At 29.0% G+C, this 57,671-nt stretch carries 54 protein-coding genes (2 of these 54 only partly in view); 25 read left to right on the plus strand and 29 right to left on the minus strand.

Annotated features, from left to right (window positions below):
• The 3 genes from AANAER_RS02310 to AANAER_RS02320 form a co-directional block, all read right to left on the minus strand.
• Window positions 1-944: the 5' portion of a DUF4885 family protein gene (locus AANAER_RS02310; RefSeq protein ID WP_129082740.1), read on the minus strand. 97 nt of this gene lie to the left of the window's left edge; 944 of the gene's 1,041 nt are visible here — the first part of the coding sequence; it begins with the start codon at window positions 942-944; the stop codon falls past the left edge of the window.
• 170 nt (window positions 945-1,114) lie between these two features.
• A complete protein-coding gene (gene metE, locus AANAER_RS02315) occupies window positions 1,115-3,388 on the minus strand; it encodes a 5-methyltetrahydropteroyltriglutamate--homocysteine S-methyltransferase (RefSeq protein ID WP_129082741.1) in 2,274 nt (757 codons plus the stop codon).
• 50 nt (window positions 3,389-3,438) lie between these two features.
• A complete protein-coding gene (locus AANAER_RS02320) occupies window positions 3,439-3,789 on the minus strand; it encodes a hypothetical protein (RefSeq protein WP_044416334.1) in 351 nt (116 codons plus the stop codon).
• A 122-nt stretch (window positions 3,790-3,911) separates the two neighbouring features.
• Here AANAER_RS02320 and trmD point away from each other — a divergent pair, with 122 nt between their 5' ends.
• The 5 genes from trmD (at window position 3,912) to AANAER_RS02345 (ending at window position 7,580) form a co-directional block, all read left to right on the plus strand.
• Window positions 3,912-4,589, plus strand: coding sequence for a tRNA (guanosine(37)-N1)-methyltransferase TrmD (gene trmD / locus AANAER_RS02325; protein ID WP_129082742.1), 678 nt, complete (start codon window positions 3,912-3,914; stop codon window positions 4,587-4,589).
• On the plus strand, window positions 4,586-4,942 hold the full coding sequence (gene rplS, locus AANAER_RS02330; protein ID WP_044416332.1) for a 50S ribosomal protein L19: 357 nt from the start codon (window positions 4,586-4,588) through the stop codon (window positions 4,940-4,942). Before trmD ends, rplS begins: the two co-directional genes overlap by 4 nt.
• A 33-nt stretch (window positions 4,943-4,975) precedes the next feature.
• Window positions 4,976-5,512, plus strand: a complete 537-nt coding sequence (locus tag AANAER_RS02335) for a nucleoside phosphorylase (RefSeq protein WP_129082743.1) — start codon at window positions 4,976-4,978, stop codon at window positions 5,510-5,512.
• On the plus strand, window positions 5,494-6,762 hold the full coding sequence (locus tag AANAER_RS02340; RefSeq protein ID WP_228711176.1) for an SPL family radical SAM protein: 1,269 nt from the start codon (window positions 5,494-5,496) through the stop codon (window positions 6,760-6,762). The genes AANAER_RS02335 and AANAER_RS02340 overlap by 19 nt, the downstream gene beginning before the upstream one ends.
• An 80-nt stretch (window positions 6,763-6,842) precedes the next feature.
• Entirely contained in the window at window positions 6,843-7,580 is a 738-nt protein-coding gene (locus tag AANAER_RS02345) for a hypothetical protein (RefSeq protein WP_129082745.1), read from the plus strand.
• A 165-nt stretch (window positions 7,581-7,745) separates the two neighbouring features.
• On the opposite strand, the gene ehuA is transcribed toward AANAER_RS02345, so the two are convergent.
• From ehuA to ehuB, 4 genes are read right to left on the minus strand one after another with little or no spacing between them, the layout of a single operon-like run.
• A complete protein-coding gene (gene ehuA / locus AANAER_RS02350) occupies window positions 7,746-8,525 on the minus strand; it encodes an ectoine/hydroxyectoine ABC transporter ATP-binding protein EhuA (RefSeq protein ID WP_129082746.1) in 780 nt (259 codons plus the stop codon).
• Window positions 8,526-8,533: 8 nt separating this feature from the next.
• Window positions 8,534-9,211: an ectoine/hydroxyectoine ABC transporter permease subunit EhuD gene (gene ehuD / locus AANAER_RS02355; RefSeq protein WP_129082747.1), complete on the minus strand. Its 678-nt coding sequence runs from the start codon at window positions 9,209-9,211 to the stop codon at window positions 8,534-8,536.
• On the minus strand, window positions 9,204-9,866 hold the full coding sequence (gene ehuC / locus AANAER_RS02360) for an ectoine/hydroxyectoine ABC transporter permease subunit EhuC (RefSeq protein ID WP_129082748.1): 663 nt from the start codon (window positions 9,864-9,866) through the stop codon (window positions 9,204-9,206). Before ehuC ends, ehuD begins: the two co-directional genes overlap by 8 nt.
• On the minus strand, window positions 9,866-10,699 hold the full coding sequence (ehuB, locus tag AANAER_RS02365) for an ectoine/hydroxyectoine ABC transporter substrate-binding protein EhuB (RefSeq protein ID WP_129082749.1): 834 nt from the start codon (window positions 10,697-10,699) through the stop codon (window positions 9,866-9,868). Before ehuB ends, ehuC begins: the two co-directional genes overlap by 1 nt.
• Window positions 10,700-10,956: 257 nt before the next feature.
• On the opposite strand from ehuB, the gene AANAER_RS02370 reads away from it, so the two are divergent.
• The 10 genes from AANAER_RS02370 to AANAER_RS02415 all read left to right on the plus strand — a co-directional run bounded on the left by AANAER_RS02370 (window position 10,957) and on the right by AANAER_RS02415 (window position 21,856).
• Window positions 10,957-13,704 carry a PAS domain-containing sensor histidine kinase gene (locus AANAER_RS02370; protein ID WP_129082750.1) on the plus strand — a complete coding sequence of 916 codons (2,748 nt, stop codon included), beginning with the start codon at window positions 10,957-10,959 and terminating at the stop codon, window positions 13,702-13,704.
• A 282-nt stretch (window positions 13,705-13,986) separates the two neighbouring features.
• Entirely contained in the window at window positions 13,987-14,559 is a 573-nt protein-coding gene (locus AANAER_RS02375) for a peroxiredoxin (RefSeq protein WP_407646604.1), read from the plus strand.
• 166 nt (window positions 14,560-14,725) lie between these two features.
• Window positions 14,726-15,349: a DedA family protein gene (locus tag AANAER_RS02380; protein ID WP_129082865.1), complete on the plus strand. Its 624-nt coding sequence runs from the start codon at window positions 14,726-14,728 to the stop codon at window positions 15,347-15,349.
• Window positions 15,346-15,987 (plus strand): SDR family oxidoreductase, encoded by a 642-nt coding sequence (locus AANAER_RS02385; protein ID WP_129082866.1) that lies wholly within the window; start codon window positions 15,346-15,348, stop codon window positions 15,985-15,987. Before AANAER_RS02380 ends, AANAER_RS02385 begins: the two co-directional genes overlap by 4 nt.
• Window positions 15,988-16,088: 101 nt before the next feature.
• A complete protein-coding gene (locus AANAER_RS02390) occupies window positions 16,089-16,829 on the plus strand; it encodes a substrate-binding periplasmic protein (protein ID WP_129082867.1) in 741 nt (246 codons plus the stop codon).
• A gap of 1 nt (window position 16,830) precedes the next feature.
• Window positions 16,831-19,131, plus strand: coding sequence for an ATP-binding protein (locus AANAER_RS02395; protein WP_129082868.1), 2,301 nt, complete (start codon window positions 16,831-16,833; stop codon window positions 19,129-19,131).
• Window positions 19,132-19,140: 9 nt separating this feature from the next.
• Window positions 19,141-19,617: a chemotaxis protein CheX gene (locus AANAER_RS02400; protein WP_044416315.1), complete on the plus strand. Its 477-nt coding sequence runs from the start codon at window positions 19,141-19,143 to the stop codon at window positions 19,615-19,617.
• A 9-nt stretch (window positions 19,618-19,626) separates the two neighbouring features.
• Entirely contained in the window at window positions 19,627-20,043 is a 417-nt protein-coding gene (locus tag AANAER_RS02405) for a response regulator (protein ID WP_044416313.1), read from the plus strand.
• 8 nt (window positions 20,044-20,051) lie between these two features.
• Window positions 20,052-20,990, plus strand: coding sequence for a GGDEF domain-containing protein (locus AANAER_RS02410; RefSeq protein ID WP_052502605.1), 939 nt, complete (start codon window positions 20,052-20,054; stop codon window positions 20,988-20,990).
• 35 nt (window positions 20,991-21,025) lie between these two features.
• Entirely contained in the window at window positions 21,026-21,856 is an 831-nt protein-coding gene (locus AANAER_RS02415; protein ID WP_129082869.1) for a hypothetical protein, read from the plus strand.
• Here AANAER_RS02415 and AANAER_RS02420 read toward each other — a convergent pair.
• From AANAER_RS02420 to AANAER_RS02435, 4 genes are read right to left on the minus strand one after another with little or no spacing between them, the layout of a single operon-like run.
• Complete coding sequence (locus AANAER_RS02420; RefSeq protein ID WP_129082870.1) at window positions 21,853-22,323, minus strand: threonine/serine exporter family protein; 471 nt, start codon at window positions 22,321-22,323, stop codon at window positions 21,853-21,855. The genes AANAER_RS02415 and AANAER_RS02420 overlap by 4 nt on opposite strands.
• A gap of 1 nt (window position 22,324) precedes the next feature.
• Window positions 22,325-23,116, minus strand: a complete 792-nt coding sequence (locus AANAER_RS02425) for a threonine/serine exporter family protein (protein ID WP_044416309.1) — start codon at window positions 23,114-23,116, stop codon at window positions 22,325-22,327.
• Window positions 23,113-23,868, minus strand: coding sequence for an SdiA-regulated domain-containing protein (locus AANAER_RS02430; protein WP_129082871.1), 756 nt, complete (start codon window positions 23,866-23,868; stop codon window positions 23,113-23,115). Before AANAER_RS02430 ends, AANAER_RS02425 begins: the two co-directional genes overlap by 4 nt.
• A complete protein-coding gene (locus AANAER_RS02435; RefSeq protein WP_129082872.1) occupies window positions 23,865-26,639 on the minus strand; it encodes a transporter substrate-binding domain-containing protein in 2,775 nt (924 codons plus the stop codon). The genes AANAER_RS02430 and AANAER_RS02435 overlap by 4 nt, the downstream gene beginning before the upstream one ends.
• Before the next feature lie 122 nt (window positions 26,640-26,761).
• Here AANAER_RS02435 and AANAER_RS02440 point away from each other — a divergent pair, with 122 nt between their 5' ends.
• Genes AANAER_RS02440 through AANAER_RS02460 form a run of 5 tightly spaced genes read left to right on the plus strand, consistent with a single transcriptional unit; the run spans window position 26,762 to window position 29,871 of the window.
• Window positions 26,762-27,094, plus strand: coding sequence for a hypothetical protein (locus AANAER_RS02440; RefSeq protein WP_044416305.1), 333 nt, complete (start codon window positions 26,762-26,764; stop codon window positions 27,092-27,094).
• Window positions 27,081-27,707 (plus strand): type III pantothenate kinase, encoded by a 627-nt coding sequence (locus AANAER_RS02445; RefSeq protein ID WP_228711181.1) that lies wholly within the window; start codon window positions 27,081-27,083, stop codon window positions 27,705-27,707. Before AANAER_RS02440 ends, AANAER_RS02445 begins: the two co-directional genes overlap by 14 nt.
• Entirely contained in the window at window positions 27,685-28,293 is a 609-nt protein-coding gene (hisG, locus tag AANAER_RS02450) for an ATP phosphoribosyltransferase (protein ID WP_129082874.1), read from the plus strand. The genes AANAER_RS02445 and hisG overlap by 23 nt, the downstream gene beginning before the upstream one ends.
• Window positions 28,293-28,991: a class I SAM-dependent DNA methyltransferase gene (locus AANAER_RS02455; protein WP_129082875.1), complete on the plus strand. Its 699-nt coding sequence runs from the start codon at window positions 28,293-28,295 to the stop codon at window positions 28,989-28,991. The genes hisG and AANAER_RS02455 overlap by 1 nt, the downstream gene beginning before the upstream one ends.
• A 7-nt stretch (window positions 28,992-28,998) precedes the next feature.
• Entirely contained in the window at window positions 28,999-29,871 is an 873-nt protein-coding gene (locus AANAER_RS02460; RefSeq protein ID WP_129082876.1) for an SdiA-regulated domain-containing protein, read from the plus strand.
• On the opposite strand, the gene AANAER_RS02465 is transcribed toward AANAER_RS02460, so the two are convergent.
• The 15 genes from AANAER_RS02465 to AANAER_RS02535 form a co-directional block, all read right to left on the minus strand.
• Complete coding sequence (locus AANAER_RS02465; RefSeq protein WP_129082877.1) at window positions 29,866-31,200, minus strand: diguanylate cyclase; 1,335 nt, start codon at window positions 31,198-31,200, stop codon at window positions 29,866-29,868. The two genes, AANAER_RS02460 and AANAER_RS02465, sit on opposite strands and share 6 nt — an antisense overlap.
• A 10-nt stretch (window positions 31,201-31,210) precedes the next feature.
• A complete protein-coding gene (trpS, locus tag AANAER_RS02470) occupies window positions 31,211-32,173 on the minus strand; it encodes a tryptophan--tRNA ligase (protein ID WP_044416298.1) in 963 nt (320 codons plus the stop codon).
• A 60-nt stretch (window positions 32,174-32,233) separates the two neighbouring features.
• Complete coding sequence (locus tag AANAER_RS02475; RefSeq protein ID WP_164969370.1) at window positions 32,234-33,508, minus strand: TAXI family TRAP transporter solute-binding subunit; 1,275 nt, start codon at window positions 33,506-33,508, stop codon at window positions 32,234-32,236.
• A gap of 61 nt (window positions 33,509-33,569) precedes the next feature.
• Entirely contained in the window at window positions 33,570-34,742 is a 1,173-nt protein-coding gene (locus tag AANAER_RS02480) for a tetratricopeptide repeat protein (RefSeq protein ID WP_129082879.1), read from the minus strand.
• Window positions 34,739-35,353: a TonB family protein gene (locus AANAER_RS02485; protein WP_129082880.1), complete on the minus strand. Its 615-nt coding sequence runs from the start codon at window positions 35,351-35,353 to the stop codon at window positions 34,739-34,741. Before AANAER_RS02485 ends, AANAER_RS02480 begins: the two co-directional genes overlap by 4 nt.
• A 1-nt stretch (window position 35,354) precedes the next feature.
• Complete coding sequence (locus tag AANAER_RS02490) at window positions 35,355-35,762, minus strand: ExbD/TolR family protein (RefSeq protein ID WP_129082881.1); 408 nt, start codon at window positions 35,760-35,762, stop codon at window positions 35,355-35,357.
• Complete coding sequence (locus tag AANAER_RS02495; protein WP_044416291.1) at window positions 35,762-36,280, minus strand: MotA/TolQ/ExbB proton channel family protein; 519 nt, start codon at window positions 36,278-36,280, stop codon at window positions 35,762-35,764. The genes AANAER_RS02490 and AANAER_RS02495 overlap by 1 nt, the downstream gene beginning before the upstream one ends.
• 3 nt (window positions 36,281-36,283) lie before the next feature.
• Window positions 36,284-37,567, minus strand: a complete 1,284-nt coding sequence (locus tag AANAER_RS02500; protein ID WP_129082882.1) for a MotA/TolQ/ExbB proton channel family protein — start codon at window positions 37,565-37,567, stop codon at window positions 36,284-36,286.
• Window positions 37,560-38,309 carry a DUF3450 domain-containing protein gene (locus AANAER_RS02505; protein WP_044416289.1) on the minus strand — a complete coding sequence of 250 codons (750 nt, stop codon included), beginning with the start codon at window positions 38,307-38,309 and terminating at the stop codon, window positions 37,560-37,562. The genes AANAER_RS02500 and AANAER_RS02505 overlap by 8 nt, the downstream gene beginning before the upstream one ends.
• 149 nt (window positions 38,310-38,458) lie before the next feature.
• The gene (locus AANAER_RS02510; protein ID WP_129082883.1) at window positions 38,459-38,956 is read right to left on the minus strand and encodes a hypothetical protein; all 498 of its coding nucleotides are present in this window, start codon (window positions 38,954-38,956) and stop codon (window positions 38,459-38,461) included.
• Window positions 38,940-40,526, minus strand: a complete 1,587-nt coding sequence (locus tag AANAER_RS02515) for a PepSY-associated TM helix domain-containing protein (protein WP_129082884.1) — start codon at window positions 40,524-40,526, stop codon at window positions 38,940-38,942. The genes AANAER_RS02510 and AANAER_RS02515 overlap by 17 nt, the downstream gene beginning before the upstream one ends.
• Window positions 40,527-40,535: 9 nt before the next feature.
• Window positions 40,536-40,838, minus strand: coding sequence for a hypothetical protein (locus AANAER_RS02520; protein WP_129082885.1), 303 nt, complete (start codon window positions 40,836-40,838; stop codon window positions 40,536-40,538).
• A gap of 11 nt (window positions 40,839-40,849) precedes the next feature.
• Window positions 40,850-42,985, minus strand: a complete 2,136-nt coding sequence (locus AANAER_RS02525) for a TonB-dependent siderophore receptor (protein ID WP_129082886.1) — start codon at window positions 42,983-42,985, stop codon at window positions 40,850-40,852.
• A 105-nt stretch (window positions 42,986-43,090) separates the two neighbouring features.
• A complete protein-coding gene (locus AANAER_RS02530; RefSeq protein ID WP_129082887.1) occupies window positions 43,091-44,071 on the minus strand; it encodes a helix-turn-helix domain-containing protein in 981 nt (326 codons plus the stop codon).
• Window positions 44,072-44,121: 50 nt separating this feature from the next.
• Window positions 44,122-44,745, minus strand: a complete 624-nt coding sequence (locus AANAER_RS02535; protein WP_129082888.1) for a hypothetical protein — start codon at window positions 44,743-44,745, stop codon at window positions 44,122-44,124.
• A 171-nt stretch (window positions 44,746-44,916) separates the two neighbouring features.
• Between AANAER_RS02535 and AANAER_RS02540 the strand changes: the two genes are divergently transcribed.
• The 3 genes from AANAER_RS02540 to AANAER_RS02550 all read left to right on the plus strand — a co-directional run bounded on the left by AANAER_RS02540 (window position 44,917) and on the right by AANAER_RS02550 (window position 49,518).
• Window positions 44,917-47,040, plus strand: a complete 2,124-nt coding sequence (locus AANAER_RS02540; RefSeq protein ID WP_129082889.1) for a TonB-dependent siderophore receptor — start codon at window positions 44,917-44,919, stop codon at window positions 47,038-47,040.
• Between the two features lie 82 nt (window positions 47,041-47,122).
• A complete protein-coding gene (locus tag AANAER_RS02545; protein WP_129082890.1) occupies window positions 47,123-47,809 on the plus strand; it encodes a response regulator transcription factor in 687 nt (228 codons plus the stop codon).
• Window positions 47,806-49,518 (plus strand): sensor histidine kinase, encoded by a 1,713-nt coding sequence (locus AANAER_RS02550; RefSeq protein ID WP_129082891.1) that lies wholly within the window; start codon window positions 47,806-47,808, stop codon window positions 49,516-49,518. Before AANAER_RS02545 ends, AANAER_RS02550 begins: the two co-directional genes overlap by 4 nt.
• Here the strand turns inward: AANAER_RS02550 and AANAER_RS02555 are convergent.
• Window positions 49,515-50,348, minus strand: a complete 834-nt coding sequence (locus tag AANAER_RS02555) for a YitT family protein (protein WP_129082892.1) — start codon at window positions 50,346-50,348, stop codon at window positions 49,515-49,517. The genes AANAER_RS02550 and AANAER_RS02555 overlap by 4 nt on opposite strands.
• A 121-nt stretch (window positions 50,349-50,469) precedes the next feature.
• On the opposite strand from AANAER_RS02555, the gene AANAER_RS02560 reads away from it, so the two are divergent.
• The gene (locus AANAER_RS02560; protein WP_129082893.1) at window positions 50,470-51,309 is read left to right on the plus strand and encodes an AraC family transcriptional regulator; all 840 of its coding nucleotides are present in this window, start codon (window positions 50,470-50,472) and stop codon (window positions 51,307-51,309) included.
• A gap of 111 nt (window positions 51,310-51,420) precedes the next feature.
• The gene (locus AANAER_RS02565; protein WP_129082894.1) at window positions 51,421-54,501 is read left to right on the plus strand and encodes an efflux RND transporter permease subunit; all 3,081 of its coding nucleotides are present in this window, start codon (window positions 51,421-51,423) and stop codon (window positions 54,499-54,501) included.
• Between the two features lie 106 nt (window positions 54,502-54,607).
• Here AANAER_RS02565 and AANAER_RS02570 read toward each other — a convergent pair whose 3' ends face one another.
• Both AANAER_RS02570 and AANAER_RS02575 read right to left on the minus strand, forming a co-directional pair.
• Window positions 54,608-56,950 (minus strand): TonB-dependent siderophore receptor, encoded by a 2,343-nt coding sequence (locus tag AANAER_RS02570; protein ID WP_129082895.1) that lies wholly within the window; start codon window positions 56,948-56,950, stop codon window positions 54,608-54,610.
• Between the two features lie 129 nt (window positions 56,951-57,079).
• A protein-coding gene (locus AANAER_RS02575) for a FecR family protein (RefSeq protein WP_129082896.1) crosses the window boundary here: on the minus strand, window positions 57,080-57,671 show its 3' portion. It continues 389 nt past the right edge of the window; 592 of the gene's 981 nt are visible here — the last part of the coding sequence; the start codon falls outside the window, past its right edge; it ends in the stop codon at window positions 57,080-57,082.

The following is a 57,671-nucleotide window of genomic DNA, read 5'->3' on the forward strand; positions in this document are numbered from 1 at the left end:
AAAGAGTTGTTTTCATAATCAATTGATAAAATTAAATCAGGCACAGAATTGAAACCGTTTTGGGCTAACTCATATAAATCTTTTCCATATGAAGATATCATATACTTTTTTGAGAATTCAGGTATTGAGTCACTGTCTCTCACATTTTTTGAATATATTTCAAAAATATCAGTTCCATCATTTGTGACAAACTTTCCGTCAACAATATCTAAATCTCTAAGATTATATCCTGTTATATCTTGCATCTCACGAATTAGATTAAATCTACTAAATTTTTCATGACTATATTGCATTGAATCATCTGAACGACTTGATATAATGTGATAAAATAATCCTTTTGCATTCTCTTTATCTAATAATTCTTCTAAAACTTTTTTCATCTCAAGATCTTCTGTTCCGCTTACACTTACCTTATAATCATTTGGATCTATTGTGAATCTAAGTTTTGTATTTTGAGGTATTGTAATATTGTTGGAATCTAATAATTGTTGAAACTGTTCATTTACTGCTTGTCTATTATAGGCTTTTTCTTTTGCTACTTCTACATCACCGTAAAGAGGTCCCATGCCTCTAAAAATTGGATCGCCATAATTTATATTTGATGCACCTAGGTTTAAATATTGTATTTCCGTTCCGGAAGCAATTCTTCTTTCTTGTCTTGTTAATCCTTCTATATAATAAGGAGAAGAAGGTAGATAATATTTGTCAGAAATATGAGCATAAGGATTTGCAAATTTTTTATTCTCTTCATTTACCTTTGAATAATAGGCTGTATGTAAAGCTCTTCTTTTATCTGATTCACTCTCATACTCATTTCTTGCTTGAATAACCGGTTCTTCATCTGAAATTTTATTTTCCTCAGTTTTATTGGATTCTTTTGAAAGAGAATTTATTTTATTATTTGAGTTTTGTATAAATGTATGTGTATTTGAATTTATAATCATGGAAACTCCTTATACTTAACAATTCTTAGATATAGTTTAATTATAATATTTTAAAACTTTATCTATATTAAATTTATTTAACTAAAGATTATAAAAAAATATTTGTAAGTATTATGTTAAAAGAAGTTTACTAAAAATTAAAAAAGAGAGTTTAAAACTCTCTTTTATATTTAGCTGTTTCTTATAATGTTTACAGCTTCTACCATATTTTTTAAACTTGGTTTTACCTCTTCCCATTTTCTTGTTTTTAGTCCGCAATCCGGATTTATCCATAATTGCTCTTTTGGTAGTACTTCAAGCAGAAGTTTTATCTGCTCTACCATCTCTTGCACACTTGGAACTCTTGGGCTGTGAATATCATAAACTCCGGGTCCTACTTCTTGTTTATATCCTACTTCTTTAAATATTTTAAGAAGTTCATTTCCGCTTCTGGCTGTCTCTATTGAGATAACATCTGCATCCATAGCTTCAATAGTTTTAATAATATCGTTAAACTCGCTATAACACATATGTGTATGGATTTGAGTCTCTTTTTTTGCACTGCTAACACATATTTTGAAATCTCTTACAGCCCAATCCTCATAGGTTTTTATCTTTTTTTCTCTTAGAGGATAACCTTCTTTAAATGCTGCTTCATCAACTTGAATAATTTTTATTCCGGCATTTTGTAAATCATTAATCTCATCGCTTAGAGCAACTGCTATTTGTTTTGATACTTCGCTTCTTGGTTTATCATCTCTTACAAATGACCAGTTTAAGATTGTAACAGGACCTGTTAACATACCTTTCATGATTTTTTTTGTTTTACTTTGAGCATAAGTAATCCAATCTACCGTCATAGGTTTTGGTCTGCTTATATCTCCAAAAATAAAAGGAGGTTTTACGCATCTGCTTCCATATGATTGTACCCATCCGTTTTGAGAAAATCCGTAACCTTTTAGTTGTTCTCCAAAATATTCAACCATATCGTTTCTCTCAGGTTCTCCGTGAACTAAGACTTCAAGACCGCATTCTTCTTGAAAAGCAATACAATCATCAATATAGGTTTTCATATCTTTTTCATAAGTTTCATATGAAATCTCACCTTTTTTGAAATCTCTTCTTGATTTTCTAATCTCAGGAGTTTGAGGAAAAGAACCGATAGTTGTTGTTGCTAAATCTTTATAACCTAAAAGCTCTCTTTGGATTTTTATTCTCTCTTCAAATTTTCCGTCTCTGTTTAGTTTGGTAAAGTTATCAACTCTTTCTTGAACCTCTTTGTCATGAATTAAATCTGAAGTTTTTCTATTTTTGTTGTTTTTTCTGTTTTCTTCAAGTGCTTTTGCCTCTTCATTGCTTAAGTTTTCAATTCCGTCAAAAAATACTTTTGCAAGTAGATTAATCTCATCAAGTTTTTCTACAGAGAAACTAAGCCAGCTTTTGATATTTTCATCCATTTTAACTTCATATTTAAGTGTAAAAGGTGTATGAAGCAGTGAGCAAGATGATGAAATTAGAATATTCTCTTTTGAAACAACATTTGAAATCTCTTCTAAAAGTTTTAATGTTGTATCAATATCGTTTTTCCAAATATTTCTTCCGTCAACAACTCCCGCAACAAGTTTTTTACCGCTATTTTGAATCTCTTCTAAAACTTGAAGATTATCCTTTCCGTAAACAAAATCAAGTCCTAATCCCCAAACAGGAGTTTGTGTTAAGATTTTTGTTGCTTCATTTGAGTGTTCAAAATATGTTGTTACAATAAGTTTGATATTATTTGTAACCATTGAAAGTTCATCATACGTCGGTTTTATAAGACTTAATACTTTTGCTTCATTATCTTTTGCAAAAATCGGTTCATCGATTTGAACTGTTATTACTTCATCAAGTTTAGAAATCTCTTTAAAAAGTTCTTTATATACAGGAAGAATTTTACCTAAAAGTTCAAAAGTGTCACCTCTGTCAACTCTTTTTGAAAGAGCTAAAAATGTTATGGGACCTATTAGATTGATTTTAGTTTTTATTCCAAGATTTTTTGCTTCATTATATTCATTGATTATTTTTGAAGCGTTTAATTTATACTCATCTTCCAAACTTAATTCAGGAACTATATAGTGATAGTTTGTATTAAACCATTTTGTCATCTCCATAGCAACACTGTTTTTATTTCCTCTTGCCATTGAGAAATATAACTCTTCTGCTTTTAGATTTTGAAATCTTTTGGGAATGGCATTTAACATAATCGAAGTATCTAATACATTGTCATATAGTGAAAAATCATTTGAACTTATATATTCAATTCCTGCATCTTTTTGATATTCCCAATGTTTTTGTTTTAAGTTACTTGATACTTTTTCAACTTCATCAAATGAGCATTTTTTTGCCCAAAAACTCTCCAATACTTTTTTAAGTTCTCTTTTTTCTCCAATTCTTGGAAATCCAACAACATAACTTTTTGTTGACATAGTTATTATCCTTTTATATTAATATAGTGTTTTGATTTATTTTTATAAATTTAAAAAAGGGTAATAAAAGGAGGGTGAACGCCTGTTCTTCTAAAAGCAAAATATGTCGTATAATAAGGACAACGAGGTATAAATTTGAAATTAGATATTGCTAGTTTTGTTTTTAATTTAAAAAAACAATCACAATGGCAAGGTTTAGAACACACCTCAAATGTACAACTACTTAGAAGAAACTCTTCTAACGGAGGTGCTTCATCATCTTCTTCATTTAGATAGTTTTGATTAAATTGTTTGATTTTTTTAGAGCGTGCTTCATTATCACATAATTTTTTTGCAGCAGAATATATAGTAATTGCTGCTAATGAAAAATAGTTTTTCTTAAAACCTTTTATATGTTTCAACTTTGCCCTTTAAAAAAAGAAAATATAAGTTAATAAAGCTTAATTTTAGATAAAAACTATTATGGTAAACTTTCAAAAAAGATAAAGGAGTAACACACTTAAACAAAAAGTGTGAAAAAAAGTTGAAATTTACATTTGTAACACTATTTCCTAAACTAATTGAACCCTATTTTTATGATTCAATTTTAAAAAGAGCCGTTGAAGCGGATTTTATAAGTTATGAGTTTTATAATCCGAGAGATTTTACTAAAAACAAACATCTTAAAGTAGATTCTCCTATGGTCGGAGGAGGAGCAGGTATGCTTATGAACTGCCAGCCTCTTTTTGATTGTTTGGATAAAATAAAAGAAGAGAATCCGGAAGCATATATAATTTTTCCATTGGCTGCTGCTAAACCTTTTAAGCAAAATGATGCGAAAAGATTGGCAAAGAAAAAAAATATTGTTTTTGTAAGCGGAAGATATGAAGGAATAGATGAAAGAGTGATAGAAAAATATGCAAATGAATTGTTTTCAATAGGAGAATTTATATTAACAGGCGGAGAATTACCCTCTTTGGTGATGGCAGATGCAATTTCAAGAAATATTAAAGGTGTGCTTGGAAATGCCGATTCTTTGGAGGTTGAGAGCTATGAAAACAATCTTTTGGAAGCTCCTTCTTTTGCCAAACCTGAAATTTTCCAAAATTTAAGTGTCGTTAAAGAATTCTTAAAGGGAAATCATAGTAAAATTTCCGACTTAAAATTCCAGATGTCAATTTGTAAAACAAAATATTATAGACCTAATAAGGAAAAGAGATGAAAAATAGATATATTGCAAGTTTTGAAGCAGCACAAATGGAGTCTAAAGAGATCCCTCAATTTAGAGCAGGAGATACTGTAAGACTTGGTGTTGAAATTAAAGAAGGTGAGAAAAAAAGAGTTCAAGCTTACGAAGGTATCGTAATTGCTAGAAGCGGAAACGGTGTAGATGCAACATTTACTGTAAGAAAAATCGGAGCTAACTCAATCGGTGTTGAGAGAATTTTCCCATTATATTCTGAATCAATCAAAACTTTTGAAGTTGTAAGAAGAGGTAAAGTAAGAAGAGCTAAATTACATTACCTAAGAGGTCTTACCGGAAAAGCTGCAAGAATTAAAGAACTTAAAAAGTAATCTAACTAAGGCTTTGTCCTTAGTTTTACTTTCATGGCTAAAACTTTAATTTATACTGCATTACTTTCAGAAGCACAGCCTGTAATTAATTTTTTAAAATTAAAACAGGATAACTCTACTCAAAATTTACCCCAATCAAACAAACTTTTTAAAGATGAAAACGATAAATATTTGCTAATAGTATCTGGTGTCGGCAAAGATAATTGTATAAAATCTTTAGAGTTTGTTTATAAAAATTATAAGATTTCTAAAGCTGTTAATATAGGGATTGCAGGGTGCAGTGATTCTTCTATAAAAGTAGGTACTCTCTTTTGTACGAATAGATTACTTCCTAAAATTAATTTCGCTCCTGTTACAACTCTTGATAAACCTCTTGATAGTGATGAGAGTTTGGAAACTCTTTTAGTAGATATGGAAGCAAAATATTTTTGCGAATTTTCAAAAAAATATTGTAAAGATATCTATTGTTTTAAAGTAGTGTCCGATTATTTAGATATAAAAATACCTAAAAAAGCTTTTGTTATAGAGATAATTGAAAAGTGCAAAGAGGAATGGAAAAAATATTTATGAGTTATAAAGAGAAATTTGAACAATCTTTAACCAAAACAAATTTTAAAAATCTTTCAAAAGAGAATCAAGAGTTTATTACAAAAAAAGCTTTTCTTTATGAATTCTCTTTCCAAGAATTAAAACAGCTTATAGATTTTGCAATAGATTTTAAAATGTGGCATGAAGAGGATATAAGTAAACACTTTAAAGAAGAGTATCCAAACAGGAAAAATGCTTTTAATGATATAAGAACAAAATGGAATGAACTGAAAAACAGACCAAACTCTTATACTAAATTTACAAAAGATTTATATAAAGATGATGTAAGAAAATTCTCTTTTACCAAATTTGAAGGAGAAAAAACAGCTCTTGGTTCTTGCCCTGTTGCAAGTCCTAATACGAGATGTTGTAATCTTTTAACACTGGATGCCGTTCAGTCTTGCGGTTTTGATTGTTCATACTGTTCTATTCAATCTTTTTATAATCAAGATAAAATAGGTTTTGATGCGAATTTTAAAAAAAATTTGGAAAACTTAAAATTAGACCCCAATGAGATTTATCATATAGGAACAGGTCAAAGTTCAGACTCTCTTATGTGGGGAAACAAAGAGGGAGTTTTGGATGCTCTTTTTGAATTTGCAAGAAAAAATCCAAATGTGATACTTGAATTTAAAACAAAATCAAACAATATAAAATATATTTTGGAAAATGAAGTTCCTAAAAATATAATCTGCACTTGGTCTTTAAATACTCAAACAATAATTGAAAATGAGGAGCATTTGGCTGCATCACTGAATCAAAGAATTGAAGCTGCAAAAAAAGTTAGCAACAAAGGTGTATTAGTAGGTTTTCATTTTCATCCAATAGTTCAATATGAAAATTATTTAAGCGAATATGAGGAAGTTTACAAAACTTTGATTAATAGTTTTGATCCTAAAAAAGTAGCTTTAGTCTCTTTTGGAACACTTACTTTTATAAAACCTGTTATAAATAAAATAAGAAGCAGAAACTTCAAATCAAAAATTTTGCAAATGCCTATGGTAGATGCAAACGGCAAACAATCATACCCTTTAGATATAAAAAGGGAGATGTTTAAATCAGCATATGATACTTTCAAACCTTGGCATAAAGATGTATATTTTTATCTTTGTATGGAAGATCAATCTTTATGGAAAGATGTATTTGGTTATGAATACATAAGCAATAATCAAATGGAAGAGTTTATGAAAATGTCTTATATGAATAAAATCAAGCTAAATTCAAGTATATAGACTTCATATTAAGAGATGTAAAAATCAATATTTTTTATTATTAAGTAATGTATAATATAATTAATATAGGAGAATATTAAATGCCTCAAATAAGAAATACAAAAATACAAGATATAAAACATCAAATAAATCAATCACAATTATTTTCGATTAACGATTTTAAATTTGATTTTCCAGATGAAGATGAAATTTTAGTAAAAATCATTTTTAGAGCTTCAAATAAATATTTGTTTTCTATTTTTGATGATTATACTATAAAAAAAGAACCAACGCCATTGTTTGGACTATCCTTTACTCAACCAAGTTATAGTAAAGAGAAAGTGTTACAAGTTAAGATGAGTCCTGGTAATGATAAAAATATAGAGGTATTGAAAATTGATAATCTTGATGAAGGAATAGGGAAAATTAGTTCTTGGCTTTATAATTTAGATGAAGATTTAAAATGTGAAAATTTATTTGATGAAATGGAAAATTCTTCAAATATTGATGACTTTGAAGAAGTTCTTAATAAAAAGTTTACAAATGAGAATGAAAAATTTACAAATGAAGAAAAAGAGAATTTAATAAAAAAAATTAGTGAACTTCAAGAAAGAATTGAAAAACTTGAAGATGAAAATAAATCTATACCATCTTTTGATAAAAAGAAAGAAGAATCAATTAAATCATTTGAAGAAAGTAAAAAAGAAATAAATTTATATCCAAAAAAAGCTTGGTGGTTAAAAACATACAATAGATTTCAAACTATGGATAAATGGTTTACTTTAGCAAATAAATTAACAAGTAATATAAAAGATTTGTTAGAAAATATACAAAACTAATAGATTAAAATTAAATTTTATATCTTGGGTTTTTTAGTCCCCAAAATCTTAATTGTCTTATAAAAAAGTATCTAATAAATTTTCTAAAGAAGCTGAGATAAAAGTAAAAGATTATTATCTTTGGTTTTTAAATAATTACATGTAAATACAAAAAATCTCGGATAATTAATTATTATCCGAAAGATATCTATGTAAGAACTCTTTTGTTCTCTCTTCTTTGGGATTTTCAAAAATTTCTTCAGGAGTTCCTTCTTCTACGAATTTTCCTTTGTCAAAAAAACATATTCTATCACTTATTTCTCTTGCAAATGCCATTTCATGAGTTACTAAAAGCATTGTTTGTTTATGTTTTTGTGCCAGATTTCTAATAATATCTAAAACTTCTCCTACAAGTTCAGGATCAAGTGCAGAGGTTATTTCATCTAATAAAAGAACTTTCGGTCTCATTGCAAGAGCTCTTGCAATTGCAACTCTTTGTTTTTGTCCTCCGGATAAATTTGCAGGATATTCATCCATTTTATCTTCCAATCCTACTAAGCACAGCAGATCTTTAGCTCTTTTTTTAGCCTCTTGTTTTGATAATCCTAATGAATAAACAGGAGCTTCCGTAACATTTCTAAGTACGCTCATATGGGGAAAAAGATTAAAGTGCTGAAAAACCATTCCAAAATTTTTTCTAACTTCTCTTAGATATTTAGGAGAGGCTTTTCTTTTTTTGCCATCTTTTTCTTCATGCCACATAGGTGTATTGTTTATATAAACTTCTCCTTCATCTATAGTTTCCAAAGTCATTAATATTCTAAGAAGAGTACTTTTCCCGCTTCCGCTTGCGCCTATTATGGTAACTATTTCATTCTCTTTTACGCTAAAGTTAAAATTTTCAAAAATAGTGACATCATTAAACTTTTTTGTTATATTTCTAAACTCTATTAAATTATTATCCATCTTTTTCCCTATTTTAAAGCTATTCCGTTTTTAGGAAGAGCTTTTTCTACTTTTTTAATACAAAATGCGGCAACTAAACTAATAAGTAAAAACAGTAAACCTACTATCGTAAAAGGTTCTAAATATCTAAAGTTTTCACTTCCTAAGATTTTTGCCATCTGCATCATTTCTAAAACCGTAATTGCCGATAACTGTGGTGTTTCTTTAAACATTGCAACAATATAGTTTCCCAACGCAGGAATTACGGGAGGAATAGCTTGGGGTATTATTACATCTTTATATGTTCTATAAGGGGATAAATTTAAAGCAATACTTGCTTCCCATTGTCCATTGTCTATACCTTCAATTCCCGTTCTGTAAACTTCAGACATATAAGCTGCATAGTGAAGTGCAATTGCAATAACTCCTGTCATAAAAGGTGACATATCAACTCCGTAATCGGGAAAAACATAATATAAAAAATATATTTGTACCAATAAAGGAGTTGATCTTACAAACTCTATAATAAAGCCTGTGGACTTTGATATAATCTTATATTTACTTCTTCTAAGCAAAGCAAAAACAAGACCTAAAATCAAAGCAATTAGTGAACCTATCAATGTTGCATTTATAGTAATATGTAAAGCATCGAGCAAATCAGGTAAAATCTCTTTTGTATAATCCCAGTCCCAATATAACTCATCCATTTGCGACCTTTCTATCCAATTTTGCTCTTAATTTTCTCTCAAAACTTTTTATACAGTAAGAGAAAAATTGTGCTATTAAAAAATAGATTATTAGTAAAAGAGTAAAGATTTCTGCCGTTTGCATTGTTTGATCGATTAAAAGTTTACCTTCGTAAGTCAATTCGGCAATAGTGATTAAAGAGACTAAAGAAGTCGCTTTTAAAAGTTCTATTAAATAGTTTCCAAAAGGAGGCAGCATAGATACGAAAGCCTGAGGGATAATTACTCTTTTATACATATCAAATTTTGTAAAATTAAGAGCAAGGGCTGCTTCATATTGTCCTTTATCAACGGAATTTATAGCTCCTCTTACAACTTCTGCACCGTAACTTCCCAAATTTAATCCAAGACCGATTACCGCTGCTGTGTAGGCATCTAGTGTAATACCGAAAAAAGGCATTACAAAATAGATCCAGTAAAGTTGTATAAGAATTGATGTCCCTCTAAAAAACTCTATATATGCTATTGCAATAGATCTTATTAAAAAAACATTTGAGATACGTCCTAAACCTGCAATAAATGAAAGTATTAAAGATAATATCGCAGATAAAACAGTTATTTGAAGTGTTACCCAAGCTCCGTTTAGGAGATTGGGAAGAAAGTCTAAAATAGTCATTATTTACCGCAAAGCTCTTGAGAAGTTTTGCCGTTTGTTAAAGTAGCTTTTCCAAAACCGTAAACCGAAACAGCTTCTATATGCTCTTTAGTACCTAAATATTTTGCCAGCTCTTTATCAAAGGCTTTTTTCATAGAAGGTTCATTTCTTCTAAATCCAAATGCTCCGTAACCTTTTACCTCTTTACCGTCAATTATCGGGTCTTTAAAAGGAAGTGCCTGCTGAACCGAAGCTTCTTTTTTTGCAAGCTCAAGCATTGTTAAGTGTGTCCCTGCTAAAGCGTCGATTCTTCCTGTTTTAAGTGCTGCCAAACCGCTTGGATAATCCGGAAAATTTATTGTTTGAGATCTTTTTATTCCCGTTTCTTTTGCATAAGTACTCTCTATTGCTCCTGCCATTACTCCAAGTTTGATTGAATCATTTTTTGCCACATCTTCAAAACTGTGAAGATTTTTTGGATTACCTTTTTTTACTAAGAAGCTTTCTCCTATTGCATAAGTAGGATTTGAAAAAAGAACTTGTCTGCATCTTTTGGGTGTTATATACATTCCTGCTGAAATCATATCAAATCTTCCTGCTTTAAGTCCCGGGATAAGTGAACCAAATTCGGTAACTACTGCTTTAACATTTGTAATTCCAAGTTTTTTTAAAATTGCTAAAGCAACAGTCGGAGCTTCTCCTTTTAACTCTCCATTTGCATCTTTATACCCGTAAGGTATCTCATTTGCAAAACCGATTGTAATAGTTTTACTCTTTTGATATTTGCTTAAAGCATCTTCACCAAAAACATTTGTAATCAGTAAAAAGAACAAAAGTATTGATATCTTTTTCATATTTACTCCTTTTAAATTTTGTTTTATAATACAAAAATAGTCTTAAGTATGTAATAAAATTACATAAACTATGTAAAATAATATCATATAAAGTGTATTCAATGGTTCTATTTGATGTATAAAATATAAAGTTTTTAAATTTTTAAAAGTTAGGGGAAAAGAAAAATAATAATTATTAAAGTCGGTAAAATAATTTTCAAATATTAAATTTTGTGATATAATGGAAACTTTTATAATAAAATAATTTGGACTTAACTATGCCGGAAGAACACTATTTAAAAAAAGAGTTAGACGAGAACTTAAAAGACAATTTATCTATTTTTGAATTTATACAATCAGGTTCTCTTGACGGAATTTGGTATTGGGATTTAGAAAAACCTGAAAACCAATGGATGAGTGAAAAATTTTGGAGAGTACTTGGGTACGATCCTAAAACAAAAAAACATCTCTCTTCTGAATGGCAAAAATTAGTGAGAAAAGAAGATTTAGACTTAGCACTTGAAAATTTCCATAAACATATTGAAGATGAAACTCACCCTTATGATCAAATAATGAGATACAGACATGCTGACGGTTCTACAGCTTGGATTAGATGTAGAGGAATGGCAATTCGAGATAAAAACGGCAAAGCAATAAGAATGATAGGTGCTCATAATGATATGACGGTATTTATGGATACTCTTAAAAAATTAGGAGAATATGACGGGCTTGAACGTTTAAATAAAAATCTGACAAAAAAATATAATAAAGAGCATAAACAAAGACTTGAAGTTCAAAAAGAGAATAAAGATAGTGAAAGGTATATAAAACTAATAGATAAGTTTATAATCACTTCAACAGTTGATACTAAAGGAAATATAGTAAACGTATCAAGTGCTTTTTGTAAAATCTCGGGATATTCAAAAAAGGAGCTGTTAGGCAATCCCCATTGGAAAACATTATATCCCGATGAAAACATTAATAGCCTAAAAGATTTGGAAGAACTTACAAAAAACGGTAAAACGTGGGAAGGTGAAATAAAAAATCTTAAAAAAGACGGAACAACATACTGGGTAAAATCAACCATTGCTCCTATTCTTGACGATAATAAAAATCTTATAGGTTATTCAACTTTAAGCAGCGATATTACCGATAAAAATATTATCAAACAAAATAATCTGGAATTAAAAACAATAAAAGAGACTCTTGATAATGCAGTGAAAATAGCCAAACTTGGTACATGGGAGTGGAATTTATCAAAAGATTTGTTAAAGTTTTCAAAAATAGCTTATGAAATTTTCGGTTTAGATCAAAGCAGTTCAATCGCTTTTGACACTCTTAGAAATTTTGTAGTAAAAGAGGATAGAAAAAGATATAAAAGAATAATAAATAGAGCATTAAAGAAAAAAATTCCTTTCTCTTTTGAATATAGAATCTACAGAGGTTTTGAAATAAGAAAACTCTGGGTAATAGGAAATCCTATTATTGAAAACAAAAAAGTGATAAGAGTATCGGGAGTTATTCAAGATATTACTGAATTAAAACAAGTAGAAGAGGAGTTAAAAGAGGCTCAAAAAATTGCCAGAATAGGGCATTATAACTACAATTTAAAAGAGAATATTTTTACAAACTCATACATTATAGATGAAATTTTCGGTTTTGATGAAAAAAGAGAAAAGAACTTTAAATATTGGCTTTATTCAGTTTACGAAGGTGATAGAAAAAGAGTAAAAAAATATCTAAATAAAGTTTACAGGGCAAAAGAAAAATTTGATACGGAGTATAGAGTAGTAGATGAAAAAACAAAAGGCATAAAATGGGTTCATATGTTAGGCGAACTCTCTTTTGACAGAGACGGAAATATTACGACTTTTTTTGGAACAATACAGGATATAACAAAAAGAAAAGAGCTAGAGAGTAATCTTCTACAAGCTCATAACGTATTTGAAAATACCCATGACGGTATTTTAGTAACGGATGAAAAAGGTAATATTTTAAATGTCAATAACTCTTTTGAGAAAATAACAGGATATAAACTTCAAGAGGTAATCGGTTTAAATCCATCAATTTTAAAATCCGGAGTCCATGATGATAATTTTTACAAGGATTTATGGAGAGAGGTTAGAATAAACGGCTATTGGAGCGGTGAAATTCATAATAAGAAGAAAAACGGGAAAATCTATCAAGAGTTGTTAACGGTAAATGCAATTTATGACGAAAACGGCAATGTAGGAAATTATATAGGATTATTTAGCGATATTACCAAACAAAAAAAACAGGATAAACTGATTCTTCAACAATCACGTACGGCAGCAATCGGTGAGATGTTGGAGAATATTGCCCATCAATGGCGACAGCCTTTATCGATAATCTCTACTTCAGCGACCGGATTAAAATTTTTATTGGAAATGGATCCTGAAGAAAAAGTTCCTAAAAACAGAGTTTTAAATGTATTGGAAGATATAAACAATTATACGCAATATCTTTCAAATACAATAGAAGATTTTAGAAGTTTCTTTAAAGGGGATATGACAAAGATTGAGAGATTTAATATAAAAAATACTCTTGAAAAAATTGCTAATTTGACAAAAGACTCTTTTATGCACAATTTTATTACATTGGTTGATGAAACTTCTGATGAAGATATTTTTATAGAGAATAATGAAAATATTTTAACTCAAGCATTGATTAATATCTATAACAATGCAAAAGATGCTTTGGTTGAGTATGTAAAAGAGAAAGATAAATACTTTTTTATATCTGTAGAGATAAAAGAAGATACTCTTTATCTGCATTTTAAAGACAATGCGGGAGGAATAAGCAAAAATATAATGAATCAAATTTTTGACCCGTATTTTACGACAAAACATGAATCTATAGGTACAGGGCTTGGTTTGTATATGACTTATCAAATTATTACAAAGCAGATAAAAGGAACAATAGAAGTACATAATGTGAATTTTGAATATAAAAATAAAACATATAAAGGAGCGGAATTTATAATAGGTCTTCCTTATGAAAGCTAGTTCTTGCTTTATTATATAACTATATCTTATATTAAATTTATAATATAAACTTATTAAAAACTTACAATTTAATTATAATAACTTTTATTAAACGATAATTATTTTCCTTTAGCTATACTTTCATTAACTTTTAAACAAGGAGTTAAAAAGATGGCATGCGACACAGGAGCAAAAGCAATAGAAGAGACAAAAGTTTCAAATGAAGAGAATAAAAAAAATATAGAAAAAAAGGAAGAAAAAATGAGTTCAAGTTTAGTATTAAGAAAAGTACCTGAGTTTAAAATGGATGCGTATGATGCAAAAACAGGTCATTATACAGAAGTTAGCAGTGAAGATTATAAAGGTAAATGGCATGTAGTTTGTTTTTATCCGGCAGATTTTACCTTTGTTTGTCCAACAGAGATTGCGGCAATGAATGCAAAATATGATGAGTTTCAAGAGTTAGGAGTAGAGATTTTAGCAGTATCAACAGATACAAAATTTTCTCACAAAAGATTTGTAGAGACTGAGCCATTATTAAAAGATTTAAAACTAACAATAGGTGCAGACGGTACAGGAGAAGTAAGTAGAGCATTTGGAGTAATGATAGAAGAAGAAGGGCAAGCACTAAGAGGAAGATTTTTAATAAATCCAGACGGTGTAGTTGTAGCACAAGAGGTACAAGCTCCAATGGTAGGAAGAAACGTAAAAGAGTTTTTAAGACAAGTAAAAGCTTGGCAGCATGCAAGTAAAACAGGAGAGGTTTGTCCTGCTGGATGGACTCCTGGTAAAAAAACACTTCCAGTTAATACTGACGTTGAGCAAATGACGGGTAGAGTCGGTGACTACATTACTATTGATGAAATTATGGCTTAATAAAAGTTTAGGGTAATATCCCTAAACTTCACAGCTGTAGTTAAATTGATATTTTTTATCTTGGTTACTAACATTATTTAACTACAGCTCTGAGGTTTAGCCTCTATCGAAAATTAACAATTCTTTTGATAAACTCACAATTATTTTACATATCAAGGGAAATTTAATGCTACATGAAATTGTTGATTTTATAGTAAATACCGTAAGCTCTTTAGGTTATACGGGAATATTTATAATGATGTTTTTAGAGAGTTCTTTTTTCCCTTTCCCATCAGAAGTTGTAATGGTTCCTGCGGGATATTTGGCATTTAAAGGTGAAATGAATATTTTTCTTGCAATCTTTTCAGGAATCGCCGGAAGTTTGTCCGGAGCTATTTTTAACTATCTTCTAGCCTTAAAATTCGGAAGAGCTTTTCTAAGTAGATACGGTAAATATGTTTTAGTAAAAGAAGAGACTCTAAACAAAATGGAAGATTTTTTTGCAAAACACGGACATATTTCTACTTTTAGCGGAAGATTGATCCCTGCTGTTAGACAATATATCTCTTTGCCTGCGGGACTGGCTAAAATGAATTTATGGAAATTCTCTTTATATACAAGTTTAGGTGCCGGAATTTGGGTTTTAATACTTACTTTATTAGGATATTTTATCGGTTCAAATCAGACGCTTATTGATGAATATTTAAGAGTTATAATAATTACGATTTTAGTTTTACTTGCAATTCTTATACTTTTTTACATTAGAATTAAAATGAAAAAAGGGATTATCAAAAAAGGAAAACAGAAGTGAAAAATGCAATAGTTACGGGATATTCCTCAGGAATAGGGGAAGCTATTTGTAAAATTTTGGAAGAGAATGATTTTACTGTTCTAAAACTAAAAACAAGACTTGAAGATAGTTTGAATTTAGAAAAAGAGGTAAAGCAGTTATTAAAAAACCATGATTTGGAACTTTTGGTAAATTGTGCAGGGTTAGGCGTTTTTAAACCCCATGAAGAGATTAGCGTAGAAAAGATAAAAGAGTTAATAGACGTAAATCTAACGGCTCCTATTCTTTTATGTAATCTTTGTTTAAGAGCTTTAAAAAAAACAAAAGGACATATAATAAATATCTCTTCTATTGAGGCAACTAGACACTCAAAATTTTCTGCTCTTTATACGGCAACAAAAGCGGGACTGCGAAATTTCTCTTTATCTTTATTTGAAGAGCTTAGACGTTCAGACGTAAAAGTTACGAATATAAATCCTGATCTAACTAAAACGAATTTTTTTGATGAACTTAATTTTGAACCTTCAAGTGCAAAAAATGCTCATTTATTACCTGAGGAGATTGCAAAAGCAGTGATAAATATAATAAAATTTGACGGTGTGATAACAGATATTACTCTTCGTCCACAACGATTAGAGATAAAAAAAGTAAAAAAATAGTCAAAAAAAAGATTCTCTGTATATATTTTAATGCTTTTTGTAACCAGAAAGTAAGCTTTTTTCTGTAAAATATGTATATTTGATTAAAAAAGAGAATTCTAATGAAAAAGATTATTTTTTTACTTTCTATTTTTATATATTTTCAAGCAGCACCTCTTCCTAACTTTAAAATTATGACTGAAAATTATCCTCCTTTAAATATGGAGAATAAAAAAGGAGAATTAACGGGTATAGGAGTTGAAGTCTTTGATGAAATGCTTAAACGCGTAGGCTCAAAACAATCAAAGAAGGATTTTGAACTAATGCCTTGGTCAAGAGCTTATAATATAGTAAAACAGAAAAAGAATACCGTTCTTTTTACAACTTCAAGAACAAAACAAAGAGAAAACCTTTTTAAATGGGTGGGACCTTTCGGATACAGTATTAACGGACTTATTGCAAGAAAAGATTCTCATATAAAAATCAACTCCTTAAAAGATTTAAACAAGTATCAAGTAGGTACGGTTTTAAACGATGTAGGTGAACTTATACTTCTTGATAACGGTATTTCCAAAAACAATATTCAATCAGTATCGGGTAAAAATGCGATTTTAAAATCTATTAGAAAACTTGATGCCAAAAGAATTGATCTGTTTTCTTACGGAATCGATATGGCAAAATGGGATATGAAAGCAAACGGCATATCTTTTGATGATTATGAAGTGGTTTATGAATTAAAAAGGTTCAGTCAATACTTTACTTTTAATAAACAAACGCCTGATTACATTATAAAAATGTTCCAAGAAGCTTTAGAAAGCATGAAAAAAGACGGAACATTAGAAAAAATTGTTTCAAAATATTAAAATGAAATTAACATATAGAATAATAATTCCTCTTGTTCTGATTGTAACAATTCTTTTTACTATTCTTTTACTCTTTTTTATAAACAGTGAAAAGAAAATTATGAAAGAGGCGCAAGAGCGTAATTTTACGAAAATAATAGAACAGTTTGAAAAAGATAAACAAATTAGACTTCAAGAAGAGAAAAAAAGTTTGGAGTTTATTACTAAAACCATATCAAGAGTAAGCTCAAAATATCTTTATGATTTTGATATAGAGTCTATTGGACGGACGTTAAAAAACTTTTTGGAAGTAGCAAATATAAAAGCAATAGAAGTTTATGAAAAAGGTTCCAGTGATATTTTTTATGCTCTTTATAAAGAGGGAAAGAGTATTAAAAGAGACTTTAAAAATGCAAATACTTTGAAAAAAAGTCTAAAAAGTATTATGCAGGATATATATTGGGAAGAGAATAATCTTAATTTAGGTTTTGTTGTTGTTTATTATGATGATAAAGAGATTATATCTCAGTTTAAAAAATCAGAAGATACTCTTTTTAAAAAATTAGAACAGAGTAATAAAAAACAAGAAGAGGATACGAACTCGGCAATTTTAAACCAAATTTTTATTTTGGTACTTATTGCATTGATTTTGTTTGTAATGGTTTTTTATCTTACTTACAAAAGAGTTTTAAATCCTCTTAAGATTTTGAACAACGGTTTAAACGACTTTTTTCTTTTTTTACAAAATAAAAAAGATTATGCAAATGCAATAGAAATTGATACGGATGACGAATTCGGGAAAATGGCAAAAAGTTTAAATGAAAACATAAGTGTAAGTGCCAAACTTCATGAAGAGATTTTTCAGTTAAATACAAATCTTGAAGAGAGAATTTTAGAAAGAACTAAAAAAATTTCAACTTTATTGGATAATGCAGACCAAGGCTTTTTATCTTTTTCTAAAAATTTAGTTATAGATCAAGAGTATTCACAAGAGTGCGAAAAAATATTTAAGAAAAATATTGCAGGATTAAAAATCGGGAAGTTGTTATATTCTGAAAATGAAGAGAAAAGAGAGTTTTTTGAAGAGACTTTAAGCTCTCTATTCGGAGAATCAAATGAACTAAAAATAAAAAATATATTATCTTTGCTTCAAAATGAGTTTAGAATAAACAGAAAAGCAATTCACGTAAAATACAAACTTGTTGAAGCCGATAGATTTATGCTTATTTTTACGGATATAACTGCCCAAAAAATATTAGAAAAAAGAGTTTTAAAAGAGAGAGATACTCTTAAAATGATAGTTTCTGTTATAACAGACAGCGATGAGTTTTTTGAACTAATAGATGAGTTTGAAAATTTTTGTAAAAAAGGTGAAGCTATTATCGATAAGAGTAAAACTGCACTTAACAATACTACAATTTTATATAGAACTATACATACTTTTAAAGGGCTCTTTTCTCAAAAAGAGATGAAATTTGTAGTTAAAAAACTGCATGAATTTGAATCTTTATTGTCAAAACTTTTAAAATCTCAAGACAACAGCAATGCTTATTTAGTAGAACTTATTAAAAGTGCGGATTTTAAAACATATTTGGATGAAGAGCTCAATACCATAAAATCAATTTTGGGAGACGAACTATTTAATAAAAGAGGTAAAATAGTCGTAGAAGAGGAGACTTTATCAAAAATTGAGGATGAAATCTATAAAATCTCACAAAAAAGCGGACTTTTTAAAGAGTATGAACATGTAATTGAAGATATTAAAAGTTTGAAAAACAGACCTATTTATCTTATGTTTAATTCATATGCAAAACTTGTATCTCAATTAAGTGCCCAGTTAAATAAACATATTTATCCTTTGGATGTTATTGTTAGTAAAGATCTTTTGGTAAAAGAGGAGATAAAACCTTTTATAAAATCCTTAGTACATGTTTTTAGAAATTGTGTAGATCACGGAATTGAGAGTATGGAAGAGAGATTTGAAAAAGATAAAGATGAAATAGGAACAATCAGCTGCTCGATTTTTGAAGAGAATGAAGAGTTGCATATACTTATAGCTGATGACGGGAAAGGTATAGATCTTGATAAATTGACTCTAAAAGCTAAATCTTTGGGAATAGATACCTCAAAGATGAAAAAAGAGGATATACTAGAGCTTATTTTTAAAGATAAAATATCAACAAGCGATGAGGTAAGCAGTATTTCAGGAAGAGGAATAGGTATGTCTGCGGTGAAAGACGAGTTAGAGAAATTAAACGGTAATGTAAATATTACTACACAAAAAGATATCGGTACGACTTTTGAATTTATAATCCCAAAATAAGGAGCATGTATGATTTTGGATTCATTGCTTTTACAAGCAAGACTTTTTTTAGAAGAGGATATGGAAATATCTATATTAAACAGTAAACAAATTGATATTTCAAGCCCCCAAAAACTTGTTCTGAAAAACAGAACTTCAATGATAGGAACAGGTGGAACACTAAATATAATGCTGGTTATAAGCTTTGAAAAAAATATTTTATCAAAACTTGTAGAAAATTTTATGGAGGGAGAAGAGATTGAAGATGAGGAGTTAGATGAGATTGAAGATAGTGTTTCAGGAGAAGTTTTAAACACTATTGTAGGACTCTCTTTACCGACTTTTCCCAATAGAGGAAAGGGAATTACTATTACTCCTCCGATTTCGGTAAATGATGCAAGTAGTATTTACAAACATAAAGATTCGAAAATTATATGTGCAACAGTTCAGACAGAATATGGAGATATTGTTATAAGTGCAGTCGGTTCGAAAGATCAGATAAAATAAGGAAAATAGATGTTAAAAGTTTTAATTGTAGATGATTCACTAATTATTAGAAAAAAAATTACAAAAAATATTGAAAAATTAGGACATAAAGTTATATTTGCAGCACAAAACGGGAAAGAGGCAATTGAAGCATATAATGCAAAAAAACCCGATTTGGTTACTATGGATATTACAATGCCCGATATGGATGGAATTACAGCTGTTAAAAGTATAATTAAAGATGATCCAAAAGCAAAAATTATCATGGTTACTTCCCACGGTCAAGAAGAGATGGTTATAAAATCTATCCAAGCAGGTGCCGTAGGGTATATGCTAAAACCAATTACCGAAGATAAACTTTTACAAAGTATTGCCGAGGTATTTCCTGAATATGCAAAAGATGAAGATTCTGAAGAACTTTATTTACTGGACGATGATGATTTCTAGGAGCTATAATGATGCAAGAGAATAGATTATTTGAAGCCTTACTTGATGTAATACCTTTTGCTGCATATGCAGTTGATGTAGAGACCTATGAAGTAGTTTATGCAAATAAAATGATGAGTGAAAGTCTATTTGCTCCAAGAGAAGAGTTTTGTTGGAAGAAAGTTTTCGGACAAGAAGAGATTTGTGCGTGGTGTCAAGTTCCTTCTTTAAAGCAAAGAAGCAAGCAGTATAAAAACGATAAATTAATAAGCAGCTTTTTTGATGAGGCTACGGATAAATGGTTTCAAGCTTTTGATGAATTGATAAGCTGGCCCGATGGAAGAACGGTAAAATATACTATTCTTGTAGATATTTCGGAGCAAAAAGAGATTCAAGCATCAATGATAAAAACCCATGCCAAACTTGCAATTCAATCAAAAAAACTGCAACAAGCAAATAAAAAATTAAAATATCTGTCTGAAAAAGATTATTTAACAGGTATAGATAATAGACGAAGCTATTTTAAAAAAGGTATTGAACTTTTTGAAGCTCCTTTGGAAGAGCCTTATGAGTTATATGTATCAATGCTGGATTTAGATAAATTTAAAAATATAAACGACACATTCGGACATAACATAGGAGACGATGTTTTAAAAGAGTTTACTAAAATAATAGAAAATCAGCTTGATGAAAACGATATTTTTGCAAGATTAGGCGGGGAAGAGTTTAGTATAATTTTAGTAAGTGACAATAAAGACGATGTTATAACAAAATTTGAAACTATAAAAAACAGAGTCAAAAATATAGATTTGAAAGTAGACGGTAAACCTTTAGAGATAAGCGTAAGTATAGGCTTTGATAGAAGAAATAAAGAGGATAAATCTTTAGATATGATTTTAGAAAGAGTAGATGGATACTTATATGATGCAAAAAATGAGGGTAGAGATAGATTAAAGTTTAGATTATAAATGAGATTATAGATAAATAGTGATATTATCTTCTTATGAAAAATTTTATATTAAAAAACTGGAATAGACTTTTTTTACTGTTTTTTACAATCTCTGCTTTGTTTTTAGCTCTTAGTTTTACAATAGATGAAGATGCAAAAAAATTAGTAGATGACTCTTTTAAACAAGCGGTAATTGTTTTTGGAAGTGCAAAAGCCTTAAATGCAGTTATCTCCCTAGCTCAAGGAACAGAATTAGACTTGCCTTTTGTTATTGTGGCAATAGGACAGGTCTTAGATCCTATAAATGATTTAGTTGAACAGTTCTCTTTAGTGATGCTTGCTAGTATGACTTCTCTTGGTATCCAAAAAATTTTATTGGGTTTTGTAACAAATGATATTTACAACTATACTCTTTTGATTTTTGTATTGATTTTTAATATTTGGCTTTTTAAACGTTTTAACAAAGATGAAAAGTTAAGAGATATTTTTTTTAAGATCACTTTGGTTCTGCTTTTTTTAAGATTTGCAATTCCTATGATAAGTTATGTAAATGATATATCTTATAACTATTTTGTCAAACCGGAATATAATATAGAAAAACTAAATGAAAATATTATCCAAGTAAAAGACAATGTTAGTGAAGTAACTCAAAACACCATAAAACAAAAAGAAGACAACTCTTTTTTAGATAAAGTTATAGAAAAGTTCGACAGCAGTTATTATGAGAGAAAAATAGATGAATACAGCAGTGCTGTAGATAATTCAAGTGAATATATTATCGACTTGATTATCGTATTCGTATTTCAAACTATACTTCTTCCTGTTGTTTTTCTTTTTATTTTGTATTTTTTTATAAAATCTTTATTTTCTATAAGAAACTCCTAAACGATAGGGCGATTGTATCTTATGTAGTATAAAGATGGAAGTGCCAATCCAAATCCGATTCCGCCTAAAACGATAATTGTTCTTAAAGCATTATCTATAAACATAGAGATAAGTTCGGGAGATACTCCATGGGCATTCATATTTATTAGATTTATAATTGCGGAAAAGGCAGGATTCCCCGGAAGCAAAGGAATAATTGAAGCAATAGTATAAACAGGTCTTGGAACGATATATTTTCTAGACCAGTAAAGTGCTACCATTCCTACTATTGAAGAAGCAAAAAAAGTTGCTAACTCTATAGAAAATCCAAAATCCATAAACATTTGTCTTGAACAGTAACCAATAGCACCTCCGTAGGCACATTTTAGTAAACTCTCTTTGGGAACATTAAAAACCATCGCAAAGCCGACTGCCGGAATAGCAGAAAATACGGCATTTAAGATATATTCAATTATTATGCTAAGCACTTTACCAACCTTGTATATTTAAAACTGTTAGAGCAAATACTATCCCTATGGAAGTAGCAGCAGTTAATAAAACTGCCTGCATCCAACGTCCCCAACCCATAGCAAGATAACCTTTTACAGCATCAAGTACGGAGTTTACAAAAGGAAATCCGGGAGCCAAAAGCAGTACGCTAGCGGATAAAGCCGTATTTGGAGTAGCAGTTAAATTATAAATTTGTGAAAGTGCTGCTATTATCGTAGCAACAAAAGCCGTCACTCCAAAGGTAATAATTTGCACAAATTTTTTTCTTGATAACTCTTGTCTTACAAACATAGCAATTCCAGAGGCTACGAAAGTTGTTGCAAAAGCTTGCCAATCTGCTTCATTTAAATAAGCAAAACAGGCGCATGAAAGAGCAACCATAAAGATTTTAAGCCAGTTGTTGTAGTAGTTCGGTTTTATCTCTTTCATTGCTTTTATAGCAAAATCTACGCTTAATTTCTCTTTTTCTACTTTATAACACATCTTTAGAACATCACAAACAATAGACATATTTATAGGTTTGTGGTGGGCTCTTCTTGTAGTGGTAACCGATTGGGTCTGTTTATCGTTAAGGGTTGTTAAAACAATAGCAGAAGGGATTAACGAAACTTCAACCGAATCTACGTTTAAAGCCTTTCCCAATCTTTGGGCAACTGTTTCTATAAGTCTGCTTTCTGCTCCGTATTCAAGCATTAAAACGGCAGCTTTTATTATAGTTCTTGTGATTTTTGTTTGCTCTTCGTAAGTTAATTTCTCTTTTTTTTCATTCATCTATTAGGGGGATTCTTTATTTTTAATATTTTCCCGTTATCATCTGCAATATAGAGGTTTCCTTTTTTATCAAAAGCAACTCCTTCTTGTGCAAATTTTTTAGGAAGTTTGTATTTTTTTATGACTCTTCTTTTTTTTATATTATAGCTAATTAATAAAGAGTTTTTGTCACTTATCATGTATAAAATATCTTCATAAAAAGTAAGTCCTGAAACATCGGTAAATCCGTGGTTTATTATATCTTCTATTTTTAAGCTTTTTTTATCAAGACTGTAGTTCAAAATTACAATTACGGAAGAGTCTTTTTTAGGATATTTTTTTTTAGATTGATTAGAGGCGTAAATTTTGTTTTTATATAAAGCTAATCCTTCTATTCCGTTTGAGCCCTTTTTTAAAACTTTTATACCTTTGTATTCTTTATCGATTTTTATCTCTTTTATAATCTTAAAATTCTCTTTTTTTATGATTATTATAGAATCGTTTTTTTCATTTGCAAGAAGTAACAGACTATTTTTTTCATCTATATCAATAGCTTCCAAATCATATTTGCCGATTCTTTTCTCTCTTAAGATTTTCCCTTTTGTAGTTATTTCATAAACTCTTCCTTCATCATTTACGACAAAAAGAGTATCAGATGTTTTTGAATAACAGATTCCCGAAGCTTCAGGAATCTTGGCAATCTCTTTCTCTTTTGAAAAGAGATTTTGAAAAAGAAGAGAGGAAAGCATAAGAACTCCTAAGAATTTATTCATACTTTTGCTTTTTGTGTAGGAATAGATATTGTAAAGAGTGCGCCTGCATATCTGTCGTTATTATATGTAAAAGAGGAGTTTGAAACTTTTAAAACACCGTTTAGATGTTTCGTTACAATCTCATTTGACATATATAAACCGATTCCCGTTCCTTGGGACTTATGTTTTGTCGTAAAATATGGTTCAAAAACTCTGTTTATAATTTTTGCAGGAATTCCTCCGGCATTATCTTTTATCTTTATATGTAAAAGATTGTTTTTGCTGATAGTTGATATAAAGATATATTTTTTTTCTTGATTTTTTGAATTTAAAGCATCTATTGCATTATTGAGAATATTTAGAAGAATTTGTATTAATTCGCTTTCTATAGTCTCTATTTTAATATCTTTAAGATCTTTTACTATTTCGATATTATATTTTTTTACTCTTGTGCTTACAAGTGAAAGGGCTTTTTCAATAGTTGAATCAATAGTGAAAAGAGCTTTCTCTTTTCTTGGATTAAAAAAGTTTCTAAAATCATCAATAGTTTTTGAAAGATATTGAGAGTGTTCATTTATTGATTTAACGCTTTTATATAAAAACTCTTTTGAGATTTCATTGTTCATTTCAAGTTGTATTTGTAATCCTGTTGAAGCAGTTGAAATAACAGATAAAGGCTGTCTCCATTGGTGGGCAATATTCTCAAGCATCTCACCTAATGCCGCCATTTTTGACTGTTGTGCCAGCATAGAATCTTTTTCTCTTTTTTGTAGTTCAAGCTCTTTTATTTTTGTTAAATCAAAAACTGTTCCTATTACGACTATAGGTTTATTATTTGAATCAAATTTGGTTACTTTTGTCGTAAGTTGGATATATTTTATTGAGTTATCTCTTAATTCTATTCTTAATTCAACAGCTTTTCTTTTATCACTTTTTGTTGCTTTATAAAGATGAATTTTAACTCTTTTTCTATCGTCTTCATGAACAAAAGATAAAAATGCGGTCAAAGAAGGATTTATCTCATTTGGATATAGTCCGAAAATTTTAAAGTGTTCATCACTCCATTGTAAAGTTTTTGTTTTTGTATTGTAACTAAAGCTTCCAAGTCTCGCAATCTTTTGAGCTTCATCTAAAAGATAATTTGCTTTTATCAACTCTTTTGTTTTTCTATCGACTCTTTTTTCCAGCTCTTCATTTAACTCTCTTAACTCTTTTGTTCTTTCATTTACTAACTGTTTTAAACTTATGTTTCGTTTCACGTTTAGTTGATTTTTATATATAAGAATCAGAAAAATAATAAAAATTATAGAGATAGCTATCCAAAAGTTTGTATAATCGAAATTCTCTTCAAACTGTACATTGTTCCATTTATTTAAAATCTGGGAAATCTCTTTTTCGTCTAAAGAGGAGATTACTTTATTAAAAATAGTTTGAAGTTGAGGATAATCATCTCTTATCATAATTTCAATTTTATAGTCAAGTCCCGTGTTACCGCTGATTTTTAGGTTATTAAATTTTAGTTTATTTATATAATAGATTAAATTAGGTTTGATATCGACATAAGCAAAAGCCTCTCCTCTTGAAACCTTTTTTAATCCCTCTTTGACATCTTTTACTATTATTAACTCTATTTGAGGAAAATTCTCTTTTAAAAGTTTTTGAGCGGTAAAGTTTCTTACTACGGCTATTTTTTTGTTAAAAAGATAATCAATATTTTCAATAAAATTTTCATCTTTAAGAGTTACTATAGAGAAAGGAAATTCAATATATGGTTTAGAAAACAAAGAGTATTTGATTCTATCTTTTGTCTCTCCCGAACTAAAAATTATATCATTTGATTTATCTTTTATTGAGTTTAACTGTTGGGTGAAACTATCGGAAAAATTGTATTCGCATTTTAGATTTAATTTACTTTTTATAACTTCCCAAATTTCGGAAGCCATACCGTCAGGTTCACCTTTTTCGTTTTTAAAAGTTACCGGTCTCCAATCATTTGAAACAGATACTTTGAAAACATTGTTTTGAATAAAGTCTTTCTCTTTTGGAGTCAGAGAAAAACTTTTTTTATAGATTTGTTGATTTTTATCTAAAATCCAACTGTTTTCTATATCATAAAGTTCTTCACTGGTAAGTTTTTTAAAACCTTCATTGAAAATCTCGATTAAATCTTTGTTTTTTGAGATAACTTTGATTGAGGTGTAATCCTGCATAGGTTCCAAAGGGTTGATTTTATGAAAAAAGTTGTTTCTTAGGGCATAAAACTCTATTGCAACCTTGTCATCAAAGATTAAATCCAGTTTTTTTGATAATAAATCTTTAAAAAGAAGTTTATAATCTTTATAAACCAAAATTTGTGAAAAAGGGAATTTTTCGCTTATAAGTTTTTTGTGATCGTTTCCTACAATTCCTATTAAATAAGGAGTTTTAAAATTGAAATCTCTATGTAAATCTTTATTTATAAAAAGCGAAGTTTTTGTTCTGTATACGGTAAAAGAGCTCTTCATCCATAGTTCGTAAGGTGCAGTTCCTAAAAAGAAATCAACTTCTCCTTTTTTTGCCAAATTTATTGCATTGTCCCAGAATTTTCCGTTTATAAATTTAATTTTATAATTGTTTTTTTTAGCCCATAATTTCCAATAATCAATAAGTAAACCTTCGGGTTCTTTTTTTTCAAGATAAGAAAAGGGCGCAAAATCAGGATCATAAGATACAGTAAAATATTTAGGTGTTGATGCCTTAATTGTGTTAATTAACAGAAATAGAAGAAGAAAAACTCTTAAAATTGTTGGCATTTAATACTCGTAAATTAAAAATGAGATATTATATCAAAAAAGTTTAAAAGTAATTATAAACAAAGCTTTAGTATTTTTATTAAACTTTTTAATATAATACGTTAAATAATTGAAGGGAAGAGTTGAAGAATTTAACAAAATATTATTTAAACAAAGAGATACTTTTCAAGGATATTGAACAAATTTTACCTAAAAGTCTAAAAAGCAGAAAAAAAATTTTGATTTATGTTGCAACAAGCGTATCAAAAGAGTATTATGCAATCTTTGTTATAAACAGCAAGAGCAGATTTATCAGAAAAAATGTTGAAGAATTAGAACAGCTTTTAGATAGTTTAATCTCTTTTAAAGAGCATAACTTCAAAAGAAAAGAGTTACTTATATCAAGCCCTCTTTGCTCTAAAGCAAAAAAAGAGTTAGAAGATAATAAATGGAGAGTTAGAGTTGATTTTATGTGATATCGGTAATACAACTTACCACTTTTTAATAGATGGAATTCATAAAAAATATCTTCTGCAAGAGAGTCTGCCTAAATTTAAAGAGACAATCTTTTATATCTCTGTAAATGACAATGCAGCAAAAAAACTAGAAAAAAACCAAGAAAAGTGTGTTGATTTAGAAGAGTTTTTAGATTTTGAAACTAAATACAAAGGTATGGGAATAGATAGAAAAGTCGTATGTTTAGGTGTTGAAAATGCGATTATCGTTGATGCTGGAAGTGCAATTACCGTTGATATTATGGAAAACTTTAAACATAAAGGAGGATTTATTCTTCCTGGTATTTCAAGGTTTATAAATACATATAAGAAGATATCGGTAAAACTTGATTATGAAATTAATACAAAGGTAAACTTAGATACAATACCGCTTTGTACACAAGATGCAATTTCTTACTCCATATTAAAATCTATAATTCTACCGATAAAAGAGATATCTAAAGATAGAAAAATTATTTTTACAGGTGGAGACGGAGAGTTTTTAAGTAAATATTTTGATAATTGTATCTATAAAGATGATTTGATATTTAAAAATATGAAAGGGATAATAAATGCTAACAATCGCATTGCCTAAAGGAAGAATTGCAGAAGATACTTTAGAAAAGTTTGAACATGCATTTAATGAAAAGTTTATTTTCGAAGATAGAAAACTGATATTAGAAAAGAGTGGATTTAGATTTTTAAATGTAAGAAATCAAGATGTTCCGACATATGTAATGCACGGTGCGGCAGATTTAGGTGTAGTTGGACTTGATGTATTAGAAGAGAAAGAGTATGATTTAATAAAACTGTTAGATCTACAATTAGGAAAATGTAAAGTGGCTTTCGGACTTATAAAAGGACAGGAACTGGATTTTTCAAAGAGCCAAATTACTGTTGCTACAAAACATGAAAAAATTGCAAAAAAATATTTTGAAAAAAAAGCAATGGCAGTAAAAATTATCAAATTATACGGTTCAATTGAACTTGCCCCTTTAGTGAATCTAGCAGATTGTATTGTAGATATTGTCGAAACAGGAACTACGATGAAACAAAACGGCTTGGAAGTAGGTCCTACAATTATGGAGAGTTCTGCTCATTTGATAGTAAATAAAAATTCATATTATGCTAAAAAAGATTTAGTATTTAATTTAAAAGATAAATTAGAAGCAGTACTTTAATGGGATTAGATTTATACTCTAAAATAGAACCCTCTTTAGAGTTTCATGATGAGGTTTATAAACTCCATAAAGAGTTTTTAACACTTATTATGGAAAAAAATCTTAATAATATTATTGATATAGGTTGCGGGCAGGGATATTTCTTAGAAAATCTTTTAGTGAATAAAAAAGAGTGTTTCGGAATAGATTTAAGTAAAAATCAAATAGAAGCTTGTAAAAAAAGAGGCTTAGAAAATACCGCTTGTATTCATTTAAAAGATATAGAACAAAAATTTAGTTGTGCAACGGCAATTTTTGACGTGATTAACTATCTTCCTAAAAACGAACTTGAGAACTTTTTTAATGATACATATAAAATTTTAGAAAAAGAAGGGTATTTTATTTTTGATGTAAATTCATATTTCGGTTTTGACGAAGTTGCCCAAGGTGCAATCACAATAGACGAAGATGAAAGATTTATAGCCGTTGATGCAATTTTTGAAGATAATAAATTAATTACGAATTTAACTCTTTTTTCCAAAACAAAAGATGATTTATATGAAAAAGAATCAGATTCAATCACCCAATACTATTATGATACGAAGTATTTAAAAAAACTTTTGATAAAGTCCAATTTTTCTGTTGAAGAGATAAAAGGTTTTAATCTTCACGGATATGAATTAGATGATAAACTAATTTTTATTTGTAAAAAATTGTAGATTTATTATGAATTTAAAAAAGCTGCTTTTCTCGTCGATTTTCTTTTATTCCTTTCTAATATTAACAGATTTAAACGATATAATCTATGCAAATGTTAATGATATAAAAAATATAAGTTCTTCTTTAAAACTTCAAGATTATAAAGTTGATGTAGAAGCAAAAGAGTTAAAATTTATAGAAAATAATTTATCTGGAATAACATACAATAAAGATACAGATACTCTTTTTGCCATTACTAATAAGCCAAGGGACATTTACGAAATAACTTTGAATGGAGATTTTATTAGAAAAATTGAATTAACAGGTTTTAAAGATACGGAAGATATTACATACTTATATGATGGAATCTTTGCTGTTATAGATGAAAAAAAAGCTCAGTTTTTTGTTTTTTATTTAGATAAAAATACAGAGAAAATCGATATTTCTAATGTTAAAGATTCTTTTCGTCTAAAAATAAACAGCTACAAAAACTTTGGTTATGAAGGAATCTCTTATGATAAAAAAAATGATACAATTTTTATAGTGAATGAAAAATTCCCTCTTGAGTTAATAAAAATTAAAAATTTTATTAGTAAAAAGAGTATGGATATAACATTTTCCAATAAATTAACTGCTTATAATAATTTTATGGGAGATTTTTCTAGTCTCTTTTTTGAAAATAGAAGCGGTTCTCTTCTCTTTTTAAGTGATGAATCAAAGATGATAGCTGAAGTTGATTCTGAAAACGGAGCACAAATCTCTTTTCTTCAACTTAAAGAGGGATTTCTAGGTTTAAAAAAAGATATTCCTCAAGCAGAAGGAATAAGTATGGATAATAAGGGGAATTTATATATAGTAAGTGAACCAAATCTTTTTTATATTTTTAAAAGAGATTTATAAATGTTCTATCTCAACTCTGTTTTTCCCCATTGCTTTTGCTCTATATAAGGCATCGTCCGCTCTTTTAAACAGTGCAATTTTATTATCTGAGTTATGAAACTGCGATACTCCTATGGAGCAGGTTATTTTATTGATATTTTCAAATTTATTAAGCTCTACGGCACTTCTTATTTTTTGGGCAAATTTCAAAGCTTGTTCCAGATTTGTTTTAGGCAATATTATAACAAACTCTTCCCCTCCCCATCGAGCGATAATATCGCTTGTTCTTGAATTTGAAGTTAGTATTTGGGCAATATTTTGTAAAACCTTGTCTCCAAAAAGATGTCCGAAAGAGTCATTTAGCATTTTGAAATTATCAATATCCAAAATCAACATACAAAAAGTCAGATTTTCCTCTTTTGAAAACTCTTCTATGTTTTCATCTAAAAGTTCATCAAATTTATTTCTATTGTAAAGTTTAGTTAAATGATCTAATGCAATCTTGTTTTTTAGTTCGCATGTTACTTGTACTAATTGTTCATTTGTTTTAGATATTCTATTGCCTTCTTCTTTTATAAGTTCTACCCATTTATTGTAAAAAGTTCTTAAAAGCTCTTTTTGGGTTATTACTCCTGATATTCTTCCTTTTTTGTTTACCACAACAATTCTTTTATATTTTTTTGCTTTTATATAGTTTATTGCTTCAGATATTGTTGTATCATCTTCAAGAGTTTCAACAGGAGAAGTCATATACTCTTTTATAGGTTTAGATAAATCATAATCGTATCTGATAATATCTATAAAATCTTTTGTCGTAAAAATTCCTTTTGGTTTGTAGGCATCATCCAAAATCAAAATAGCATCTCTTGAATTGTCTTTTAAAAGAGTTATCGCTTCAAAAGTTGAAGTCTCTTCTTCTGTTGTTACGGCTTTATACTGATGAATAAGAGATGAAATAGTTTGTCTCTCCATTATAAGCTGAGGATCTATGTTATTTACTATATCTGTGTAAGATACTATTCCTACAAGTTTCTCTTTTTCGGTTATTACCATATATTCATCACTGAAATCTATATGGTTTAAAACCGTTAGAAGATTTAAGTTTTTATCTAAAACTTTTGCTTCAGGGATATTAAGTTTTGATAAACTGGTTGTTTTTTCGATATTATCCAATTTGAATTCCAACAGCTGCATTGTAGTTAAAATATGGTAACTGTTCTGTTTTTTGTTTTCTAAAACAATCGTTCTTAGATTTGCATTTGATAATTTTTTTATTGCATCATCTAAGGTTTTATTTATATCTATAGAAACTACATTGGTAACACATATATCATAAACTGTCGGAATCATTTTAAAAGCTTTATAATCCTACTATTTCTCTAATTTTTTCCATTTTTGCAGCAGCTATTTTTCTAGCTTTTTTTGCACCGAAATCTAAAATCTCTTTTACCTCTTTAGGATTGTTTATTAACTCTTCTCTTTTTTGTATATAAGGAGCGAAATGCTCATTTATTTTATCAAGCAGAGTTAATTTGAAATGTCCATATCCCTCTCCCGGAGTTGCATATCTTTGTTGTAACTCTTTTAATTCATCTTCATTCATAAATAGTTCACAAAGTTTATAAATATTACAAGTTGTATAATCTTTTGCTTCATCTAAATCTTTTGAATCAGTTACAATACTCATAACTTGTTTTTTAATTCCCTTTTTTGTTCCGAACATATCAATCGTATTTCCGTAAGATTTTGACATTTTTGCTCCGTCTGTTCCGGGAACCGTTGCAACAACTTCATCTACTTTTGCTTCAGGTAAAACCAGAATATTCTCTTTATAGTGATTATTAAAGCTATTTGCAATATCTCTTGTCATCTCTACATGCTGAATTTGATCTTTCCCTACAGGAACAAGATTTGAATCATAAAGTAAAATATCTGCCGCCATTAAAACAGGATAAGAGAAAAGTCCGTGATTAGGAATTAAACCTTTTGCTACTTTATCTTTATATGAGTGGGCTCTTTCTAATAATCCCATAGAGGTATGATTTGATAAAATCCAATATAACTCTAAAACCTCTTTTACATCACTTTGCACCCAAAAAGTTGATTTTTCCGGATCCATACCAAGAGCTAAAAAGTTAACTGCTGCTTCAAAAATGTTTTTTTCTAAAACCTCTTTGTCTTTTACGGTTGTTAAAGCATGATATGAAGCAATAAAAGCAAAAAGCTCACCGTCATTTTGTGACTCAATCATTTTTTTTATCATTCCAAAGTAGTTACCGATATGAAGCGTACCACTTGGTTGAATACCCGATAATATTCTCAAAATATATTCCCTTATCTTTGTTTTTTCGAAGATTATATCTAAAATATAAATAAGAGCTTGTTAAGCAAGTTTATTCTCAACTTTATTTTTTATATGGTCTAAATGAAGTTGTAAATTATAGTATTCTCCCATAAACGAAAGAGGAACTTTTGTCTCTTTGCTTATCTCTTCTCTTAACTCTTCTATTCTAAGCAAATACTCTTTTAGCTCTTCACTTTTTGCTTTGTCTGTCTCTTTATCTATTTTTTCTATCTCATCATACCATTTGTATATTTTAGATCTCATAGACCAATTATAAAGAGGAAACAAGCCTTTAAAAAGAGGGAAAAGAAGTGTTAATAGAGGAATTAGAAGTATTTTTAATCTGTCAATATTTGAAGCAATCCAGTAAGGAAAGATTTTTTCTAAAAAAGTATCTCCGCTCTCAAAATATTTTTTTGCCTCTTCATCTAAATCTATTTTCATATTATTAGTATTTGGAAATTGCCCAGCTTTTGCAAAAAGATCTTTTTTATTATGTACTTCAATAACTTTTTTCAAGAAGAGTCTTTTTAGTTCATTTGAAAAATCGTCTCTTGCTACGAGATTTGCTGTTGTTGAAAGCAAATTTATATTTTCATCGGGAAGATTTTTATATAAATCAATAGTTCCTTCATATAAAGTCAAAGCTTCCAAAAATGTATATTTTCTACTGTAAGCTCTGGCTCTTTTAAAACTAAAGAGATTTATCTTTGGATCGGCTAAAAGCTCTTTTACTACTTGCGAATCATGGGAACAGACAATAAACATAACATCAATATCTCCTTTTTCCAAAGCCTCTTTTGCCTCTTTTGTATTAAGGTTCAAAAAAGTAGAATTTTGTTTGTTTATTCCGTTGTCATTAAGTATTTTTTCTGCAAGATCTTTTGTGCCGCTGCCCTCTCTTCCTAGGGCAATTTTTTTTGAAATGAATTGGATAATATAGTCTACTGTATATCCTTCATTTTTATAAAAAACCCAAAGAGGTTCATAATATATTGAAGCAAGTGCTTTTATGTTTGATACGTTTTTATTGGTAATTGTACCGTTTTGTATAAAAGCTATATCGGCTTTTTTCTCTTTTAAAAGTTTTATATTATCTATTGAGCCTTCGCTTGTAAGAATATTTACTTTTACTTTGTCTTCTTCAAGAAGCTTTTTATATTTTAGTGCAGTTTTATAATAGTTGCCGTCTTTTGAACCTGTAGCAATCGTAATCTCTTTTTTAGGACTTGGCTGGATAAATTGTGCGGTGAAATAAAAAGCACCGACTATTAGAAGTATTATCGGGAAGGTAACTGTAAAAAATCTTTTCATAAGCTTTTCCATAACTATTTGAAAATATTATATCAAATAGTTATGAAAATAGAAATAAAAATTATATTTGCAGGCTTTTTTTGATACTTAAGGCTCTCTTTTTTTCATATGGATTGTTTATCGCTTTTTTAAGATATTTTACCGTTGCTTTTTTATTATTTAGTTCATAATAACTTAAAGCCAAAAGAGTATTTCTTTGACCGTCTTTTTTAGAACCTTTTTTAATATTTATATTTTCCAAAACTTTAATACTTTTCCCAAATTTTTCTTGGTTATAGTAAATATTTCCTAATAATAATTGATATTTTACGGTTTTTGCAAATTTTGAACTTGCAAGAAGATTGATAACTTTATCTTTTTGTTTAGCATAATCATAACAAGAGACCAAAAGTTCAAAATTTCTTTTATTATCTTTCAAATAAGCTTTTTGTAAACCTTGTTCTATTTGTTGGGCAGCTTTATAATATAAACCGTTTTCAACTAAAATATTTACAAAATACAGAGTGTTCTTTTTAGGGTCTACTCCATTTTTTTTGTATGCTAATTCAAAAGTAGAGAGAGCTTTTTTATAGTTTTTCGTTTCTTGATATAAAGCTATTAGTTGGAGCCAATAAGTTTCGTTGCCATGCCATTTTTTTACCATTATTTTTAATGTATTTATTGCATTTGGATATTGTTTTAATTCTACATACGAAGAGTATAAAATTTGATACCAAGACTCTTTTTTCTTTTTGTTTAACTTAAATAACTCTTTTGAGTAAGCTATACTTTTTCTAAAATCTTTTTTATAATAGGTTGCATAAAGCAGATTTTCGTAAATATCGCTTTTAGGAAGAGTTTTGCTGCTTAAAAGTGTTTCTAAAAGTTTTACTGATTTGTCGTATTTATTTATAGAAAGATATATTTTTGCCAAAGAGAGTTTTATTCTTTCTAAATTTTTTTCTTCAAAACCTTTTAGTTTTATAATCTCTTCATAGTATTTTGCGGTTTTTTTATAATCATCTTGATTTATAGCAATATTTGCCAAAGTTTGAAGAACATAGGATTTTTCATAATTGTTCAACTCTTTTTTTAAAAGAGGCAGAAGAAGATTTTTTGCCTCTTTATATTTCTGCTTATCTAAAAACTTTTGGGCTTTCATTAAAACTGAATAGCTTTGTTTAGACATTGTATCTGCATTTGCAAACACTACAAAAGTAAATGTAAAAAGTAAGATTAGTGCTATTTTTTTCATCTTGCCAACCTAAAATTAAATGTTATTGTTGCATCTTTTGAAGAGCTTGAGGGTTTAAAACGCCATTTTTTTATAGCTTTTATTGCTTCCTCTTCAAAATAACCTTTGGGCTCCGCTTTTAATACCATGGGGTTTATAACTTGCCCCTCTTTTGTGATATGAAACTGTAATTGAACATATCCTTCTTTTCTTCTTATTTTTGCTTTTCTTGGATAGTGGGGATTGACTCTGCTTATTGTTTGTAAATTATTAGCATCAAATAATCCTTGATTTACTGCAATTTGAGCGCCGTTTAGTGATGAAATAGCAGAAATATCTATATTTTTGGTCATACTAAAAGGTTTTATCTTAACATTTTTTGTTATTTTCGTATCCATTTTAGTTTTTACCATTTTCAGTTTTTTAGGTTCTATTTTTTTTACAGGCTCTTTGGGTTTTATTCTTTTTTTCTTTTTAAGTTCGGTATCTTTTTTATCTCTTAAATAGTTTAATTGAATAGGCTCTTTATTATCGTTTTTTAACTCTTGATTTGAAGTTATCATTTGTTGCATGCCGAAAAATATACCTACTGAAATAACAATAGAAAAAAGAAAAGAGAGGAAAAGTCTCATCTTAATTCTTTAATGTAGATAAAGAGATATTTGTTATACCTGCTAGTCTGATTTGATCCATAACTTTTACAAGCACTCCTGTTTTTGCTTCTATATCCGATTGTACGACTACGCTGTTATGCGTACTGTCTGCTTTAAGTCTTTCTATATTTGCTCTTACGGCTCTTAAATCTACCATTCTTTTATCAATCCAGATTTCACCGTTGCTTTTAATAGCTATTAAAATATTTGCTTTAGATTTTTGTTCACTTGTTGCTGCACTAGGTCTGTTTATATCTACTCCCGTCTCTTTTACGAAAGAGGTAGTTACAATAAAAAATATAAGCATAATAAAAACAACATCAAGCATTGGAGTTAAGTTTATTTCTGTCTCTTCTTTTACCGTGTTGTTGTGGGGAAATTTTCTCATTATAAAACCTTTGAAATATCTAAATATAATTTTTCTGTTTGGTATTTAATAGATACTTCCAATCTTTTTTCAAATAAAATACCGCTTAAAGCAATAACCATTCCAGCCATAGTCGGAATAGTTGCCATAGATACACCGTTTGCCATTGCTTTTACATTACTTGTACCTTGAATTGCCATTACGTCAAAAACTTCTATCATTCCCGTAACAGTTCCTAAAAGACCCACTAAAGGACAAACGATAATAAGTGTTTTTATAAAACTAAGACCTGTTTTTAATCTTTGTTTTCCGTCTTCTACCAAATACTCTTTAATAGCTGTTTTAAACTTCTCTTCATATAAAGAGGGTTTAAGATTTTTTAAAAGCTCGTTTCTATATTTTTTATATCCAAAATATAGATATACATATCTGTCAAGAAGAAGTGTCCATAGAAAAATTGCTATGAAAAAGACTATGTATAATACAACTCCGCCTTTATCGAAAAAAGAGGAAAGATTATCTAAATAAATATCAATCATTTTTTATAAACTTTTTGCTAACATTCCCATACCTTGCTCTTCAAGAATTGAGACGATTCTTCCCGATTTTGATGAGATATATGTATATGAAAATAGAAGAGGAATTGCCGCAACAAGACCCAATACTGTTGTAATAAGTGCTGTTGAAATTCCTCCTGCCATAAGTTTTGGATCACCTGTTCCAAACAGAGTAATAGCTTGGAAAGTTGCAATCATTCCCGTAACCGTTCCTAAAAGACCAAGTAAAGGAGTAACGGCAGATAAAAGTTTTACGAAACTTTGACCTTTTTTTACTCTGTTTGTCTCTTTTAAAATAGTCTCTGCCATTTTTACTTCTAAATCATTTAAATCATGATTTTTGTATTTATTGAAAATATTTATAACTTTTCCTAAAGGATTGTTATCGCTTGGAGCATCCAAACTTTTTATCTGTTTTTTCATTTTTGTAAAAACAAGGTTTAAAACTACCATTTTATAAAAAGCAAACAATAATCCTATAACTCCCAAGAATATAATAATATATCCTACAACTCCACCTTGCTGGATTCTATTCATTAAAGTAGGTTGGTTATTTAACAGTTCAAATAAAGTTCCTCTTGTAGGATCTATTACAAAAGTATCATCAGAGCTTCCCAAACTTGTCGAAGGCTGTGTACTTAATTCAACTAATGCTTTCATATCGTTTGAGTAATCAAAATATTTGCCGTCTGATTTTGCACTGAATAATCCTACCCTTGTAACTTCTTGATTTACTCTGTCTCCGTTGCTTAAGATAAGATTTGCATTATATTTTTCTACATTTCCGCTTCTTACTATTTCTTCTAACATTCCGTGCCAAAGATTTTCAAGCTGTTTTATATTAGGTAACTTTTTAGAATTTGCAAACTCTTCGAAAACTTCTTCTTTTTGGGGATTATGAGATGCTGTAAGAGAAGCTTGGAAGTTTGTTAAAAAATCAGCAGATGTTTGTCTAACGCTACCGAACATCTCTCCTAAATCTCCCATTTTTTGATTTAATAGAGTCTCTTTTTCCATTAAAAGTTCTTCGTTTTTATCAAGAGTTGTTTTTAATCGTTCAGATTTTTTAGACTCTTTTGAAAGTATTGCTTTAGCTTCGTTTAAAAGCTGTTTTTGTTTACTCTCGTTTTCTTTAAACTCGTTAAGTCTTTTTTGTTCTTCTTTTATTTGAACAGATGCATCATTTTGAATATCTTTTAAAAGATTGTTTAAATCCAAAGAGAAAAGGGAATTTACAGATAATAAAAAAATTAGGAAGTATTTAGTCATTTGAAGCTCCTTGGATTTTAAAAGGCAATTCAAGCAATGATACGTTTTCTTGTTTTTTTGCTATTTTTATACCTTTTCTGATATTTGATTTCGTATTTGAGTCTTCAATTTCATCCCAACCTCTAATCTCATTGTTCCAAACATAATAATCTTTTAAATCAAGTGATTGTTTATATAAAGCAACTCTTCCTAGTCTTAAAAAGTTATATGTTTTATCTTCTGATTCTTCTTGATAGGTTTCAATATTTTTTGCATAATCATACTCTATTTTAAAGGCTTCTAAAATAATTCTGAATTTTTCGGGAGTTTTTATATCTGATCTTGCCAAACTCTCTTCTAATCTTTTTATTCTGCTTTTTCTTTCATCAAGTAAAAACGGAGTGTCCAACTCTACAAGTCTTTTTAAACTTTTAATCATTTTTTCCATAAGAGGATAGATATTCTTTTGAGTCTCTTCAATATCTATAATTTGCTCTTCTAAATTTTTTAACTCTTCTTCTTGGGAAGTTATAACGTTTTGTAGTTGTTTGTTATAGTTTTTTGTGGCTTTTATCTCTTGATTTACATATTTATACTCTTGAAATAACTGCTCTTTTTTTTCATCGTGGTAGTTGATTTGTTTTTGATACTTTTCTAACTTTTGATTAGTCTTTTCTATTACATTAATTGACTTATCAATCTGGTTGGAAAAAGCAAAGCTGCTTAGAAGTAACAAAACAAAGAAAATTCTATTGTAATGCATCTGTTTATTTTTCCCCTTAACGTATGATTTTGAGAATTATAATCATAATTTTATAAAAGTTTACTTATTTTAACTCTTATCATGACAAGAATTAACAATAAAATGTATGTTTTTCAATCACTTTATACATTATAATTGTTAATTTTTTATTAATTTCTTTTTAGTTCTTGCATTAATTTGTTAGTATTTATTATGCTAACGATTATTGTGGCAAGAAGTAAAATAAAAGCTAATACTATACTTATTGTTACGGCTTTGCTTGAAGAGATATTTATTGCATTTCTATTTGGTTTCTCTTTTTTCTTTTGTTCAGTCTTTACTTCTTCTTTAATAAAACCGCTTGGCGGTTCAATTCCTGCTTTTGAAACTGTATGTCCCGGACCGCCTTCTAAAATTATTTGATAAGGGATATTAGGAATTTTAATAGTAAGTTCACTTTCATCGGGAAGTCTTTTTTCAAAAAGTATTTTTTTTGAATTAAGAGCTTCAAGTTTAAGAAGGGCTCCTTGCGCACTTTCTCCTGTATTAAAGCCTCCGATTACCGTCATGGTTTCATCTTCGTTATCAATTATATTTAAAACCAGTGAGTGGCTGTAAACAAAAATCGGGCTACATATTAAAAATATGATTTTAAATAAGTTTTTCATTTTTTCTTCCTTTTTTTAAACTCCAAAAGATTTTGGCTTCTTCTCTTTCTTTGGGTAATTTTTTTGATATATAAAGAAGTGATATTCCAAATATAAATAAAGCAATATCAACTCCTAAAATATTTGTCATATGGTTTTTTATAAGAGTTGAGGGTGTAGTTGACTGAGTTATAAAGTGCAAAATTACGCTTAAAATAAATAAAACTCCTGCTAAAGCAAAAAACTCTTTTGCCGCTTTATAAGAGTTAATTCTATAAAAAGACCAAAACAGCGTTGCCAACCAAACATTATAAAAAATTCCTTTCTGCCATAAAACTCTATCTTCTAATGAAAAAGGCAAAAGCCATTGTAAAACAAATAAAACGGCAGTTGCAGGAATAACTCCTATCATAGTTGCCAAAGAGAGTTTTCCCATCCAGTGATAAAAAGTAATTTTGTTTTCAAATTTTTTTGCTTTTTTTTCAAGCCATAACATAACGGCAAATCCGATTGCTATACCGCATAATCCCATTATAAGAGCAACGGCAGTTCTTGAAAAAATATCAATGCCGAATAAAAAGTGTAAGAAAAAGAGCGATTCTGCTACAAATACAGGCCAAACATTATCTAAAACTTTTTTATTTTCGATTAGCTCTGCTGTTAAGGCATTTAGAGTGATATGAGGCTGATTAAAAATTCCTCCGTTTAAAAAAGGTTTATAAGGGTTATATCCTATTATTTCAACTCTGGCTGTTTTATCATTCCAGTTTATCAGTTTTACTTGTTTTAACTCAAGTTGGGGATTTATCTCTTTTGCTTTTTTTAATAAAGAGGAAAGAGGCAGCATGGAAGCTTTTTCTTTTACTTTTTTTACGGGCTTGCTTTGAGGAAAGAGAACTTTTCCAACTACTTCATCTATACCTTTTGCTTCCCCTTTTGTTAGGATTTTTGACATAGGTCCTGCACTTATTAATCCTACATTCATAAAAGCACCGCTTAGAGTTATCAATAAAAAAGGAATAAAAGCCCAAGTAAATACTTTAACATGAATTTTAGAAAAAATTGCCTGTTGACTTTTGCCTTGATTATTAAAATTAAAAAGATAAATTAAAATTAACCCTGTAATTATTAAAACCATAGTTCCGACTGCTACAAAACCAAAAGAGAGCCTTCCTATAAGTTTTAAAGGTTGTCCGTAATGCAGTTCATTTAAAAAAGCAGCTAAATTTGAAGTGTTTTTATCTTCATTGTTTATTTTCTCTTTTGTATTTGGATTAAAAGCAATAGCTTGTACAAATCTATGGGAAATATTTACGGCAGGATCTCCCATTCTTCCCGGAAGATTAACTAAAATATTGTTTTTGGGGAAATTTGGATCTTTTAATACCTCTTCAATCATTGCATTATAATCAACATTCATAATATCTGTTTTTTGAATATGTCTTGAGGGTTTTTCCCAAGTTTGAATATAAGGTAGAAATATTGCAAAAATACCAAAAAAAACGGCAAGATACATTATAAGTGAAAAAGTAATACCTGCAGCCACATGAACTCTAAAAAGTCTTTGTTTAAATAGTTTTGATTTTTCCATAAACAAACCTTAATAAAGAGCATATAGTGCAAAACTAAAAACTAACGTGGGAATCAGAGTTTTTAACAAAGCGGAGAGTTTTGTATATGATAAAGCTATCCAAGTTGAGGCTAAAGCCCAGATAAAAGTATTAAACATAATTGAAATAACAGCTGTTTCTTCGATTGGCAAAGGGATTAAAAAAGCAACAAGAGTCATGCCTAAATATGAAATTAACAAACCGCCGAAAATGGCGGTTACTATTCTAAATAATCCTATTTTTCTTCCTTTTTTTTCAGGAGTTGATAAAGATTTATATATGTTTCCTATCATATTTTTACTTCTTAGAATTTATAGTTTAAAGATACGGTATAGTTTCTTTCATCACCATACCCACCTTGTCCGGGATAATATCTATACTCTTCATCAAATAGATTATTAATATTTAAAAGAACATCGATGTTTTTATCAATTTCATATCTTGCCATAGCATCAACTATAGTATAAGCTTCTTGTTGCAGTTTTTTATTAAGACCGTAACGAGTATATGTTGTATTAATTTCACTTTGCCAATTAACTCCTGCACCTATAGTTAATTTATTATATTTATAGCTAGTAAACAATTTAAATATATGTTTAGGTATCTCTCCTGAGGATAAGCGATCTCCTTTTTCATCTTCTGCATCAGTATATGTATATCCTCCGGAGATATTCCAATTTGGTAAAAGCTCACCGCTAATAGTTAAGTCCCAACCTTTTATTTCAGCACCGTCAACACTTTTATAAGCTTGATTACCGTCTGGAGTTAAATTTGTTCCGTCTACAACAGCTTTATTATCTTGTTTTGTTATGAAATATGCAATACCGGCATTTAATAAACCATCATAAAATTCTGATTTTAAACCAAACTCTACTGTATTTCCTTCTTCAGGATCAAGGAAGTTACCGCTTGTATCTTTATTTGTGGAAGTTGGATTAAAAATAGATGTATAACTTGCATAAGTAGAGAAGTTTTCATTTATATCGTAAATCAGTCCTAAATAAGGAATAACTTTCCCATTCTCTTTTTGTTTTTGTTCTGTGGGTTTTCCTTTGTTATTTATTCTTTCAAATTTAGTTATTCTACTTCCTAAAATAAGATGTAAAGGATCAGATAACTCTAAATTTAAAGCAATAAAAGCTCCAATCTCTTTTGTATCCACTTTTGTTCTTCCGTTTGAAGTGAAAGTCGGTTTAGGAATATTCCCGTCATACCCTTTTATTGCAGCAGTAAGATTTAAAGCTGAATTATAAGAAGGATCATCTGAATTAACACTATATCCATTTGCTCCAAAAGATAATTGATGTTCTTGTTTAAATGCTTTAAATTTGCCTTGGGCATATAGATCTATTGCGTGAACTTCAGGAGTATTTTTAGCTTTTAATGCCATCCCTTCTATATTTCCAGTATTAGTATTTAATATTGTTCTTGAAAGTCCTACCAGTCTATCTACTTTTGCTTTTGTATATGAGTAATTAGCAATTGCTTTCCAGTCATTATTGAAATAATGTTCTAAGCCTAAAATAAGATTTGTTTTTTCAGTATTACTGTACGTCCAATCAGCTGCCGGGTTTTTATCTCTTCCGAAAATTGTTTGTTTATTCCCATTTGTATCTATTGTAGCAACATGATGAACAGCCACATTATCTGCATCTACTTTTTGATAAGAGAAGGCAGTAGTTAAAAGTGTATTATCAGATAAATCGAAATCTAAAGCACCGTAAATTAAACTATTATCTTGATGATATCTATCTTGTTGATTATCCCCTTCACCGTAAGAAGATATAAATCTTCCTCTTATTGTATTATCTTCATTTAAACCACCTGAGATATCAATTTGACCTTTATAATTATCCCAGCTTCCGTAAGATAATTTTGCATTTCCCCTAAATTCAGAAGTAGGTTTCTTTCTTATATAGTTGATACTTGCACTAGGGTTTCCGCTGCCGTTAGTAAGTCCTGTTGAACCTCTTGTAATTTCAATTCGTTCATATATTGCAGAACTTTCTAATCCCATAAGTTGTTGTGTACCAAAAGATGCTACTGATGTAGGTGCACCGTCTCTTTGTACATTTGTAATTTCCATACCTCTTGCGAAGTATGTTGTATGTCCCGCGGTTTCTTGTCCTAATTGTCTCATTGAAATACCCGGAGTTTGAATCAAAACATCGTTTACATCTTGAAGGTTTTGATCTTCAATTTGTTTTTCAGTTATTACTGTTATAGATTGTGGTGTTTCTTTTAAAGATAAATCAAGTTTTGTAGCAGAACTTGTTTTTTTCACGGTATATGAAGTTTTGTCTGAATTTTCATTTCCGATAATTGTTACGCTATCAAGTTCTTTTGGACTTTTTTCTTCTTGTGCCATTAAAGATATGTTTGTTGATAAGGCGATTGAGAGTGCGATTGAGAGTTTGTTCTTTTTAAACTCTATATTCATTATTTGCTCCTAGTATGAATTAATGGAGCGAATAATATCATTATTGATACTTATTATCAATATTTCAAAGTCAATATAGGGAAAATTTTATATAAAAAAAGGAAATTAGCTATTTAGCTGTTTTTTGTAGTGGCTTGGAGTTATTCCAAAACGGTTTGAAAAAATCTTACTGAAATGTCCTGTATGTTTATATCCAACTTTTAAAGCAGCCTCTTTTACGCTGAAATCTTTTTTTAGAAGCTGCATTGCTGCTTTTAATCTCTGCTTTTGGAGCATCTCATGTATAGTTATTCCATAATATGCTTTGAAATCTTTTTTTAAATAACATTCATTTATAGCTGATTTATAAGCTATCTCTTTTATTGAAAGATTGTTTTGATACTCTTCTAAGATTAGCTGTTTTGCTCTTTTTAAAGATGCAATACGGTTTTTATCGTTAAAAACTAATTCTTTATTGTTTAAAATCCTTGCTGCTCTTTGAATAGTATAATGGATCAAATCATTCGTTTTGGATTCCAAAAAAATATTTTTTAACAAATCTTCATATGAAGTTTCATCTTTAAAATAGTTTAGTATTTCAAACTGCTGACCATCAATTTGTTTATTATAAAACAACTCATAACTTTTTTCTTTTGCTTTATTCATATATTCATCTATATTTTCTATTGAATGAGCAAGTTTTGAAAAAAGTTCTTCTTTCATTCCTATTGATAAGATGAAGTATTCTTTATCTTTTTTATGATATGTCTTTGCATAAAATTCATTTGATGAGAGACCAATAAGAAAATTGTTTTTTTTCATAAGAAATTTTTGATTATCTTTAAAAGTAAAAGGAAACTCTTCTCCTAGATTAAAAATAAATACAGCTCCTGAAACATTGCTTGATTCTTTCATTATAAAATCTTTTTTAGGAGTAAATTTCCTAGCAAAAAGAGCTATACCATTCCCCATATCATACCAAATAGAGAAACCTTTACCTATATTTTCTTTAATTGAAGTTATAAATATTTCTCTTGAAAAAGGGTTTTGTATCTTTTTTTTTATATTAAATAAATTTTCATAATTAATTTCTTGAATCTCATTCATAGAGGGATTTTACAAAGATTTTTATAAAAATACAAAAACGGTATAAAAAATTAGAGGTTGAAAAATTTTTCTAAACTGTTAAATAAAAAAGTTTTATCATTATTAAATCTGATAAAACTCTCTTGAATATGTGTTTTATAATTGTTTTTATTTATTCCTCGGAATTTTTTAAGCCGTTCATTTAAAAAAATATCAAAACTGTTTGAATCTTTTAAAAAGTTTGCAATAAAATATTTTTTTTCGTAGGTATTGTATAAAAGTTTTGCACTGCTTGCTCTTTTATGCTTTAATAAAGAAAATTTTAATTCATTGCTTATATATGGATAAATATTAGTTAAGTTTTTGTTCTCTTTTTCAAGTAAGAATATCCTGTTGTTATACTCTATATAATAAATTATTTTTTTGTTAAACTTTAAATAGTTTAGATTAATTGATTTTTTTTGTAAAAAAGAGTCTTTTTGAAGCAGGATACTATCTGTTATATTTTGTCGGGCAATTAAATAAGTACGTATTATTTTATAATAGTTATTTATAGTTTGTCTGCTTAAATCCACCCTTTCTGCCGTTTGGCTAGCCGTTAAATCCTCTGTAAAACACAAAAGAATATTTTTTAACTTTTGGGTATTGATTTTTGCATTTTTTATATGACTGTTTAAAAACTCTAATTTTGACATTTCTTATTTTATTAAAAAAAAATGTGTAAAAAATGTCCTCATTATAACTTTTAGAAAAATTATTTTTTTGCTTGTCATGAAGAGTTTTTTACTAAAGTTTTTATAAGTAACTTTCCGAAATAATTCCAATCAATTATGATAATTACTATCATTAAAATGGGAGAATATACAATGCAAAAAAGAAAATTATTAACTCTATCTATATGCACGGCTTTTGTTTTACAAATGCAGCTTATAGGTGATGAGCTTACTGAAGATTCAAGAAAAAAAGAGTCTTTGGGAAATGTTGAAATCGTTTCATCAAATGCCAGTGAAGATACAGATTCTTATACGATAGATTCTATGAATACATCTACAAAATTGGATTTATCTATAAGAAATACTCCTCAAGCAGTAAGTGTACTTACTACACAAAAGCTTAAAGATATGGGAGTTACCTCTTTTCAAGATATGTTAGAAAATGTAACGGGAGTTACTTTGAATAGATGGGATGAAAGGTTATATCCTACGGCAAGAGGTTTTAAAATAGATTATTATAAATTTGACGGAATGCCGACTTATTCTACAATTGCTCAAAATGATTTTGACTTGGCAATGTATGATAGAATCGAAGTTGTAAAAGGTGCAAACGGATTGACGACAGGAGCAGGTAATCCATCAATGAGTATTAATTTAGTAAGAAAAAGAGCCAATAGTAAAAAGTTTAAAGGAAATATTAGTTTATCGGGAGGATCATGGGATGCTTACAGTGCATCAACTGATATTTCAATGCCTTTAAATGAGAAAGGAAGTGTAAGAGCAAGAATTATTGCCAAACATGAAGATAAAAAATCTTTTATGGACGGATACTCAAAGAAAAACGATCTTGTATACGGTGTTGTAGATATGGATTTGACTGATAATACATATTTATCTTTAGGTGCAAGTTATCAAAAACTTGAGAGAGAAGGTATTAGATGGGGAGGTTTGCCTGCTTTTTACAGTAATGGGAGTAAAACTAATTTTGACAGATCTGATACTGTTTCTGAAGATTGGACTTACTGGAATACAAAAACAAAAGATATTTACGGAGATTTTAAACAATATCTATACAAAAATATTTCATTTAATGTAGCCTTTTCTCAAAGAAAAATATATACAGATACGGCACTTCTATATTTTGGCGGAAGAGTTGATAAAGATACGGATTTGGGAGTTGAGTATACTTCATTGGCATATTCAAATGATGAATATGATAAAGAGAAGAATATTGATACCTATATTTCGGCACCTTTTACTTTAAAAAATCTGGATCAAGAGATAATTCTTGGATTTATGTATAATAAACAAGAGTTAATATATAACGATTGGGGATATCCAAATCTAGGCGGTGCAATAATTGATTTTAATCATATAAATATAGCAAAACCGAGACTGGATTATTCATCTCCTACATCACCTAATAAAACAACTCAAAAAGGAACATATTTAGTAGGAAAATTTTCTTTATTAGAAACATTAAAACTTATTGCAGGTGCAAGAATAACTGATTGGCAGTATAGAAGTGATGATGGAAACGGCAATAGAGAATTTAACGATGAGGTAACTCCTTATGTAGGTTTAGTATATGATTTAGATGATCAACACTCTGTTTATGCAAGTTATACAAGTATTTTTAAACCTCAGGATGAACAAAAAGTAAACGGTGATTATTTAGACCCTATTGAAGGTAAAAGTTACGAAGTAGGAATCAAAGGAGAGTATTTTGATGGAAAGATGAATGCTTCTTTATCAATATTTAGAATAGAACAAGACAATGTAGCACAAAAAGACGGAAATAATAAAGTCTCTACAGATCCTCTAAAAGATGCGTATGTTTCAGCTGAAGGAGTTACCAGCAAAGGGTTTGAAATAGAAATTGACGGTAAAGTAGATGATAATTGGGATATTAGTTTCGGTATTGCAAATTTTAAAGCAAAAGATGCAAACGGTGATAAATATGCTACTTTCTCATCAAGAACAACTGCAAATTTATTTACTAAATATACGATAAATGATTTAAGTTTCGGTGGAGGTTTAAACTATAAAAGTAAACAATATAATAAAACAGAATACGGAACAATTACACAAAATGCATATGTAATAGCAAATGCAATGGCAAGTTATAATATAAATAAAAATACAAATATTCAATTAAATGTAAATAATATTTTTGATAAAAAATACTATTCAGGAATAGGAGAAGGAGGAGGAACAAACAGTATGGTTTATGGAACACCCAGAAGTGCCATGCTAACAGTTAAATACACCTTCTAAAAAATAGAGTAAAATTTTTATTTTACTCTATAATTATGATAACTACTATTAAAATTAATAAAACTTTTAATATAATACTTTTATGCCAAAAGACGAGTATAAAAATTTAAAAATTCTATATGTAGAAGATGAAGACCTTATTAGAAGTAATGCCATTACATATTTAAACAGGCTTTTTTATAATGTGTATGAAGCAAAAGATGCAATTGAAGCGATAAATCTTGTAGAAGAGAAGTCTCCTCATATTATAATCACGGATATTAAGATGCCGAAAATGAACGGTCTTGATATGATAAGAAAAATTAGAGAGTATAATGAAAAAATACAGATTATCGTATTAAGTGCTTTTACGGATACAAAATATCTTTTAGATGCCATAGATTTAGGTTTGGCAAAATATTTAACTAAACCTATAAGGCATGAGACTATTTATCCCTTGCTTGTGGAGTGCTCTAAAAAAATATGTGAAGATAAAGATAGTAGAAAATATCTTGCTGAAAATTGTTATTATGATACTATACACTTGGTTTTAAAAGAGGATGAAAAGATTATAAATCTTACAAAAAACGAACAAGAGTTTATTAATCTTTTATGCAAAAAATCTCCGAATCCTGTTACTTATGAAGAGTTACAATCTTATATTTGGTATGATGATTATATGAGTGAAAATGCAATAAGATTACTTGTTCGCGATTTAAGAAAAAAGCTTCCTAAAAACTCAATAAAGAATATTTCAAGAGTAGGGTATAAAATAGATCTAATCTCATGAAAATTCTTTTTACTTTTTTTATACTATTTTGTTCTCTTTCTGCAAAAAATTATTTTCCCGAAGTTATTAATGGTTTATATATCTCGGAAGATTTACAAACTTTTAAAAAGTTGGAATATAAAAAGTATTTGCATAAAAAAGTAAAGCAGTTTTCTATAAGAGTAGATCTAAAAAAAGAGTTGAAAGAGACCTATTATTTTACCGTTGTTTCCGATGTAGATAATCTTATTTTTACAAATGCAGAATATATAAAACAAAATAGAATTTTGATAATAAAAGTGGACAGCAGCACTCCCAAAAGTCTATTTTTCAATTATAAATATGAAAAAGCAAAAATCGGAGAGTTTCGATTTAGTATAATAAACGAATTTGAACATGATTATCTGCTTCACTATGAAGGAATACTCTACGGTATTGCTTACGGAATAATTTTTTGTGCTTTTCTTTATTATCTTATTATCTATTTTTCTTCTAGGAAGAAGTTTTTTCTTTATTATTCTATTATGCAGTTTTTTGTACTTTTATCTTTAATAGGGTTTGTTTATTTTAGTTTTAAGTCTTATCCAAACCAAGATTTTGCCTGGGCTCAAGCTATTGAAGATATTTTTGAAACTTCGGGATTTTTATTTACTCTTCTTTTTGCAAAAGAGGTTCTTCAAGCAAAAAAAATTATGCCTAAAATGAATTTGGTAATAAACTTTTTTATACTATTAAATATTTTAGACATTTTGGCAATTTTGATTTTTAAATACTCTATTCTTTATGAATATATGCCTTTTTTTATTGGATTTTTAATTCCTTTTTTAGCCGGATTAATAGCTGTTTACAAAGGTAATAAATATGCAATTATTTATACATTGGGCTGGTTTTTGGTCTGTTTATTCGTATATTTAGCTCAGAACCATTTTTTTGCAATAAGCGGAATTTATGTTATTCATATGATAGCTCCTTTGGAATCTTTAATTTTTAGTTTTGCTCTTGGACTTATGTTGAAAAATCTAGTAGATAAGCAAAATGAAAAAGAGAAACTTTTGATACATAAAAGTAAACTTGTTTCTATGGGAGAGATGATAAATAATATAGCTCACCAATGGAGACAACCTCTTACTCATTTGAGTTTTATAAATATGAACTGCCAATTATCTTTGGAAGATGAAAAAATAGATAAAGAGTATTTGTCAAAAAAACTTAACGAAGCAAACGAACAGATAGATTTTATGTCAAATACGATAAACAGTTTTAGAGATTTTTATAAGCCTGCAAAAGAGAAAGAGTTTTTTTGGATATCTCAAGCCGTGCAAAAAGCTGTTGACATTATGAAACCTTTATTGGGAATTTACTCAATTAATCTGGAATTTCAAGTTATAAAAGATAAGCAGATTAAATCCTATGAAAATGAGTATTCTCAAGTTGTATTAAACCTCATTTCCAATGCAAAAGATCAATTAAAAGAAAAAGAGATAAAGGATACAAAAATATGGATAACCGTTGATGTAAAAAACGGTAAAACCATGACAACAGTGTGTGATAATGCAGGCGGGATAAAAAGTAAACATATAAATAAAATTTTTGAACCCTATTTTTCAACAAAAGAGAATGGAAGCGGAATAGGGCTTTATATGTCGAAAACTATTATAAATTCCCATTTTAAAGGGGAACTTATTATAGAGAACAAGCAAAAAGGAGCTTGTTTTACTATTATTGTTTAGTAATCTCTTCCATATAATTCAGAAGCTTCTTGAATAACCAAAAAAGCATCTTCGTCATTCTCTTTGATAATCTTTTTTAAAAGTTGAAGTTTAGAAAAATCCACAATAACCAAAAGCAGGGTTTTATCCGTTTGCTGATTTAATCCTACTCCTTTTAAAATTGTTCCGTGTCTGCCTAAATGTTTTGAGATCTCTTCTGCAAGAGGAGCTATATTTTTAGATACGATTGTTACTGATTTTTGAGAAGGTTTTCCTGATAGAAGTTGATCTATTATTTTTGTTGTTATATAAACACCCATTATACTAAATAGAGCTTTTTCAACATCACCGTATACGAAAATCGAGCTAAACATAATCATACCGTCAATCATCAAAAGAATTTGAGAAGTTTTAAATCTTGTTTTTGCCGAAATTATTTCTGCAACTATTGATGTTCCTCCCGTAGAAGATTTTCCAAGCATCGTAAGTCCTACGCCAAGACCGACTAAAAGTCCGCCGAATACGGCAGCAAGTGTTGTTTCATTTGTTGCAGCAGGCACTTTTATAACCTCTTTTAAAAAATCCGTGAAAAATGAGATTAGAGCAATTGAAATAAGAGTTTTGACAACAAAGCCTTTTCCAAAAAATTTCATTCCTATTAAAATCAAAGGGATACTAATTATTGCAATCCAGATACCCAAGGTAATTGAAGGAAAAAGCGCATAACAAAGTTGTGCCAAACCTATACCTCCACCTGTGATAAGGCTGTTTGGATTTAAAAAGCATACGGTAGCAAAAGCTAAAAAAATCGAGCCAAAAAGCATAAAAGTAAAATTTTTTATTTCATTCATCTTTTTCCTTTGAAAATTTGATGAAATTATAGGGAATAAAACTTTTTTATTCTTTACTAATAGTGTTAATAAAATTAACTATTATTGCTTAAAATAATTTTTTATAAGATATAATATCTTTATGAGAAAAGATACGGTAATAAGACATAAAAAAATTGCAAACGATATAATGCACTATATTTACAAACATATTGATACGGATATAAATCTTGATGAATTAAGTATAAATATGGATATAAGCAAATTTCATATGCACAGGATATTTAAAGAAGAGTTTGAACAAAATATTTATGAAGCAATAAAATCAATTCGACTAACAAAAGCTTCAACGCTTCTTTTAACAAATAAGAATTCAACTATAACTTCAGTGGCTAAAATGTGCGGTTATAGTTCCCACGGCGCTTTTATACGTCTCTTTAAAAGCAGATTTAACATGACTCCAAAAGAGTGGAAAAAAGGAGGGTATAAAACTCTTGTAAAGTTTGAAAAAAGTTTTGAGTATGAGAGTGTAAATCCCGAGATTATAAAAAACAGTTCAAAAGAGGTTTTATATATCAGGCATAAAGGTTATGATAAAAGTATAAAAAATATTTGGGAGAAGTTAATTATCTGGCTGTATCAAAATGATATACAAGATTATACTCTTATAGGATACTATCATGATATTCCTGCTATAACTTCTTTAAAAGAGTGTAAATACACAGCAGGAGTTATTGTAAATGAAAAGGTAATAAATACAACTTTTCCTACTCTTACAATGCCTAAACTTGTTTATGCCAAATTTAAATTCAAGGGCTTGCATAAAGAGTTTTTGGATTTTATTAACTGGATATATTTTTACTGGCTTGTAAAAAGCGGTTATGAAACAACACCTGAACCATCTTTTTGTATATATAAAAACAGCTCTTTTTTAAAAAATGATATTTTCGAGGCAGATTATTATGTTTCTGTTTATGTTTAACTCTTCTGCTTGTCTTGATAGAACTTCTATTAACGTCTAATTTATAGTTTATAATATATAATTTATATTGATATTCAATATTAATATAAAACTCTAAGGTTTGCACTATAAATGTATAAACTAATAAACTATTTTCTGAAAAATTCAAATCTAAACCACACGATTTTACTTTTTATTTTTATTCTGGGAGTTTTTAGTTTTATTAAAATACCTAAAGAGATTTTTCCTAATGTAGAACTTGAAGCAGTTAGAATATCGGGATATTATAGCGGTGCAAGTGCACAAAATCTAAATAATTTTGCCGTTGCTGAGATAGAAAATCAAATAGAGTCCGTATCGGGAATAGAAAAAGTATCAACTTATATCTCTTCGGGATATTTTAGTATAAAAGTAGAACTTCAAACAAAAGCAGATAAAAGTGAAGTTATAAATGATCTAAAAGATGCGGTAAGTATAGCAAAAAGATATCTTCCGAGTGATATGGACGAACCTACTGTTTCAAGCATAAACGCCCAATGGTCTTTGCTTAGTATTTCCCTTGGTTCAAGTAAAGTTCCAAGGCAAAAACTCCAAGATATTTCCGAAAAGTTAAAAGCCTCTTTAATGCAGATAAAACATATAAGTGAAATCACTATTTACGGAGATGCCGATTTACAAGTAAGTATTATATTAAATCATAAAAAAATAGACAGCTATAACTTAAACAGTACAAGCGTAATAAGCGCAATAAGAGAACTCTCTTATATCTATCCTGTTGCAAATATTGAACAAGTAGGAAATCATATATATCTTAGTGCAAAAAACAATAAGTTTGAGAAAAAGTTTTGGGAAGATACTATCTTAGAAATAGATGATAAAAAAGTATATTTAAATGATATTGCGGATATAAAAATAGGTTTGCCTTCCCAAGAAACTATTGCAAGACTTAACGGGAAAAATACTATTACTCTGGCTTTGTATAAAGATAAAGTGGGAGACAGTATTAAACTTTCAAAAAAGGTTAAAAAATTAGTTGAAAAAGTACAGCAAAAACATAAAGATATAACTTTAACTATAACAAGAGATAACTCAATACCGATAAATGACAGAATAAAAACAATTATTTCAAATATCACTTTAGGACTTATTTTAGTAGGTTTTGCCATGTATATTTTAATAAGTGCCAGAATATCTTTGGTGATAATCTTCGGAATTCCTTTCTCTTTTATAATAGGGCTTATTTTTATCGAGCTTATGGGGTATAGCTTGAATATGATGTCAATGATGGCAATGCTTATTGCCCTTGGAATAGTTGTTGATGATGCTATAATTGTAAGTGAAAATATTCAAAGATATTTGGATGAAGGAGAAAAGAAACAAACCGCAGTTTTAAAAGGAACAAAACAGATGATAGTTCCTGTTATAATTGCAGGGATGACAACAGTTTTCGCCTTTTTGCCGATGCTTTTAATAAGTGGTGAAATGGGACTTTTAATGAAACTTGTTCCTATAGTAATCTCTTGTTTGATTCTTTCCTCTATTATTGAATCTTTTCTTTTTCTGCCTCTTCACTGCAAACATGTTTTAAAAGCAAAAGAGAAACAGCTTGATTGGAGCAGGGTTTATAAGATTTATGAAGATATTTTACATAAAATAATAAAATATAAAAAAACATTTTTGCTTCTGTTTTTTATAACTATTCCTTTAGTATCTTACTTTTTAATACAAAACAGCAGGTTTCAGTTTTTCCCTGACATGGATTCAAACAATATAATTTTATCAGTAAAACTGGATAAATCAATTCCTCTTCATAAAACGGATGAGGTAGCAAAAAAGTATGAAAAAATACTTTTTGAACACTCAAAAGATATTTATATAAAAAATGTAGATAGTTATATAGGTTGGTACAGAGATATTACAGGGTCTAGTGAAACAATTGAAAACGGATTTACTATTTTTGTAGTATTGCAGGATTTTAGAGATGAAAACTTTGTAGAGAGTTATATAAATCCCGTACTAAATTTAAGTTTTGACTTTGAAAGAAACAGTAAAACAAGACTTATAAGTACAAATGAAGCGATGAAAGAAATAAGAAAACTTTTATTGCCTTTGTTAAAAGATGATAATGTAGTAGAACATAATGTAATAACAAGAAGAATAGGTGTCGTAAATACGGATATTGAAATTCTTCTAAACTCCGATGATACGAGAAACTTAATTGATAATATAGAAAAAATAAAAGAAAAACTTGAAAAGATAAAAGGGGTAAAAGATATAAGCGATAATACCAAGTTAAGCGACAATGAGTATAAATATGCCCTTAATCAATATGGAAAAACTTTAGGTTTGACAGATACGAAAATAGCAACAGCAATCAGCAGTCTTTTTTTGGAAAAAGAGCAGGCAACTACTTTTGACAAAGACGGAATAGTAAAAGTGATGACAAAATCTTTTTATAAAGACAGTTTTAAAGAGCTTAAAAATTTTTATATACCTTTCGGTGACGGTAAAGTCGTACTTTTAGATGAGGTTGTTGATTTTAGTATTGAAAGAAACTTTGAAAGAATTGATAAAGAAGATGGAAGAATATATAAAAAAATCTTTGCAAATGTAGATAACTCTATAATAAATGCAGGCGAAGTTTTACAAAAACTTCAAAAAGATTTTGAAAAAGCAAAAGATGAAGGGGTCGATATATCTTTTGGCGGAGAAAAACAGAAGAGTGAAAAAATGGCTTTGGACTTAATAAAAGCTTTTTTAATAGCGATGTTTCTGATTTTTATAACTTTGCTTATAAACTTTCCATCTTTAAAAAGTTCTTTTATAATCTTATCGGTGATTCCTTTTACTATCTTAGGACCTATTGTAGGGCATATGATAATAGGAATAAATCTAAATTCCCAATCTTTGATAGGAATGCTAGGACTTGCGGGAGTTGTTATAAACGACGGTATAGTGATGCTAGATTTTCTACAGCATACAAAAACAAAAGAGGAGTTTTTTGAAAAAGCAAAACAAAGAGTAAGACCGATACTAATTACTTCAATAACCACAATGCTAGGATTGTTTACTTTAATATTTTTCCCAAGCGGAGAGTCTGTAATGCTTCAGCCAATAGCTGTATCTCTAGGTTTTGGAATTCTTTGGGGAACAGTTTTAAATCTTTTATATGTACCTGCATTTTATGCAACTATGTTTAAGATTAAAAAGTAAAATAAAACTTACGGCTGGATTCCAATACTTTGTAAAATTTGGGAGAATATACTTTCTTGAAATCCATGCGTAAATTTTATAAAGAGACAAAAGTCTCTTTATAAATCTAAAAGGTGTATTTCAGCGTTAATGTGGTGTTTCTAGGTTCACCGTATACATATTGAGCATCATAAACAATATTTGAATAATACTCTTTATCAAAAAGATTATTGATATTTAATTGAGCCGATAAATTTTTTGTAAAGTTATATCTTGCCATAGCATTAACAAGATAGAAACTCTCTTGTTGAAGTCTGTCCGAATCTCCTACTGGATTAGTTACATCATCATAAAGTTTGCTTTGCCACTTTACGCTTCCTCCAAAGGTTAAACTTCCTGTTTTGTATGTTGAAGATAATAAAAATTGTGTTCTAGGAATCGTTGTAGATACTTTTTCATCATCTGAATTTTTTGCTTCATAATGAGAAATCCCGAAACTCATATTCCAGTTTTCATTTATTGCACCAGAAAGATCAAATTCTACACCTTTACTTGTTACTCCCTCTTCAAGTGTATAGTAAGTCTCTCCGCTGCTATTTGTACCTGCTGATTGGGCAACATTATCCTGTTCAATTCTAAAGATTGCCAAAGAGGCATTTAATGCTCCGTCAAAATACTCTCCTTTTATTCCTGCTTCGTAACTTTTACCCTCTTTGGGATCTAAATAATTACCGCTTTTATCTTTGTAATCTTGGGCTTTAAATATATCCGTATAACTTGCATAAACAGAATGATTTTCATCTAAACTATAAACTACTCCGGCATAAGGAGTTACTTCATTATCGTATTTATAATCGTAATTTGAAAATTTGTTGTTATATTTATATGTAGTTAATCTACTTCCTGCAATCAGTTTTAAATCATCACTTAGTGAAAAACGACCTACTATATAAGCAGATTCTTGTTTTGTTGTTTTTTCGCCTGTTCTGCTTTTTTTATTCCAAGAAGGTTCTTTTACATCACTATCCCAAGAAAAAACACTGTTTGAACTGGTATCTATAGAAGATAAAGCACTTTTGCTAAAATTATCCTCATTTTTTTTATGATACATTACTCCTGCAATTATTTCATGGTTTTTATTTGCCAGTTCAAAAGGAATAGAGGTATAAATATCTAAAACATCAGTATCTGTTTGAGTAAAAGAGTTTGAAAGAAAATCACTTGTGGGATCAATCCCTGTTGTACTGTCAGGAAAATGGCTGTATCCCGTCATAAGTGCCATTTTTAAATGAGCATCATACTCCATATGCGTATAGTTGGCATTTATTTTTATATCATTATTAAAATAGTGTTCAAAACTTGCAAAAGCAGATTTAGTTTTGGTTTTTCCATATGTCCAATCAGGTGTAAAAGAGTCTTCGGGATGAAAACTTGTAGATGAACCGTCGCTAAAATATGCAGGTACTCCTCCCCAAGTTGTACCTTCAGGTCTATTTTCCTGATAACTTGCACCTAAAGAGAGTCTTGTATTATCGCTTATATCTGCATCAATAACACCGTAAAACACGCTTGTCTCTTTGCTATAATAATCTTTGTAAGACTCTTCATCTGCATAACTTGCTACTATTCTTGCTCTTACTGTTTTTGCTTCATTTAAAGGAGTCGTAATATCAATAGAGCCTTTGTATCTATCCCATGAACCTGCTTTTAAAGTTATATCTCCCGTTAGCTTTTTAGAATTGGCGTGTTTTCTTACAAGATTAATTGCAGCAGCTGGGTTCCCTGCTCCCGTCATAAGTCCATTTGCCCCTTTTACGATTTCGACTCTATCATAAATTGACAAATCTTGTTGTTGATATCCCGTATAACTAGTAGGCATTCCATCAATCTGATAATAATCAATCTCAAAACCTCTTGCCATGATATAAGTTCTGTCCGTATCGTATTTAGAAGGTTGTATCCCTGCTATATTACTTACTATATCATCTATTGATTCCCAGTTATTATCTTCTATTTTTTGATTTGTTATGACTACTACAGACTGTGGCGTATCTTTTATAGATAGATTTAATTTTGTTGCAGTATTCATAGAATCAATTGTATATGAATCCGTATCTTCTGTCGCATTTGCGGATATAATTTCAACTTTCCCTAAAGAATTACTGCTTTGGGGAATGCTTTTTTTCTTTATTATAATAGTTCCATCTATAATTGAGGCTTCCAATCCGCTGTTTTGTAAAATCTTATCCAAAGCATTTTTTAGCCCTTGAATATTCTCTATTTTTTGCGATTTTTTATCTTTCAGCAGTTTACTATCTACCATATAAGGTATATTTGCTTTTTTAGATATTGTTTTTATTGCCTCTTTTAAACTCATCTCTTCAAGTGTAAAGCTTTCGTTCGCATGAAGATTCGTATAAAGCAGTATTGCCAGTGAGGGTGCTATTAAAGATTTCTTTAATAGATTCATATTTGTCTCCTTTTCAAATTCTTTTATAGTATTGATTTTGAGAATTGTTCTCTATATATTAAGACGAAAAAGTTTTGGAAATAGGACAAAAATTTTGGATAAATTTCAAAAGATTTTAAAATTTAGATTTTAATTTATTCTATTGATATAAATAGTGTTGTTTTTCTTTTCAATTTTCACAGGATAAATAGCACTTAAGGCTTTAAAAAATTTTTCAATCTGTTTTGTTGAAAAGTGTCCCGTAACAGGCAGTTTTGCTATTTTATTGTTGTTTAACTTAATTTTTTTGTTTGTATATTTGGAAAATTCTTTAAGCGCCTCTTCTATATTCGTATTATCGAAAATCAGTTGATTGTTTTCCCAAAGGGCAATATCTTTTACAGAAGTTGTTGAAAGATTCAGAACTTTGCCGAATTTATTTAAAACTATTTTTTCTCCTTTTGTAAGCAGCTTAAGAGTTTGCAGTTTTTGGGTATAAGGATTTATTTTTGATACTTTTACTACTCCTTCTTTTACTTTTACCGTTGTTATGTCAGCTAAATTTTTTACTTCAAAAGTTGTTCCTACAACTTGTATATGAGTATGGTTTGAAATAATATTAAAAGGTCTGTCTTTACTCTTTTTTACTCTAAACATTACTTGCCCGCCAATAAGATTTACCAATCTTTGTTTTTTATAAAACTCTACATGGATTTTTGTTTTTGCATCTATTGAGAGTTTA

This window comes from Halarcobacter anaerophilus, assembly GCF_006459125.1.
Classification (GTDB): domain Bacteria; phylum Campylobacterota; class Campylobacteria; order Campylobacterales; family Arcobacteraceae; genus Halarcobacter; species Halarcobacter anaerophilus.

Coding starts and splice junctions, on each gene's coding strand:
- AANAER_RS02570 (WP_129082895.1), bottom strand. CDS start 56,950: ATGAATCTATTAAAGAAATCTTTAATAGCACCCTCACTGGCAATACTG.
- AANAER_RS02505 (WP_044416289.1), bottom strand. CDS start 38,309: ATGCATTACAATAGAATTTTCTTTGTTTTGTTACTTCTAAGCAGCTTT.
- AANAER_RS02520 (WP_129082885.1), bottom strand. CDS start 40,838: ATGATAGGAAACATATATAAATCTTTATCAACTCCTGAAAAAAAAGGA.
- AANAER_RS02405 (WP_044416313.1), top strand. CDS start 19,627: ATGTTAAAAGTTTTAATTGTAGATGATTCACTAATTATTAGAAAAAAA.
- AANAER_RS02375 (WP_407646604.1), top strand. CDS start 13,987: ATGGATGCGTATGATGCAAAAACAGGTCATTATACAGAAGTTAGCAGT.
- AANAER_RS02565 (WP_129082894.1), top strand. CDS start 51,421: ATGTATAAACTAATAAACTATTTTCTGAAAAATTCAAATCTAAACCAC.
- AANAER_RS02555 (WP_129082892.1), bottom strand. CDS start 50,348: ATGAATGAAATAAAAAATTTTACTTTTATGCTTTTTGGCTCGATTTTT.
- AANAER_RS02510 (WP_129082883.1), bottom strand. CDS start 38,956: ATGAAAAACTTATTTAAAATCATATTTTTAATATGTAGCCCGATTTTT.
- AANAER_RS02560 (WP_129082893.1), top strand. CDS start 50,470: ATGAGAAAAGATACGGTAATAAGACATAAAAAAATTGCAAACGATATA.
- AANAER_RS02535 (WP_129082888.1), bottom strand. CDS start 44,745: ATGTCAAAATTAGAGTTTTTAAACAGTCATATAAAAAATGCAAAAATC.
- metE (WP_129082741.1), bottom strand. CDS start 3,388: ATGTCAACAAAAAGTTATGTTGTTGGATTTCCAAGAATTGGAGAAAAA.
- AANAER_RS02335 (WP_129082743.1), top strand. CDS start 4,976: ATGGCTAAAACTTTAATTTATACTGCATTACTTTCAGAAGCACAGCCT.
- AANAER_RS02345 (WP_129082745.1), top strand. CDS start 6,843: ATGCCTCAAATAAGAAATACAAAAATACAAGATATAAAACATCAAATA.
- AANAER_RS02490 (WP_129082881.1), bottom strand. CDS start 35,762: ATGAGAAAATTTCCCCACAACAACACGGTAAAAGAAGAGACAGAAATA.
- AANAER_RS02400 (WP_044416315.1), top strand. CDS start 19,141: ATGATTTTGGATTCATTGCTTTTACAAGCAAGACTTTTTTTAGAAGAG.
- rplS (WP_044416332.1), top strand. CDS start 4,586: ATGAAAAATAGATATATTGCAAGTTTTGAAGCAGCACAAATGGAGTCT.
- AANAER_RS02540 (WP_129082889.1), top strand. CDS start 44,917: ATGCAAAAAAGAAAATTATTAACTCTATCTATATGCACGGCTTTTGTT.
- ehuB (WP_129082749.1), bottom strand. CDS start 10,699: ATGAAAAAGATATCAATACTTTTGTTCTTTTTACTGATTACAAATGTT.
- AANAER_RS02515 (WP_129082884.1), bottom strand. CDS start 40,526: ATGGAAAAATCAAAACTATTTAAACAAAGACTTTTTAGAGTTCATGTG.
- AANAER_RS02380 (WP_129082865.1), top strand. CDS start 14,726: ATGCTACATGAAATTGTTGATTTTATAGTAAATACCGTAAGCTCTTTA.
- AANAER_RS02415 (WP_129082869.1), top strand. CDS start 21,026: ATGAAAAATTTTATATTAAAAAACTGGAATAGACTTTTTTTACTGTTT.
- AANAER_RS02455 (WP_129082875.1), top strand. CDS start 28,293: ATGGGATTAGATTTATACTCTAAAATAGAACCCTCTTTAGAGTTTCAT.
- AANAER_RS02435 (WP_129082872.1), bottom strand. CDS start 26,639: ATGCCAACAATTTTAAGAGTTTTTCTTCTTCTATTTCTGTTAATTAAC.
- AANAER_RS02530 (WP_129082887.1), bottom strand. CDS start 44,071: ATGAATGAGATTCAAGAAATTAATTATGAAAATTTATTTAATATAAAA.
- AANAER_RS02550 (WP_129082891.1), top strand. CDS start 47,806: ATGAAAATTCTTTTTACTTTTTTTATACTATTTTGTTCTCTTTCTGCA.
- ehuD (WP_129082747.1), bottom strand. CDS start 9,211: ATGGATGAGTTATATTGGGACTGGGATTATACAAAAGAGATTTTACCT.
- AANAER_RS02485 (WP_129082880.1), bottom strand. CDS start 35,353: ATGAGACTTTTCCTCTCTTTTCTTTTTTCTATTGTTATTTCAGTAGGT.
- AANAER_RS02340 (WP_228711176.1), top strand. CDS start 5,494: ATGGAAAAAATATTTATGAGTTATAAAGAGAAATTTGAACAATCTTTA.
- AANAER_RS02390 (WP_129082867.1), top strand. CDS start 16,089: ATGAAAAAGATTATTTTTTTACTTTCTATTTTTATATATTTTCAAGCA.
- AANAER_RS02480 (WP_129082879.1), bottom strand. CDS start 34,742: ATGAAAAAAATAGCACTAATCTTACTTTTTACATTTACTTTTGTAGTG.
- AANAER_RS02545 (WP_129082890.1), top strand. CDS start 47,123: ATGCCAAAAGACGAGTATAAAAATTTAAAAATTCTATATGTAGAAGAT.
- ehuA (WP_129082746.1), bottom strand. CDS start 8,525: ATGGATAATAATTTAATAGAGTTTAGAAATATAACAAAAAAGTTTAAT.
- hisG (WP_129082874.1), top strand. CDS start 27,685: ATGCTAACAATCGCATTGCCTAAAGGAAGAATTGCAGAAGATACTTTA.
- AANAER_RS02465 (WP_129082877.1), bottom strand. CDS start 31,200: ATGATTCCGACAGTTTATGATATATGTGTTACCAATGTAGTTTCTATA.
- AANAER_RS02395 (WP_129082868.1), top strand. CDS start 16,831: ATGAAATTAACATATAGAATAATAATTCCTCTTGTTCTGATTGTAACA.
- AANAER_RS02525 (WP_129082886.1), bottom strand. CDS start 42,985: ATGAATATAGAGTTTAAAAAGAACAAACTCTCAATCGCACTCTCAATC.
- AANAER_RS02460 (WP_129082876.1), top strand. CDS start 28,999: ATGAATTTAAAAAAGCTGCTTTTCTCGTCGATTTTCTTTTATTCCTTT.
- AANAER_RS02500 (WP_129082882.1), bottom strand. CDS start 37,567: ATGACTAAATACTTCCTAATTTTTTTATTATCTGTAAATTCCCTTTTC.
- AANAER_RS02425 (WP_044416309.1), bottom strand. CDS start 23,116: ATGAATGAAAAAAAAGAGAAATTAACTTACGAAGAGCAAACAAAAATC.
- ehuC (WP_129082748.1), bottom strand. CDS start 9,866: ATGACTATTTTAGACTTTCTTCCCAATCTCCTAAACGGAGCTTGGGTA.
- AANAER_RS02370 (WP_129082750.1), top strand. CDS start 10,957: ATGCCGGAAGAACACTATTTAAAAAAAGAGTTAGACGAGAACTTAAAA.
- AANAER_RS02495 (WP_044416291.1), bottom strand. CDS start 36,280: ATGATTGATATTTATTTAGATAATCTTTCCTCTTTTTTCGATAAAGGC.
- AANAER_RS02410 (WP_052502605.1), top strand. CDS start 20,052: ATGATGCAAGAGAATAGATTATTTGAAGCCTTACTTGATGTAATACCT.
- AANAER_RS02475 (WP_164969370.1), bottom strand. CDS start 33,508: ATGAAAAGATTTTTTACAGTTACCTTCCCGATAATACTTCTAATAGTC.
- AANAER_RS02430 (WP_129082871.1), bottom strand. CDS start 23,868: ATGAATAAATTCTTAGGAGTTCTTATGCTTTCCTCTCTTCTTTTTCAA.